Genomic DNA, 53,987 nt, shown 5'->3' with positions numbered 1-53,987 from the left:
GCGCCTGGAGCAGGACGCCGGTGTCCGCGCGCGCGCCTTACGGCACCCGCACGGCTGACGCGGGGCGTCCGATGCCCTGCCAGCTCAGCCCGGCCCGCGCGAGCAGGTCCGGGTCCAGCAGGTTGCGGAAGTCGTGGACCTCGTGGCCGGCCATGCGCGCGGCGATCGCCGCCCAGTCGAGGTCCCGCAGCTGCGGCCACTCGGTCAGGACCAGGCAGGCCGCCGCGCCCTCCGCGGCCCGCACCGGGTCGTCGACCAGCTCGACCAGATCGCTCAGGTCGGGTCGCTGCTCGCGCAACGCCGGGTCGTACGCGGTGAGTTCGGCGCCCCGCTCGCGCAGCAGCCGGGCGACGGCGAGAGCGGGCGAGTCCCGCAGGTCGGAGGTGCCCGCCTTGAAGGTGATGCCGTACAGGGCGAGCCGTACGCCGTGCAGCGAGCCGTCCCCGCCGCGCCCGCACGCGGCGGCGACCCGTTCCACGAGCTGGCGCTGGTGGGCGACATTGGTCTCGATGGTGGCGCTCAGCAGCGGGAAGTCGACACCCGAGAGGTCGCACACGGTCAGCAGGGCGTGGGTGTCCTTGGGCAGGCAGGAGCCGCCCCAGCCCGGCCCGGGCCGCAGGAACGCCGAGCCGATGCGCGGGTCGCGCCCGATCCCCTCGGTGACATCGGCGATGTCGGCGCCGAAGCGCTCGCAGAGGGTGGCGAGGTTGTTGGCGAACGACAGCTTCATCGCGAGGAAGAAGTTCGCCGCGTACTTGGTCAGTTCGGCGCTGGCGGGGTCGGTGAGCACGAGCGGCGCGTCCAGTTCGGCGTACAGGGCGGCCACGCGCCGGGCGGCATCCGGGTCGGCGGCGCCGATCACGACGCGGTCGGGGTGCAGGAAGTCGTGGACGGCGCGGCCCTCGCGCAGGAACTCGGGGTTGCTCACCACGGTCACGTCCGTCCGGCCGAGCAGCGCGGCGACGCGTTCGCACGTGCCGACCGGCACGGTCGACTTGTTGACGACGACGCAGCCCGGCCGCAGCACCTCGCGGATCTGCGACGCGACGGCCTCCACGGCGGCGAGATCGGCCGCGCCGCCCGCTCCCATGGGGGTGGGCAGGCACAGGAACACCACGTCGGCCTCGGCGACGGCGGCCGCGGTGTCGCCGGTGAACTCCAGCCGGCCCGCGTCCAGGCCGTCCCGCACGGCCTCCGGGAGACCGGGCTCCAGGATGTCGACCTGGGCCGCGCGCAGCCGTCCGACCTTGTGCGGGTCGGCGTCGGCGCACACCACCTCGTGCCCCAGGGAGGCCAGGCAGGCGCCGGTGGTCAGTCCGACGTATCCGGTTCCGATCACGGCGACATGTCGAGCAGGCACAGATGATCACCACTTCCGGTCGGTGGGGCCCGCGCACGGCGGCTTCGCGAAGACACGGCTCCGACCCGGCGCGGCTCGGACAAGACGCGGCTGGGACGGGGCGCGGCTTCGGGAACGGGCGGCGAGGACGCGCGCCGCCGCATCGTGCGGGAGACCAGGAACGGGCCGACTCCGTCGTGCGGCCCGGCACAGCGGGTTCTCAAGTCATCAATCGTTGACCTGTCTCAGATTTGACAGGTGACACGAACGCAAGTCAACGCTTGGTGACTTACGTCGGCGACTTTGAGACAGTCGCTTCACCCGGGAACATGGTGCGGACAGCGGGACGTCCGCGACGACGGAGGTGCGGTGACGTGACGGCAGCAGACGAGGGCGAGACGTCGAAGGCGGAGGTCTGCCGGCCCGCCCACAAACGCTCGGCCCCGGCCACACGCACCGCCCTCAGGTCCGCCGCGGCGTTCCGCTTCGGCAAGTACGGCTACGAGGGCACCAGCGTGCGCGACATCGCGGGCGACGTGGGCGTGGACGCCGCCCTCGTCTACCGCTACTTCGGCTCGAAGGAAGCGTTGTTCAACGACGTGGTGGGCGCGGGGAAGATATTCGAACCGCTGCTGGAGGAGCCCGTCGAGACGATCCCCGACTGGTTCTGCGCGCTGCTCTCGGGCGCGCCGAACAACGGCGCCTTCCCCCATCCCGTGCTGACGGTGCTGCGGTCCTCCGGCCGGGACGAGGCGGTGGCGCAGCTGCGGGCGGACTTCACGGACGTCTTCACCAAACGGCTGGCCTCCCGCCTCGGCGGTCCCGACGCCGATCTGCGGGCGGAACTGCTGGCGGCCTGGATGCTCGGCACCAGCCTGATGCGCACCGAGATCCGCCCCCCGGCCCTGATCTCGGCGCCGGACGCCACCGTGGAGCGGTATCTGCGGGCGGGCATCGAGGTCCTGCTGTACCCCGCACCACGGGACGGTGAGGAGACGGCGGAAGCGGCGGACGGGGAACCCGTCACCGACGGGCACTGACCCCGCGGGCCGGCGGCCCCGGGGGACTACTCCACGGGAGGCAGCGCGGCCCCGGGGGACTACTCCACGGGAGGCAGCGCCGTACGGAAAGCGCGTCCGCCGCCGCGCCGCGGGGTACGCCACCGGCATGACCCTGTCGGTGGGCCTGGTGTCCGAGTCGGTCCTGCGCGATGTGATCGGCCAGTTGGTCAGAGTGATCGAGTCCGCAGGCGCGCTGATCATCTTCCTCGGGGCCGTGTGGGCGTTCGCGCGGTTCGTCCGGGAGGGTGTGCGCGGCCGCGGGAAGGCGGACGGGTTCAACCGGATCAGGCTGAGCCTCGGGCGCTTCCTCGTCCTCGGCCTGGAGTTCCAGCTCGCCGGTGACGTGCTGCGCACGGCGGTCGCGCCCAGCTTCGCCGAGATCGGCCAGCTGGCGGCCATCGCGGCCATCCGGACCGCGCTGAACTACTTCCTCGGCCGGGAGATCGCCCAGGAGCGGGCCGAGATCGAGCGCGCGGCCGCGCGGAGCGCCGGGACCCCGCCGGCGTGAACACGTGGCCGGAGAACGCGGCCGTGCTGACCGCGGGGCTCGGTCTCGTCGCCGCGGCGACGGCCTGGCGCCTGGCCGGCGCCCTCCGGCAGGGACTGGCCGTCCTGCTCGACTTCCTGACCGCAGCGGGCCTGCTGAGACTGGCCGGCACACCGTCGTGGGACACCATCGCCCTGGCAGCGACGGTAATCACCCTACGCAAACTGCTCAGCGCCTCCCTGACTCCGTCCGCCCCGCCCCGGACCACGCCTGCGCGAACCCGAACCACCGGCCGGGGCCGATGGCGATTTTGACAGTGCCGGGGGAAGGGGACGATGGGCCGGTGGCGGCGTTGCCGACCGGTCTCGGTAGGGCGCGGGCGGCTTTGATACGGCGTGGGTGGGCGGGTCCCGGTGTGGCCCGGTCCCCGTCGCGGACCGGGCGTCGCCGCCGGGTACGAGGGCGGCCGCGTGCGTGTGCAGGCCGTGACCGTCGGCCGGGGCCGGCGGTGGTGGCGCGGGCGGGCGTTCGGCAACGCCTCGGTGTCGCGCGGCCCCGCCGGGCGCCCGGGACGGCCGTGCGGCGCGCGGTGGTCGCGCGCCGCGGGCGGGGGCGAGTCCGGTGGTGCTTCAGCCGGTGTGTCCGGTGGACGCGGTCGGGGCGGTGACGCCGTGGGCGGTGACCAGCCGGGCGCTGCCCTCGGAGAGCCGGTAGCCGAGGCCGACGACACCGGTGTGCCCGGAGGCGACCTGGTCGGCCAGGACACGGGACCGGTCCAGGAGCAGGTCCGTGGTGTGCTGGATGTGGGCGTCGATGAAGTCGCTGTCCGAGGTGAGGCCGGCGGCGCGGGCGGCGAGCACGCTGGGGGTGACGCGTTCGACGACGTCCCGTACGTATCCGGCGGCCGGGAGCCCTTCCTCGACGGCGGCGCGGGCCGCTGCGACGGCGCCGCAGGAGTCGTGTCCGAGCACTACGACGAGGCGGCAGTCCAGCACGCTCGTGCCGTACTCGATGCTGCCCAGCACCTCCGGACCCAGGACGTGCCCGGCGGTGCGGACCACGAACAGGTCACCCAGGCCCTGGTCGAAGATGATCTCGGCGGCCAGCCGGGAGTCCGAGCAGCCGAGCAGCACCGCGAAGGGCTTCTGTGCCGGGGCGAGTTCGGCCCGCCGTGTGGCGTCCTGGTTGGGGTGGCGCGGGGCACCGGCCACGAATCGCTGATTGCCCTCAAGCAGGGTCTCGAGCGCCTGAGCAGGGGAGAGAGGAGTCGATGCCATGGCGGAAGAGTACGAGACGGCCCGCCGGGCCGCGCGATCAGGGTCGGCACTGTGCCCGGCGGCGGGCCGCCGGGCGTCCGGCGCGGTCAGGCGTGCAGGGCCTCGCGGAGGGCGGGGTAGCAGGCGATGAGGGTGTCCAGCTCGACGAGCCGCACCGTGCGCATCACCGAGTCCTGGACGCCGGCCAGCCGCAGCCAGCCGCCGGCCCCGGTGAGGGCCTGGTGGGCGGAGATGAGGAGGTTGATCCCGCTGGAGTCCATGAAGGTGACCTGACGCATGTCGATCACGGCACGCGGCGCCGGCCCGAGGCGGTGCACGTCCAGGGCCTGCTGGAGCGGCCCGGCGGTGTGGTGGTCGAGCTCGCCGGCGACGGTGAGCACGTGAACACCGTCGGTGGCGGTGGACACGACTGTCAGAGGACCCACTTCACACTCTCTTCTCGTCTCCACCGCTTCTCCTCGACAAGAGGCGTCTGCCGACGGGCCGGTTTCCCGACCGGGAGGCTGTCCTGATAGTACGGGAGCCACACCCGGAAGACTGAGCGGACCGGGCGGGTAGGGCGTGAGGCGACGAGAGCGCGGGTAGACGCCGGGGCGAAGCGGTAGTGAAGGCGGCCTGTATGGAAGCAGTGCGCTCGTGCGATGACGGGACCAGACTGGAGGACACCGAGCCGATAGAGATGACAGCTCTCCTGGACGGAGACGGCAGCTGCATCGCCGAAGCGCGGCACCTCGCGGTGGACTTCCTGACCGGCCTGCGTACGCACGGCGGGTCACGGGTGTCGGCCCGCGCGGTGGATCTGACGCAGCTGGTGGTGAGCGAGCTGATCACCAACGCCCGCAAGTACGCGCCCGGTCCGGTGCGGATGAGTCTGCGCATCGTCCGGGACGCGGTCGAGGTGGTGGTGCGGGACTCGGAGACCGCGCTGCCGGTGGCCCGGGCCGCGGACCCGGACCGCGTGGGCCAGCACGGCCTGGAGATCGTGATGGCGGTCGCGCAGTCCTTCACGGTGGTGCGCGAACCGCTGGGCAAGAGCGTCATCGCCCGGATCGCGCTGGCCGACGGCCGGGACGGGTGACCCCGCCGCACGCCGCCGGCCCCCGGCCGGCGCCACCGTCCTGAGGGGTGTGCCGGCGCCCGCGCCGAGACCGCGACCCCGGCCGCCCGCGCCGTACGGCCGTACGCCTACGCCCGCCATACGCCGCGCTCCCAGGGCCGCTCCGGGGCCGCTACGGCCGCCAGAGCCGCCACGAAGGCCCCGGAGCGGCGTCGTTCGGCCCTGTCCCCTGTCCGGGCAGGCGGGGGCCTACGGCAGCAGACCCCACGCCCATGGGGCACCGGGACGCGCCCCAGGCCCGGTGTCACCCCGTCGGGGCGCCCAGGGACCAGCCGGAGATGTCGCTGACCCGGCCGCGCCACAGCGGCGCGGTGGGAGTCGTGGGAGCGGACAGGAAGGTGACGTCCACCAGATGGATGAACGACTGCCGTCCGCCCGGCTCGCCGCCCATCTGCCGCAGGGCGTCCTGCACGGTGTGCGGTAGCTGCGCCACCACCTCGGACCGTTCCTGCCGGGCCGTCGCCTCCGACACGACCTCCTCCCAGCGGTCCGCCCAGGCCACGGGACTGACCAGATGACCCGCGATGATGCCGCCCGGCATGGTCAGACAGACGGCCACGCTGGCCTCCGGCTGGGAGACCACCAGCTGGAGCAGGATGTCCAGCTGGGCATCGGCCACCCGGTCCGGGGAGTGCTCGCTCATGCAACGTTTCCCTTCGCGCCTGCCACGGCAGGAGGACTTGGAGGACTGCTTCCACAGCCGGAGGGCTGCCCGGACGCCTCCGCCCGGGAAATTCGGGCGTGTCCGCCCGGCCCGGACGGCGGTAGGCGGCCCGCCGACGCCTGGCCGCTTACCCGTACCCGCCCCGAACATGCGGCGAGGGCCGGACCGGGCGGCCCCGGCCCGTGCAAAGCCGGTGTGCGCGGGTACGCGGTGTCACAAGCCGGGGCGGTCCGGCTGCCGCGTGGGGAACCAGCGCGAACCTCCCGGCCGGGCGGCCCCGGCCCTCTCCGCCCCGTGCCGCCGTGCCTGCCGGTCAGGCCGCCCCGGTGCCGGGGCGGATCGTGAAGACCTGGTCGAGACCGACGATGGTCAGGATGCGCAGGAAGTCGGCGGGTACGGCGGCCAGGGCCACGTCGGCGCCCGCGGACTGGGCGTACTGGCGGGCCGCGAGGAAGACGGTGATGCCGGTGGAATCACAGTGCTCCAGGCCGAACAGGTCGAACACCAGGCACTGGCCCGGTGCCAGCGAGAGGCGTTCGACCTCCTGGCGCAGGCTGCCGGCCTGGTCGTAGTCGAGTTCACCGGCCACCCGCAGCAGGGGACCGTCGGGAGTGTCTTGGCGGGATATGTGCAGCGGTGTCATCGGGGCTGGTCCGTTGCCGGGAGGGGACGCGGTCGGGCGGCGGGGACGCCGAGGGCGAGCAGGGCGGTGTCGTCCTCCAGCCCGTCGCCGAAACCGCCCAGCAGCCCGGCCAGCGCGCTGATGACCTCCCCGGCAGCGGCGGGGGCGTGCCGGGCGGCGAACTCGTGCAGGGCCTCGTCGCCGTAGAGGCTGTCACGCGTGGCGCCGGTACGGGCCTCGGTGAGCCCGTCGGTGTACAGCAGGAGCGTGTCGCCGGGGGCGAGCGTGGCCTGGGCGGTGACGAACGGGGCGGTGGGCAGGACGCCGACGAGCAGACCGCCGGGGGTCGGCAGGAAGTCGGCGTAGCCGCCCGCGCGCAGGACGAGGGCCGGCGGGTGGCCGCCGGAGGCGAGGCGGACGTGCACGTGGCCGTCCGCGCCGGGCTGGAGGGTGCCGAAGATGGCCGTGCAGTAGCGGGGATCGCCGCTCGCGGCGTACCGCTCGTGCAGGACGGTGTTCAGCGCGGTCAGGGCCGCGGCTGGTTCGGGGGCGTGCTGGGCCGCGGCCCGCAGGGTGTAGCGGGTCAGGGAGGTCAGGGCCGCGGCCTGGGGACCCTTGCCGCACACGTCACCGAGGAAGAATCCCCACCGGTCCCCGTGCATCGGGAAGAGGTCGTAGAAGTCGCCGCCGAGCTGGTCCGCCGAGGCGGTGTGGTAGTAGACGGCCGACTCCAGGCCGGGCACGTCGGGCAGCGAGGCGGGCACGAGGGACTGCTGGAGCACGGTGAGCGCGTCGGCGAGCCGGGCCCGGTCGGCCTCGGCCTGCCGGCGGGCCTCCTCGGCCTCCGCCCGCGCGCGTTCCGCCTCCGCCCGCGCGCGCTCGGCCTCGACGCGGGCCCGCTCGGCGTCCTGGCGGCGCCGCAGCAGTTCCTCCTCGTACGCGCGCCGGTCGGAGGCGTCGAAGACGGTGGTGCGGATCAGCAGCGGATCGCCCTCGCTGCCGTGCTTGACCTGGGAGGAGACCAGCACGGGCAGCCTGCCGCCGCCGGCGGTCCGCATCTCCAGGGCGATGCCGCCCAGCTCACCCTGCATGCGCAGCAGCGGGGCGAAATGCGTCTCGTGGTACAGCTTCCCGCCCACGGTGAGCAGATCAGCGAAACGCTTCTTCCCCACCAGGTCCTCGCGCGTCAGCCCGAGCCAGTCCAGCAGGGTGGTGTTGATCTTGGCGATGGTGCCGTCCATCATCGTGGAGAGGTAGCCGCAAGGCGCCAATTCGTACAGCTCCTCGGGGCTGTCCTCCAGCAGCGCGGTGAACGCCGCGTCCGTCCCCAGGTCGCCATCCGCTCCGGACGGGTCGGGCCCCCCGCCCGTACAGCACATCACCTCACGTCCCCGAGGAAGTCGAGCAGCGCCCGCGCGGTGGCCTCCGGCGCGCTGAGCTGCGGGCAGTGCCCGGTGGCGTCCAGGGTGACCAGGTGGGAGCCGGGGATCGCGGCGTGCACGAAGGCGCCGACCTCGCGCGGGGCGATGACGTCCTCGACGCACTCCAGCACCAGCGTCGGCACGGTCACGCTCTTCAGGTCGGCGCGGCTGTCGGACAGGAACGTGGTGCGGGCGAAGACACGGGCGATGTCCGGGTCGGTGGCGCAGAAGCTGTTCGTCAGTTCCTGACCCAGTTCCGGCCGCTCGGGGTTGCCCATGATCACCGGGGCCATGGCGGAGGACCAGCCGAGGTAGTTCGACTCCAGGGAGTCCAGCAACTCGTCGATGTCCTGCGCGGTGAACCCGCCCCGGTACCCCTCGTCGTCGATGTAGCAAGGAGAGGGCGTCACCATGGCCAGCGCGGCGATCCGCTCCGGTGCGGCCTGCGCCGCCAGCACCCCGACCATGGAGCTGACCGAGTGGCCCACGAAGACCGCGTCCCGCACGTCCAGTGTCTCGCACACCTCGACCACGTCGCGGGCGTAGCCGTCCAGCGAGGAATAGCGTTGCGCTGTCCAGGCCGACAGGTCCGAGCCGCCGGAACCCACGTAGTCGAACAGCACGACCCGGTAGCGCTCCGCCAGGGCCGGCACGACCAGACGCCACATGTTCTGGTCACAGCCGAACCCGTGCGCCATCACCAGCACCGGCCCGTCGGACGGGCCCGTGACCGTGACGTTGTTCCTGCGGCGAATATCCATGTCGGTCATCCTTTCATCTCTTTGGCCCTGGTATCGCCAGATTGCCCGCGGACGGGCGGACCGTCGGCGCGCGGGTGCCGGCCCCTGCTGTGTGCGGCCCGTCGCCCGGGGTAGACGACGATCACACCCGGACGTCGATCCCCGGAGGGAGAGCCGTGGAAAAGGGCAAGCAGATCACCGGTGCGGTCCGCGAGAAGCTGGCGCGGGAGATGAAGGAGCAGTACGAGAAGGGCCTGTCCATACGCGCCATCGCCGAGGCGCACGGACGGTCATATGGGTTCGTCCATCGCGTGCTCAGTGAGACCGACGTCCCGCTGCGCACCCGGGGCGGAGACCGTGCGGCGGTCCGGCGGCCCGAGGAGGCCGGCCGTCCGCGGTAGGCGGACCCCGCCGCGTGCGGGCGCGCGGCACCCGGGCCGGGACGGCCCACGCCCCCCAGGCGGGGCCTGGGGGGCGTCGGCGTCAGTTGGTGGCGAGCATGCCTTCGCGCAGGCGGGCCAGGCAGCGCGAGAGCAGCCGCGAGACGTGCATCTGCGAGACGCCGAGACGTTCGCCGATCTGGGCCTGGGTGAGTTCCTCGACGAACCGCCAGTGGATGATCTGCCGGTCGCGCTCGCCGAGGTCGGCGATCATCGGGGCCAGGGCGCGGAAGTCCTCCACCAGCTCCAGGGCCGCGTCGTCCATGCCGATGAAGTCGGCCAGGGCCGTCTCGCTCTCGTCGTTGGTGCCGAGGGCGGCGTCCAGGGAGGCGGCGTTGTAGCCGTTGGAGGCGATGCGGGCCTCGATGACCTCGTCCTCGCCCAGGCTCATCAGCTCGGCGAGTTCCTTGACGGTGGGGGTGCGGCCCAGGCGGCTGCGGAGTTCCTCGGTGGCCTGGGCGAGGTGCACGCGGGCCTCCTGGAGGCGGCGCGGGACGTGCACGGCCCAGGAGGTGTCCCGGAAGAACCGCTTGATCTCGCCCACGATGTAGGGCACCGCGAAGGAGGTGAACTCCACCTCGCGGGATATCTCGAACCGGTCGATCGCCTTGATCAGCCCGATCATGCCGACCTGGACGATGTCCTCCATCTCCTCCGGGTTCCGGCTGCGGTAGCGGCCGGCGGCGAAGCGGACGAGGGACATGTTCATCTCGATCAGCGTGTTCCGCGCGTACTGGTACTCGCGCGTGCCTTCTTCCAGTACCGCCAGGCGGTCGAAGAACAGCCTGGACAGTTCCCGGGCGTCCTTGGGCGCCACCTTGGCGGGGTCACTGATCTCCGGCAGCGCCTGCGTACCCTCCTGGGTGCTGCTGACCGTCGTCATCATCGTTCGTGCCCCTCCCGACTTGCGCCCGGACCACTCTCTGCGGTCCGGTGAGGCCGCGCCTACCCCGGTCCCGGGCGATCATGCGCAGGGGACGCGAAAGAAACCCTTCACCGGCGGCCCTGCCCATCGGCTGCCCCCGCACCGGCGTCGTAGACCAGGAGTCCGTCGCTCCGCAGGCGCGCGCCCGGTATCGGGGTGTGTGCCGTGAGGCGTCCGTCGTGCATCAGGTGCAGGACGCGGGCGCCGCGCGCCAGGACGGCGAAGTCGGCGATCAGCCGCCGGTGGCAGCGCCACCACACCGCCTCGCCGCACATCACGGCCGTACGCTCCGCGTCCGCCTGCCGCATCAGGACGTCCATGGCGGCGAGGAACTCCGCGTCGCGGGTGTGAGCGGCGTAACCGCGGAAGGAGTCGTTGCGCCAGACGGTGTCCGGCGAGTCCGGCGGCGGCCTGCGCCATCCGCCCAGCCGCGGTTCCCACCGGTAGGCGATCCGCTCCCCGGGCAGCCACCGGGCCAGCCGCTGCCGGGACAGGTCCGGGTCCCGGCGGCTGCCCGGTGCGGTCCTGACGTCCACCACGGCGGCGACGCCCGCCTCCCGCAGCAGCGCCGCCAGCGCCTCCCGGCCGGCCGTGCCGTGGCCGAAGGTGAGCAGTTCCCCACGCGGCTGCGCGCTGCCGTCCGCGGGCCCGGTCCGGACGTGGCCCATGTACCGAGTGCACCACGTTCCGGCCGCCGCGCCACTCGCGCGGGTGGCCCGGCAGCGGCCGGGCCCTGGACGCCGGCGGATCTCAGCGCTCCGGCGGCGCCGTCTCCAGGACGGTGAGGAGTTCGGCGAGTGCCGGCAGGGCGCGCTCCAGCGCCTCGCGGTGCTGCGGGGCGAGATCCTCCAGCGCGCGCCGCAGGGTGGCGGTGCTGGTGCGGTCGTAGCGGTCGAGGATCTCCACGGCCGTGGGGGAGGCCGTGAGGCGGACGGTGCGCAGGTCGGTGGCGGACGGGGTGCGCTCCACCAGGCCGGCGGCGGTCATCGTCCGGACGAGGTTGCTGACCGTGGACGGCGCGACGCGCAGTCGGGCCGCGACCTCGCGCGGGGTCGCGGCGCCGGTCTCGGTGAGGGTGCGCAGCAGTTCGATCTGGGCCTCGGGCAGGTCGGGCAGGTTCACGGTGCGGCGGGTGCGCAGCACGGCCCGGCGCAGGGGGCCGAGGAGCCGGCCGAACTCGGTGGCGGTGTCCATGGGGGACATTGTGACGGACCCGATTGGTTTTGAAACAAAACTGTTTTGTGGCAAAATTAGCTGTGCGGGGCGCCCGGCCGCGGGCGCCCCGAGGATCACTGAGGAGTCGCACCATGACCGGAACCGGAGCATTCGAGACCACCGTCGCCCAGCCCGTCCCGCCACAGGACCTGTCCGGGATCGTCGGCCACCGCTTCATCTACACGTACGCCAACGGCTGGCAGTACGAGATGTACGTGAAGAACGACCACACCATCGACTACCGGATCCACAGCGGCCACGTCGGCGGACGGTGGGTGAAGGACCAGGAGGTCGACCTGGTCCGGCTGGACGACGACGTCTACAAGGTCTCCTGGACCGAGCCGACGGGCACGTCCGTCTCCGTCAACGTCCTGCCGGGCAAGCGCCGGCTGCACGGCGTCATCTTCTTCCCGGACTGGATCCGGGAGCACGGGGAGCGGACCGTGCTCTACCAGAACGACCACCTGGACGAGATGCGCAAGTACCGCGACGAGGGCCCGACCTACCCGATCTACGTGGTCCCCGAGTTCGCCCGCATCACCCTGTTCGAGTACGTCGGCGCGGACGACGAGTCGGTCGTCTCCGTCGCCCCCGGCGACCTGCCCGCCGGCTGGTCCCACCGCACCAACTGACGCGCCCGTTCCTCCGCGCCGGCACCTGCCGACACCGGGCCGCGCCGTCCCGCGTCCGGATGCGCCGTCCGCCGGGCCGGACGGCGCGCCCGCCGCGCCGGTTCGGCATCCTGGGGGGAGACGGCCACGGGGCCGCAGCCGGAGCCCGTGGCGCCTGGGCGGCGCCGCCCAGGCGCCGGCGGAGAGTCCGGCCGCTTCGGCGGGCCTGTCACGCACTTCCCGGAAGGAGTCGGACATGTACGGCTGGAAGTCCCACCGCCCGCCGGTTCCCGGGCCCGGGCCGCGGCCGGGGACCACGCCGACGGCGCCCCGGCGATGAGCCCGCCGCGCACGCGGGCCGCGCGCCGCCGCAGGCTGCGCTTCGACGGCTGGATCGCGGGCCTCGGCACCACCTCCGGGACGCGTCTCGTCCTCGGCCACTGGCAGCGGTCGCCCTTCGGGGCGTTCAGCGACGTGATGCTGGAGCGGGCCGACGGGGAGCGGCTGCTGCTGGCCCCCACCCGGGAGACGGCGGACTTCATCGCCGCCACCTACGTCTTCGACACCGTGCGCGTCCTGCCCGTGCGGGTCGGCGTCGCGGACGGCACCTGGAACGTGAGCGCGGGCCCACTCGAACTGTGCTTCGCCACCGGCCGGCGCGGGCCGCTGGGCCTGCTGCTGCGCGCCGTGCCCGGCGCGCTCGCCCGCCACCCGGCGTGGAGCGCGCTGCTGGACCGGCCGGCCCGGCTGCTGCTGCCCGGAGTGCGCACCCGGGGGAGTGCCCGTACCGGCCGCCGGGAGTGGTACGGCGCTCGGGACCTGCGGCCGGTCCGCCTGGTGTCGGCGTCCTTCGAAGGCGCCGACCTCGGTGTCACGGCACCCGTGGCACCGCCCGTGCGGTTCGGCTTCGGGTCGGTGCCGAGGAAACCCGCGCTCACCCGGGTCACGACGACGGTGGCCCTCGAAACGGAGTGAGGGTGCGGCCCGGGGGTACCCGGCGCGCCGTCCGTACGAAGGGAGACGCCGTGGGCGGGACGGCAGCGGGGGAGCCCGCCGGTGGCCCGGCGGTCGCGCACGGCGCCGTCGGCGGCCCGAGGCGCCCGCCGCGGCTGCGCGCCGCCGCCCGGCTGGTGCGGTCGGTGACCCGCGCGAGGCGCCGGAAGACCGGCGGGGTGGAGGCGGCTTTCCGGCTGCTGGGCCGTCTGCGCCGGGCGCCCGCCCTGCACCCGGACGGGCTGACATGCGCGGCCGAGCTGGAGGTCCTGCCCGGCGGCGCCTGCTGGGGCGTGCCCTGGCTGGCGGCGCCGGGACGGTTCACTGCCACGGTACGGCTGTCCCGTGCGGCCGGCCTGCCCCGGCGGCTGCCCGACGGACTGGGCCTGGCCGTGCGGGTGGACGAGGCCGACGGTCCCGGCCGCGCCCTCGATCTGCTGCTCACCAGCAGCGGCCGGGGCCGGGCGACCCGGCGTCTGCCGCTGCCCCGCGCCGACGCGCTGGGCGGGCCGTACTCCAGCCTCCTGTCCTACCGGGTGGGCGGACGGCCCCGCGTCCTGGCCGCCTTCCCCCGGCGGGTCTCGCAGGCCCCGGTGCACGGCGACCCGGCGAGCCTGGCCCGTGCCCTGGGCGCCGGCCCGCTCGTCTTCGACCTGTGCGCCGAGACGCCGGACCGTACCTGGCGTCCGTTCGCCGTGCTCACCGTACGCACGCCGCTGCCGGTACCGCCCCGCCGGAGCGCGGACTTCGACATCTACGCGCGCGACGCCCGGAAGTTCACCCCCGGCCCCACCCTGGCCGCGATCCGCCGCGCCGCCTACCGCGGCTCCCGCGCGGGCCGCCACTGAGGCCGGACCCCGGACGGACGTGCGCCGCGCGCCCCGGCCCGGCGAAGGGGCTCACCCTCCGTGTCGGTCCCAGACACAGGGCACGGCGCGTACCCGGCTCGCTGCCGCCACCGATCCCGGAGGTTCCGGCCCGTCCGAGCCGTGCTCCGCCGACGCGGCTCCTGCTCGCGGACACGCTCCGTCCCACCGTGACAGCGGGGCCGCCGGCGCGCATCCGCACACGTCCCCTGCCGTACGACATTCGCCCGGACGCCCGCGTGCGGTCGCCCGCGTCCGCCGTTGCCGCTGAACTGGACCACGACCGTCCGCCAAGGGAAAAGAGACTGCCGTGATCGTCAAGAAGCTCCATGACTCGGGTATCCGCGCCGAACACGCCTACGCGGCCGCGTTCGCCTCCATCGGCCTGTCGGTGATCTCCTGGTGCGCCTCGCTGAGCGTGGAGAAGAAGGGCGAGGAACGCGCCGACCGCTGGGGCATCTTCGTCGGTGAATGGGCGCCGACCTTCTTCGGACTCGGCCTGGCCCTGCACCAGTACGAGAAGTGACGGCGCTGGCGCCGCGCGGCGCCAGCGCGCCCGGGGCGTGACGGCCCGTCCTCACGCCCCGGGCGTCGGCCGCGTGCACCACTCCTCGATGAGGGCCCGCGCCGCCTCCTGCGTCGCGGCCCTGTCGAAGTGGTCCGTGTGCCAGGTCGTCGAGCGCAGTTCGCCCCGGTCCCGGTAGGCCCGCATGATCCGCACGTGGTCGGAGCGGGCGACGAAGCCGCGCAGGCCGTCCTCGTCACGCCACACGGAGACCGAGCCGGAGCGCGGGCGCAGCAGACCGGGCACGCTCCACAGCCACAGTCCGATCGCACCCTCGGCGTCGTCCCAGGTCCGGCGCAGGGCGATACCGGCGACGGTGACGCCGACGGAGGTCCAGGGACGGTGCGGGGCGAAGTCGGTGACGCTCACGACGGCCGCGCCCCCCGGCTGCCCGCCCGCGTCCCCGTCCGGGCCGCCACGTCCCGCCGGGCCGGGCTTCCAGGGGGCGAACCAGACGGGCACCGGCATGGGGTGACTCCTCGAAGACCGGGATGACGGAGGGGACCGCGCGGGATGTCCGGCTTCCGGACCGCCCTTAAAACTGCACGGCCGTGCGTGCTAATATACCAGGCCCTGACGCCGGACCGAGGAGCAGCGAGCATGAAACCCACCGAGGCCGTTGCGAGCGCCGTCCTCAACACCACCTCTGTCGTCTCGGGACGGCTGGCGGGCAAGGGCGCGTTCGCCCTGTTCCACATGCCGCTCGTGCGCAGCAGGCCGCGCTCCTCCGAACGCGAGCTGACGGCCGCGGCGCACGTGGAGCGCCTGGACATCGGCGGCGGCAAGCACGCGGTGACGTACCGCTGGGGCGACGGCGGCCGGCCGGTGCTGCTGGTGCACGGCTGGCAGTCCCGCGCCTCCCGGCTCTCCGCCTTCGTCCCCGGGCTGCTCGACCTCGGTCACAGCGTCGTCGCCTTCGACGCCCCGGGCCACGGCGACACCGGTGGCCGCAGCACCACGATCCTGGACTACCGCGACATCGTCTCCGCGCTGCACGACCGGTACGGCACGTTCGACTGCCTGATCGCGCACTCGATGGGCGCGCTCGGCTCGTTCTTCGGGCTGAAGCACGGAGTGAAGGCGCGGCGGATCGTCACCCTCAGCGGGGTCTGCGACTTCGACTACCTGGTCGAGGAGTTCTGTGCCGAACTGAAGGTGCGCGACGGACTCAAGGCGCGTCTGCACGAGGAGATCCGCGACCGGCTGTTTCCCGGCCTGCCCCGCGAAGAGGTGCCGTTCTCGCTCACGGACATGCCGCGGGTCGTGCGCTCGCCCCTGCTGGTGGTGCACGACGAGGACGACACCAGGATCAGGGTGGCGCAGGGCCGCCGGCTGGCCGCGGCCTTCGGCGACCAGGCCCGGCTCGTCGTCACCAGCGGCCTCGGGCACCGGCGGATCCTCGCCGACGCCGAGGTGGTGCGCACCGTCCTCGACTTCGTGGCGCACGGCCCGGACGGTGCGGACGGGAGCCGGGACGCCGGTGGGACCGAGCCGAGGACGGCCCCCGTGGAGTGAGTGCTTCCGCTTCTCCGGGATACTAACCGCACGAACGTCCGCTCATTGGCTACACTGGGGACACTCGACGGACCGTGAAAGTCCGGTTCCAGGAGAGCGGGGGTGCGCATGGGCGTGGCAGGAACGCAGGCGGACGGCCGGATCGCGCGCGGAAACCAGACGCGCCAGCTGATCCTGCGACGAGCCGTGGAGATCGCCTCCGTGGAGGGTCTCGCGGCCCTGTCGATGGGACAGCTCGCGAGCGAGCTGAAGCTGAGCAAGAGCGGCGTGTTCGCCCTGTTCGGTTCCAAGGAGGACCTCCAGCTCGCGACCATCCGCACCGCCGTGAGCGTGTACCTGGAGCACGTCGTCCAGCCCGCCCGCGACCTGCCGGCGGGCATCGGCCGCCTGTGGCGCCTGTGCACGGGCTGGCTCGCCTACTCCCGGGAGCGGGTCTTCCCCGGCGGCTGCTTCTTCTATTCGGTCTCCGCCGAGTACGACGCCCGCGAGGGCAAGGTCCACGACACGCTCGCCGCGGCCCGGACCAACTGGTTCTCCTACCTGGAGCAGACCGCGCGGGAGGCGCAGCTCGCCGGGCAGCTCGCGCCGGACGCCGACATCCCGCAACTGGTCTTCGAGCTCATGGCGTTCCTGGAGATGGCGAACGCCGAGTCCGTGCTGCACGACGACTTCACCTGCTACGACAAGGCGGCCAAGGCCGTCCTCAACCGCCTGCGGTCCGAGGCCACCGACCCCTCGCTGCTGCCGGCCACTCCGTGACACCCCGGCGCCCGGCGCCGGTGACGCAAGCGGCGGTCCGCTCACCCGAGCGGACCGCCGTCCTGCCGTTCCCGCCCCGCGCGCCGTCACGCCCCGATGGCGTGCACACCGCCGTCGACGTGCACGATCTCGCCCGTCGTACGCGGGAACCAGTCGGACAGCAGGGCGACGACGGCGCGGGCCGCCGGTTCCGGGTCGGAGAGGTCCCAGCCTATCGGGGCACGCGCGCCCCACACCTCGCGGAAGGTCTCGAACCCCGGGATGTGCCGGGCCGCCATGGTCTTGACGGGGCCCGCCGCCACCAGGTTGCAGCGGATGCCGCGCGGCCCGAGGTCCCGGGCGACATAGCGGGAGGTGGCCTCCAGGGCCGCCTTGGCCACGCCCATCCAGTCGTACGCGGGCCAGGCCACGCCCGCGTCGAAGTCGAGGCCCACGACCGACCCGCCGCGCTCCTCCATCAGCGGCAGGCACGCCACGGCGAGCGCCTTGAGGGAGTACGCGGACACCTCGACGGCGGTCGCCACCGAGTCCCAGCCGGTGGCGAGGAAGTTGCCGCCCATCGCGTCCTGCGGGGCGAAGGCGATGGAGTGCACGACACCGTCCAGGCGGACGTCGGCGCCCACCTCCTGCCGGATCCGGTCGGCCAGGCTCTCCAGGTGGCCCTTGTCCTGGACGTCGAGTTCGACCAGCGGCGCCGGCCGGGGCAGCCGCCGGGCGATCCGCTCGACCAGGCCGAGCCGGCCGTACCCCGTGAGGACGACCTCGGCGCCCTGCTGCTGCGCCAGCCGGGCGGTGTGGAAGGCGATCGAGGACTCCATCAGGACGCCCGTCACCAGGACGCGCTTGCCCGCGAGAAGGCCGCTCATCGTGCCGTCACCTCAGTCTTTCCTTCGTGTGTGCGGCGGGGAGCGTCCGCGGTGGCTTCCGCTGCGGTGAGGAACCGGGTGACCGTGTCGACCACCAGGGAGGAGCCGAGGATCCGCCGGTGCCCGAGCCGGCGGGTGACGACGAGACGGGCCCGGCTCCCGAAGGCACCGGCGATGCGCTCCGCCTGCTCGGCGCCGACCGCCTCGTCGTTCTCGTCGTGGACCAGCAGCAGGGGGACGCGTACGTGCGGGGCGTGGTGGAGGACCGAGAAACGGGTCCACATGTCCTCGCCCGGGTACAGGTGCCGGTCCAGCCGGTGGCGGACCTCCGCGCCGGTCCGCGCGTCCAGCGCCATGTGGGCGCAGAACGAGTCGACGAGGTAGGAGAAGTCGGGGACGGTGCTGATCGCCACGATCCGCTCGGTGCGCAGCCCCTCCGGCAGCGACAGGAACAGTGCCAGCGCCCCGAAGGAATGGCCCACGACGGCCGCGAAGTCCCCGTGCCCGCGGTGCAGTTCGCGGATGACGGCGCGGTACTCGACCAGGGTGGTGGTGTCGCCCCCGGACTCGCCGTGCCCCGGCGCGTCGAAGGACACCGGGCTGTAGCCCGACTCCACGAGCCGGGTGACCAGCTTGGCGTAGCGCGAGGCGCGCGACTCCCAGCCGTGCACCAGCAGGACCGGCCGCTCGCCGCCGCCCCAGGCGTAGGTGACCACCCGCTTGCCTCCGACGGTCAGCTCGCCGGTCCGCGCGCCGTCGATGACCTCCCGCTCGTCGGGCCGGGGTCTGCTGCGCCCGTGCGGTGTGCGGAAGAGGTCGAACACGGCCTCCCCCTCCGCGCTCAGGGCCGTGTCGTCGGCCGCCGTCGCGAGATCCATGGCACGCCCTCCAGTGTTCGGCGGAGCGAAATGCTAGCACGACCGTTCGCTCTTATTTATTCATCCCCACGTGAGGGTCAGGAAACTAAACGCACGGTCGTGCTATTGTGTCGGATCGTCACCACTCCCGCTTGGAGGACGACATGACGATCCCGCACCCCGCCCCCGGCGTCGCGCACGGCCGGGAACCCGGCCCGAACCAGTGGTTCAAGGACCACCTGGACTCGGTGATCGACGCCGAGTTCATGAAGGGCTGGCCGGCCGAGACCGCCGGGGCCCACGGCCCCGCCGGGCCGTACGGCCGCGCCCACCGGACGCGGCCGTGACCGGCGCGGCCACCCGGGGCCGCCTGGGCATCGCGGTCGCCTCCGGGATGCTCAAGGGTGTCTACGGCCACGGTGTGCTGGCCGCCTTCGAGGAGCGCGGGGTGCGCGCGGACGTGTACGGCACGGCCTCGTCCTCGGGGCTGTCCGGCGGCCTCGCCGCGATCGGCCGGGCCCGGCAGACCGGCGTCGGCTACTGGCTGGGTGCCGCCGCGGCCGCCGCCGAGAAGGGCATGAGCACCGTCGTCCTCGACAGCATCGCGGAGTACGGGCCGCTCCTGCGCGAAGGGCTCTTCCGGCCCGGCGCCCCGGAGTACCTGCTGGCCGCGAGCAAGGTCACCGACCCGGCCGCCGCCGAGACCACCCAGGGCCCCGGCGCGAAGGCCCTCGGCCGGCGGCTGCTGCGCGACGTCTTCGCCGGCGACCGCGGCTGGGTGAGGCAGAACCTCGCCCCGGTCGTCTTCTCCACCCAGGCCCCGCCCGGCTCGGACCGGCCCCGCCTGACGCCGGAGAACTACGACGCGGTCGCCTACGCCTCCACGCGCATGCTGCACGCCTGGTCGGTACCGGCCGAGGTCGACGGGGAGCCGTACGTCGACGCCTCGTACACCTGCTCCTGCCCGGCGCGCGAGGTCGCGGCCCGGGGCGTGGACGTGCTGGTCGCGATCGGCAGCGATCCGTTCCCGCTCTTCCGCGACCTCTACGCCTCCGAGGAGATCGCCGACGGCTCCCGGCTCGACGGGGCCCGGGTGCTGGTCGTCAAGCCGGAGCAGGACCTCAAGGACCTGGGCGTCGACTACGCCGCCGCGACCGCGGAAGGGCTCACCCTGGCGTACCGGACCGGGCTGGACGCCGGACACCGCTTCCTCGACGGGCAGCCCGGGCTGACCGCCGCGCCGAGGACACACCAGGAGGAAGTCGCGTGACCCACGTCGTCACCGAGCAGTGCGTCCGGTGCAAGTTCGCCGAGTGCGTCACCTACTGCCCCGTCGCCTGCTTCCGCGAGGCCGAGACGTTCCTCGTGATCGAGCCCGAGGAGTGCATCGACTGCGGCAACTGCGTGGAGGCGTGCCCGGCCGACGCCATCTACCCGGAGGACGAGCTGCCCGCGGAACTGCGGCCGGCCCTGGAGTGGAACGCCCGGCTCGCCCCGCGGCTGCCCCTGGCCACCGCCGGGGCCGCGCCGCTCGCCGACGCCGGGGAGTGGGCCGGCCGCCCGGACAAGTGGCTCACGCTCGCGGACGACCAGGCGCCGCGGGCCCACGGCTGACGACGGCTCGGCGTCCGCGGGACCCGGGTAGGAAGGAAGGGGGGTGGCCGCAAGCCGGCCGCCCCCCTTCTTCGTACCGCCGGTCGTCAGACCCCTGCCGACTCCCGCTTGGCGCGGGCCGCGCGGATGCCCTCCCGGCGGGTGGTGAACGAGGTCGCCTTCGCATCCAACTGAGCCATGAACGCGGCCAGTTCCTCACGCGCCCGCTCGCCCTCCGGGCCGAAGCCGCCGCGCTCGAAGACACGCAGCTTGCGCAGGACGGGCGCGAGGACGCTGTCGTGGTGCAGCCGGAGGTCGTAGATGCCGGCGAGGGCGATCTCCGCCGACTTGCGGCCGAAGTCCTTGATGGTGGAGCCCGGCATCTCGAAACCGACGACGACGTCCCGGACGACCCGCATCGCGGTGTCGGGCACCAGCTCCAGCGCCGCCTCGACCAGATTGCGGTAGAAGACCATGTGCAGGTTCTCGTCCGCGGCGATCCGCGCCAGCAGCGCGTCGCACCGGGGATCCGTGCTCACCTGACCGGTGTTGCGGTGCGAGATGCGCGTGGCGAGTTCCTGGAACGCGGCGTACGCGATCGCGTGCAGGGCGCTGAAGCCGTCGGGCCGGCCGTAACCGCCCGACATGTGCGTCATCCGGGCCCGCTCCAGGGCCTTCGGGTCGACGGCGCGGGTCACCAGGAGGTAGTCGCGCAGCGCGGTGCCGTGCCTGGCCTCCTCCGCGGTCCAGCGGTCCACCCACGTGCCCCACGCGCCGTCCTTGCCGAACTCGGCCACGGCGAAGTGGTAGCCCGGCAGGTTGTCCTCGGTGAGGAGGTTGACCACCAGGGAGGTGCGGGCCACCTCGGGCAGGGTGGCCTCGTCGTCGGTCCACGGCTGTCCGCCGAGCGGGCCGTCGAACGTACGGCCCTCGCTCCACGGGATGTACTCGTGCGGGAACCACTCCTTGGCGACGCCGAGATGACGGTGGAGGTTGTCCTCCACCACCGGCTGGAGTTCCGCCAGCAGGGAGTGCTCGGCCCGGGCGACGGAGCGGTCGGATCGGTCGATGGGTGGCATGCGCTCTCTTCTTCGCTGCGGCGGGGGAGCCGGCGGCTCCCGCCGGGACATGGCCGGTTACGTGGTCCGGGCCGGCCGGGACCGGATGGCGGGCGCCGCCACGGCGGCGGCCACGGCCCCGATGGCGCAGGCGAGGAACACCTGCAGGTAGCCCTTGTCGTCGAGGACGGAATGGCGCTCCAGGATGGCCGCGAGGGCGGCGATGCCGAGGGCGCCGCCGATCTGGCGGGTGGTCATGAGCAGACCGGTGCCGGAGGCGAACCGCTGCGGCGGCAGCGAGGCCGTGGCCGCGTTGGAGATCGCGGTCAGCGCCGCGCCGATGCCGATGCCGGCCAGGATGCCGAGGGGCAGCCAGACCGCCGCGTACTGCTTCTCGGGGCCGAGCAGCAGGGCCATCCCGGCGCACGAGACGGCGAACAGCGCGGAGCCGACGGCGACCGCGGCCCACTGGCCGGCCGGCCCGACCCGGCGCCCGACGACCAGGGCGCCGATCGCGGAGGCGAAGGCGCCCGGCGTGACCGCCAGACCGGCCTTCAGCTCGGAGTAGCCCCACACCGCGTTGAGGAACAGCAGGGAGCTGAGGAGGTAGGAGTACATCGCCGCGCCGAACAGCAGCGAGGTGACGTTGGTGGCCGCGAAGGCACGGCTGCGCCACAGGTCCAGCTCGATGGCGGGCGCGCTGTGCCGCTTGGACAGCAGCAGGGCCAGGGCGAGCAGCGCGGCACCGCCCGCCAGCAGACCGAGGACGCGTCCGCTGCTCCAGCCCCACTCGGTGCCCTGGGTCACGCCGAAGACGACACCGCCGACGCCGAGCGCCAGGGCGAGCGTGCCGGCGGGGTCGGGCAGTTTGCGCCCGGTCGGCGTGTCCGCGACGAGCTTGACCGCGCCCGCCAGGATGACGAGCCCGATCGGCAGGTTGATCAGGAAGACGCTGCGCCAGCCCCAGACGTCCACCAGGAGTCCGCCGAGGCTCGGGCCCACGGCGGCGGCCATGCTGCCCACCGCGCCCCAGATACCGATGGCGACCTGACGGCGGGCCGGGGGCGTGTGCTGGAGCACCAGGCCGAGCGCCGAGGGGATCAGCCCGGCCGCGCCCACACCCTGGAGGGCGCGGGCCGCGATGAGCATCGGCACCCCGGTGGCGAGCCCGCTCAGCAGCGAGGCCACGAGGAACACGGCCGCCGACCACAGGAACAGCTTCTTGCGGCCGATGATGTCCGCGACCCGGCCGGCGACGGCCAGCAGCGCCGCGAACACGATGGTGTACGCCGTCACGACCCAGGTCAGCTGGGAGAGCGAGGCGTCGTGGAAGTCGGCGCGCAGATCCGCGAAGGCGATGTTCACGACCGTGGTGTCGAGCACGGCGAGGAACGTGGCGCCGGACGCGACGAGCAGGGCCAGCTTGGCCGTGGCCGCGGCGGCCGGGGAGATCTGCGGTGGCCGCTCGGCGTCCGGCGCGTGCGCTGTCCCGGCCGGACCGGTGTCCGGCGACTGGGAGGAGGCGGTCGTCATGCGAGGTGATCCCTTCGTCCGGTGTGCCGCCGTCGCCCGGTCCGCAGCGGTCACACCTACCGCGTAAAAGTAAACGACCGTGCGTTCATTTAAAAGGGCGACGGCGCCGCATCCGGCGCGATGAAGTCCATGGCGCTGTCGAGCACGGCCGCCGCGCCCAGCACCTTGCGGTGGCCGAGGCCGCGGGTGAGCACCAGCTCCGCCCGGTCCCCGTACGCGGACTTGAGCGCGTGCGCCTGCGAGACGGGGACCATTTCATCGTCTACGTCATGGATGATCCGCATCCGTACCCCGATCCCCTCGGGCCGCCGGGTGGCGTCGAACTCCGCCCACGGGTCCTCGACCTCCGGGAAGAGCCGGTGCTCGATCCGGAAGCGCAGGTCCTCCGCCAGGCCGGGGCCGAGCCCCAGGATGCGGGCGAACGCGTCGGGAAAATGGCCGAAATCCGCCACCGCGGCGACCGTGACGAGCCGCTCGGCGCGCAGCCCGTCGCGCAGCGCCAGGAAGGCCCCGGTGGCGCCGAAGGAGTGGGCGAGCACCGTGTGGAAGACCCCGTACCGCTCCTGGAGCAGCCGCATGATCGCGCCGTACTCCACGACGGTGGTGCCGCTGCCCTCCGAGTCGCCGTGCCCGGGCGCGTCGAACGCGAGGCCGGTCAGCCCCAGCGCCTCCAGGCGCGGCACGAAACCCGCGTACCGCGACGCCCGGGACTGCCAGCCGTGCAGCATCAGCACGGGCCGCGTGCCGTCGCCCCAGCGGTAGACCCGCACCCGCCGGCCGGCGACCACCACCTCCTCGGTCACGGCCCGCTCGTGCGCGGCCCGCTCCCCGGGCAGGACCTTCCCGCGCCGCAGCGGACGGCAGAACAGCGTGTAGGCGGCGCGTCCCGCGAGCCCGGGCGCCGGCCGGGCCAGCGCGTTGAGGGCCGCCCCGACCAGCGGGGCACCCCGGCTCACGACTCCGCTCCCGCGACCCGGCCCGGCGCCCCGGCGTCGTCCCCCGCGTCGTCCGCCTGGGCGCCGGCCGCCCGCAGCGCCCGCGCGGTCAGTTCCCCGGCCGCCCCCGTGTACGCGGCCGGGTCGAGCAGCGCCTGGAGGCCGTCGGCGGACCAGCGGGCGGCGACCTCGGGGACGGTGGCGAGGATCTCTGCCAGGGAGCGGCCGGTGGCGGCGCTCTCGGCGGCGGCGCGGCTCACGACCTGGGTGGCCGTCGCCTTGCCGAGGACCGGCGCCAGCACCGCCGCCAGGCGCTCGGAGACGATCAGACCACCGGTCAGCTCCAGATTGGCCCGCATCCGCCCGGGCGAGACCACCAGCCCGGCCACCAGCTCGCGCGCGGTGTACGCCGCCCCGCCCGTCAGCCGCAGACACTCGCGCAACGGCAGCCACTCGGCGTGCCAGGCACCGGCCGACCGCTCGTCCTCGGAGAGCATCGCCTGCGTCAGCACACTCGCGTACGCGGGCACCTGGAGGGCGGCGGAGCGGATCAGCGTGGCCAGCGCCGGGTTGCGCTTCTGCGGCATCGCCGAGGACACGCCCCGGCCGGCCGCCGCCGGCTCCGCCACCTCGGCGGTCTCGGTACGCGCCAGCGACTGGACATCGACGGCGATCTTGCCCAGCGCCCCGGTGACCAGGGCGAGTTCGCCGCCCAGCCGGGCGATCGGCGCCCGGTGGCTGTGCCACGGCAGCAGCGGGGCGCGCAGACCGGTCTCCGCGGCGAACCGCTCCGTGAGCCGGCGCGCGTAGGCGTCGGCCGGGGGCTCCCGCCGTACCTCGCGGTGCAGCCGCTCGTACTCGACGTATCCCGCGAGGGTGCCCGCCGCGCCGCCGAGCTGGACGACCAGGCCGTCGCGGCGCAGCAGGCGCAGCCGGTCCGCCGCCTCCGTCACGGCCGTCAGCCAGCCGGCGGCCTTCAGGCCGAACGTGGTCGGCACGGCGTGCAGCGCCAGCGTGCGCCCCGCCATCAGCGTCCCCGTGTGCGCACCGGCGAGCGCGCGCAGCGATCCGGCCACCCGGTCCAGGTCGGCCAGCAGGACGTCCAGGGTGCGGGCGGCCACCAGCATCGACCCGGTGTCCAGGATGTCCTGGCTGGTCGAGCCCCGGTGCACATAGTCCGCGGCGGCCGGGTCCTCGGCCGCCACCAGCGCGGTGAACGCCCGCACCACGGCCACGACCGGGTTGGCCGCGCCCCGGCCGAGCACGGCCAGCGCGCGCAGGTCCAGCCGGTCGGCGCGGGCCAGCGCGGTGATCGTCCGCGCCGCCTCGGCGGGCACGCTGCCGAGCTGCGCCTGGGCCCGGACGAGCGCCGCCTCCGCGTCGAGCATCGCCTGCAGCCACGCCAGGTCGGAGGTGGTCTCCTCGGCGGGGCTGCCGGCGCGCACCGGGCTGAGCAGCCCGGCGTCGAGGTGCACGGTGTTCACCTGGCCAGCTCCCCGATCATCTCGTCGTCCGGCCGCCGGTCCGCCGCGACCGCGAGGACGGCCCGCGCGATGGCGTCCGAGTCCTGGAGCGTCACCGAGTTCACCCCGGGACGGATGCCGGCCGCCGTCGCCCAGTGCACGGACTCCGTGGGCACACCGAAGGCGAACCGGCGCGGATGCGCCCGGCCCGCGGCGTCGATCACCCGGAACGGCGCCCCGGTGACGGCCAGGCCGCCCGTCTCGTACGGCGTGCCCGCGGGGTCGCCGACCTCGTGCGGGCGGCACTGCCCGGACGCGAGGAGCCCGCGCAGCAGCGGGTCGGCGGTCGTGCGCAGGTCGATCTCGGGCAGCCGTGCCTCGATGAGCGTGCTCGCCAGGACCCGGGAGCCGGGCACCGCGGGGGACTCGGCCGCGAACGCCCCGCGTGCCTCGTCCGCGTCGGCGCGGGCGTCGGGGCCCAGCACCGACAGCACTCCGGCCTCGATCAGCGCGATCGCCTCCTCGATCCGGGCGGCGGGCGGTCCGATCGACAAGAACGCGTTCAGCGGCGTGTACCAGCCGTCCAGATCCCGCCGGTGCGAGCGGCCGGTGAGACCGCCGTGGTCGACGACGAGCCGCAGCTCGTTGCGCAGGTCGCGCAGCACGTCCAGCGCCGCCTTCAGCGGGCCGTCCACGTTGCCGGCGCGGGCCGCCGCCAGGTCCGCGCGCAGCTCGGCGACCAGCCAGGCACGGAAGTCCGCCGGCGAGGCGAAGTCGTGTCCCGCGTACGGGCGGGCGATCCGGTCCCAGTCCCAGCGGTCGGCCGGGGCGATGCCGAACTCGTCGAGGAGGTCCTGCTCGCGCCGGCCGCCCGGCGGCGCCGCGAGGTAGGCCCCGCGCAGCCGGCGCGCGTCGCCCGCCCGGTCGGCGGCCGTGAGCAGCGCCGTGTAGTAGACGGTCTCGACCTCCTTGGCGACCAGCGGCCACACCGTCTCGCGGAAGTCGATCCCGGCCCGCCGCGACCGCAGTTCCTCGATCACCCCGGCGGTCAGCACGGCCGGCTCGTGCCGCCCGTGCGGGCCCTTCTGGTTCTCGCCGCGCGCGTGGAAGGGCAGGCCCCGGCGGGAGCCCGCGACCATCCGGGGCTCACGGCCGGACGGCAGGTAGGCCAGCCGGCCGTCCCGCCGCTCGAACCGCCCGCCCCGGCCGAGCGTCAGCAGGGCCATGTAGTCGAAGAAGTTGAGTCCCAGTCCGATCAGGGCCACCGTCTCGCCCGGACGCACCGCCGACAGGTCCACGTCCGCCGGGTTGGCGGGCGCGATGTAGCCGAGCCCGTGCGCCGCGGCGAAGTCGCCCAGGGCGCGCCGGCGACGGGAGGGCCGTACCGGCAGATGGCCCTGGGCGAGGACGACGGCGTCCAGGCCCGCCAGGCCGGTGCCGTCGTCCAGCCGCACCCGCTGCGTGCCGCCGGGCTCGTCGTCGAGGCCGACCGCGCGGGCGCGGTGCACGACGGTCGTCAGACCGCCCGGCGCGGTCCTCGTCACCCGCTGGAAGACCCACTCCAGATAGTGGCCGTAGAAGGCGCGGGTGGGATAGGCGTCGGGGCCGAGCGCGCGGGCCTCGGCGAGGACCCGCTCGTCGTGGCGCGGACCGTCCATCGGGCCGATCAGGGTGAGGAAGCGCGCCCACTCGTACAGGCTCGGCCCCGGGACGAGCGCCCCCTCGATCCGCACGCTGTCGTCGGTGAACATCGTGACCTGGGAGGCCACCGTGTTCATCAGCAGGTGCTCGGACTGCCCGGTGCGCCACACCTGTCCGGCGCCGGGCGGGTACGGGTCGACCACGTGCACGGTGATCGCGAGGCCGTCCGGGACGGAGGCGGCGTTCGCGCAGAGCCGTTCGAGGACCGAGAGGCCGCGGGGCCCGGCACCGATCAGGCAGACGTCGAGCCGTCGGCTGGTCATAGTCACTGTCTCCACTGGGTCGGAAATCGTCGTGGGCTGCCCGGCCGTCCGCCCGGGGCGGGACGGTGCCGCGGGTCCCGGCGGTGCCTCATGCCCCCGCGGCCACACCGCTCAGCCGCAGACCGTCGGGGGCCGGGCCCTGGATCAGGCCGCGCCCCGTCACCCCGCGGGCCAGGACCGCGGTGAGGTGGGCCCGGCCCGCGGTGCCGTGCGCCGGCGGGCCCTCGGCCAGCTCGCGCAGGGCGTCCAGGGTCGCGCCCAGCTCCCCGGCCAGCTCCGTCAGCACCTCCACGACGGCCGTCGCGTTCGAGCTGAGGATGTCGGTCCACAGATCGGCGTCCCCCGCGGCGATCCGGGTGGCGTCGCGCAGCCCCTGCCCGGCGAGCCGGAGGTGGGACGCGTCGCCGTCCAGCAGCCGGCCGGCCAGCAGCGTCGCCACCAGGTGCGGGGTGTGCGAGACGAGCGCCACCGCCCGGTCGTGCTGGGCGGGCTCCATCACCACCGGGCGCGCCCCGCACAGGTGGGCGAGCGCCGTCGCCCGGCCGACCGCCCGCTCGCCGGCGGTGCCGGCCGGCGTCAGCACCCAGGGCCGGCCGTGGAAGAGGTCGGGCAGCGCCGCGAGCGGCCCGGACTGCTCCCGGCCCGCCATCGGGTGCCCGCCCACGAACCGGGCCAGGTCGCAGCCCAGCTCCGCGGCCTCCCGCTGCGGCCGCACCTTGACGCTGGAGACATCGGTGAAGTCGTGGGCCAGCCCGCGTGCCTGGTGCTGGTGCAGGGACGCCGCGACATGCTGCGGCGGTACGGCGAGGACGGCCAGGTCCACCGGGGCGTTCGGCGCGCCCGCCACCCCCGCGCCGAGACGGGCCGCGGTGTGCGCGGCCTCGGGGTTCTCGTCGAGGAGGTGGACGCGGACGCCCCGGGCGCGCAGCGCGAGCGCGATCGACGTGCCGATCAGGCCCGTCCCGACCACCGCCGCACTGCGCATCAGCGGGTGCGCCACAGCACCGGCAGGAACTCGGGATCCGCGTAGTCCGGGGTGCCCTCGGCGGTCTGGCGCACCACGACGTCGTGGTTGTACGTCACCGGGGTGCCGTCGGAGCGGCGGAAGGCGCGGTAGCGGTTGCCGCCGTCCTGGAGGTGGAAGGAGACGGCGCGGCGGGGCCGGTCGCTGACGTTGGCGCCGCTGCCGTGGTAGGTGCGGCAGTGGTGGAAGCTGACGTGGCCCTTCGGGATCACCATCGGGACCTTGCGGACCTCGACGCCGTTGTAGGCGGCGTTCTCCTCCAGCATCTGGTCGAGTTCACCGCGGTCGCGCTCGGCGAAGTGCAGCGAGGTCGCGTCGTTGGCGGCGGTCTCCTTCCACAGGTGGCTGCCGTCCACCATGGTGATCGTGCCCATCTCCTCGTCGCAGTCGTGGAAGGGGATGAACGCGGTCAGCATCCGCTCGGAGGTGGAGGTGGCCCAGTAGTGCTTGTCGAAGTGCCAGGGCACGATGTTCGACCGCTCCTCGGCCACCGGCGGCTTGTAGATCAGGGTGGACTGGAACACCCTGATCTCCTCCGCCTCGGCGAGCCGCGCGGCCACCGCGCCGAGCAGCGGCTTGCGCAGGATGCGGCCTATGGTGTCGTCCTCGTAGTGGATGTAGTCGTTGTGCCGCTGCACCGAGCCCTGTCCGGGCTCCCAGTAGGCCAGCTTCGGCGGGCGCACCGGCAGCTCCCGGTCGCGGTGACCCGCGTAGAAGCGCTCGCTGGCCGACTCCAGGAGGTCGGTCTCCTCGTCGGTGAAGAGCTTCCTGGACAGGTACCAGCCGTGCTCGGCGTAGAAGTCGACGTCCGCGTCGGTGGGCAGGAGCGCGCGCTCCTCGTCGGTCAGCGTGAAGGGAGCGGTGTTCTGAGCAGTCACGGTCTTCCTCAAGTGCCTCGGTTGCCGTCAGGGAAGGGCGGGGCGGGAAGGCGACGGGCACCGCGGCGCCGTCGCCCCTCGTGCGGTGCCGGCCGCGGGGTCAGGCGAGCGCCTTCTCGCGGGCCACGGCCTCGTAGAGCGCCTTGATGTTGCCGCTGCCGAAGGTGCGGGCGCCGTGCCGGTCGATGACCTCCCAGAAGAAGGTCTTCCGCACGTGCATGGACTGGGTGAAGATCTGGAAGACCTGGCCCCAGTGGTCCTGGTCGACCAGGACGTTGGTGCGCCGCAGGTCCTCCACGCGCAGGTCGGGCTCGCCCAGGCGCTCGGCCAGCTCGTCGTAGTAGGTGGCGGGGGTGTCCAGGAAGCCGACGCCCCGGGACTCCAGAGCCGGTACCGCGGCGACGATGTCGTCGGTGAGCAGCGCGAGGTGCTGCACGCCGGCGCCGCCGTGGCGGGCCAGGAACGCGTCGATCTGCCCGGGCTGGCGGTCGGTCACCGGCTCGATGAGCGTGAAGGTGACCTTGCCGGACGGGCTCTGCACCACCTTGGAGTCCATGGCCTGCGTGCCGACCTCGATGAACTCCTCGAAGATCTGGCGGAACCCGAAGACCCGCTCGTAGAACGCGACCGTCGGCGCCAGCTCGCCCGCCGGCAGGCAGATCGCCGCGTGGTCGACGGTGTGCAGCAACCCGTCGTCGCCGTCGGGGTCGTCGGCGAAGACGTCCATCGTGCCGGGCAGGAAGTCGGCCCGGTCCCCGGTGCGCTGGGTGAAGCGGTGCGCGACATCGCCGAAGCCGAGCACGGAGGCCGTGACCACCTCGGTGCCGCACCGGCTGTGCACGACCGGCTCCTCCACCGCCGTCGCCCCCCGCTCGACGGCCGTCCGGAACGCCTTGGCGGCGTCGGACACCTCGAAGGCGATGGTGGCCACCCCGTCGCCGTGCCGGGCGACGTACCGCGCCGCCGGGTGGTCGGGGGTCAGCGCGGAGGTGAGCACCAGGTCGACGCCGCCCTGACTGAGCAGCAGGGACCGGCTGTCGGGCCGGCCCGTCTCCGGACCCGCCTGGCCGCGCACCCGGAACCCGAACGCGGTGCACAGGTAGAACGCGGCCTGCTGGGCGTCGCCGACGTAGAACTCGACGTGGTCCACGGCTCCGATGTTCACGAGCTCTCTCCCTCTCCGTGCCGCTGGGTGCGGGTGCCGGCCGTGCCGAACAGCAGGCTGACGTTGTGGCCGCCGAAGGCGAACGAGTTGGACAGCGCGGCCCGCAGCGGGGTGCGCCGGGCCTCGCCCCGCACGTGGTCGAGGTCGCAGGCCGGGTCCACCTCGTCCAGGTTGTGCGTGGGCGGCAGCGTGCCGCGCGAGATGGCCAGGGCGCAGATGACGGCCTCCACGGCGCCCGAGCCGCCGAGCAGGTGCCCGGTCATGGACTTGGTGCTGCTCACGGCCGGCGAGCGGTCCCCGAACACGGCTTGGACGGCCTTGGTCTCGGCGATGTCGCCCAGCTTGGTGGCGGTGCCGTGCGCGTTGATGTAACCGATGTCGTCGGGTGTCAGTCCGCCCGTGCGCAGCGCCCCGCGCATGGCCTGCGCCGCGCCCTCGCCGTCCGGGCGGGGCGCGGTGGGCTTGAAGGCGTCGGTGGTGGAGCCCCAGCCGAGCAGGTCGGCGTAGCCGGCGACGCCGCGGGCGTCGGCGTGCTCGACCCGCTCCACGACCAGCACGCCGGCGCCCTCCGCCAGGACGAACCCGTTGCGGCGCCGGTCGAAGGGGCGGCTGGCCGCCTCCGGGTCGTCGTCCCAGCCGCCGGCCAGGGCCCGGGCGTGGGCGAACGCCAGCGCGGAGGTCGGGTTGAGCGGCGCCTCGGCACCGCCGCAGACCACCACGTCGGCCTCGCCGTAGCGGATCAGCCGGGCGGCCTCCGCCACGGCGTGGGCACCGGCGGCGCACGCGGTGGCGACGGCCGAACTCCAGCCCCGGATGCCGTGCTTGATGGCGATCCGGGCGGCGGCCATGTTCGGCAGCATGCCGGGCAGCAGGTACGGGCTGACCGCGGTCGGGCCGCGCCGCACCCGCTCGTGGGCCTGCGCCTCGTACGTGGTCAGGCCGCCCGCGCCGCTGGAGAGGACCACGGCGACGCGCTCCGGGTCGACGTCCCGGCCCACCACGAGCCCCGCGTCGGCGAGGGCGTCGTCGGCGGCGGCCAGGGCCATCAGGGCGTAGCGGTCGACGAGCCGGCCCTCGCTGGGCGGCAGCACCTCCCGCGCCTCGATGTCCGGGGCGATGCCGGCGCTGCCCACGACACCGGCGAGCAGGTGCCCCTCGGGCGGCCTGCGCAGCCCGGACTTGCCGTGGCACAGGGCGTCGAAGGTGTCGGCGGCACCGCGGCCGAGGGGGGTGAAGGTGCCGAGCCCCGTGATCACGGCACCCGGGCCGGCGGCGGTCATACGGCCACCTTCTTCGCGGCCGACTCCTGGCCCAGCAGCTCGCCGTCCAGGAAGCGCCGGCGCAGCAGGAACTTGCGGACCTTGCCGGTCGCGCCGAGCGGGATGCGCTCGGGGCTGACCACGACCACGCGCTCGACGGTCCGGGCGACGTGCGGGTCCAGCGCGGCGAGCACCTGCGCCGTGCGGTCGGCCTCCTGGTCGGCCTCCGGGGCCAGCACCAGCAGCACCGAGGTGTCGACCCGGCCGTCCGTGGACACCGCGACGACCGTGCACTCCAGCACGTCGGCGCACTCCGCCAAGACCTGCTCCTCGCACAGCATGGTGTAGAGGCGGTGGCCCTCACCCAGGTCGACGGCGTCCACGAGACGGTCGACGTGGAAGTAGTAGCCCTCCTCGTCGCGGAAGACGAGGTCGCCGGTGAGGAAGTAGCCGTCCCGGCGGGTGCGGTAGGTGGTCACCGAGTCGTTCCAGTAGCCCAGCGACAGGGTCGGCGCCTTGACGGCGAGCTGGCCGACCTCGCCGGTGCCGAGCCGCTCGCCGTCGGCGTCGACGACCGCGACCTCGGAGAAGGCGTGCGGCTTGCCGATGCAGCGGCCGTACCGCCGGGTGTCGGGGGTGTGCGTGATGTGGAACTGGGAGTGGCCCATCTCCGAGGAGCCCAGGCCGTCCACGAAGAACGAGCCGGGGCGCCGCACCCGTCCCTGCGCGGTGACCGACTCGCGCGTGCCGGTCGCGATCAGCTTGCGGATGTGCGCCTCGTGCGCGCAGTCCCCGGTGTTCCACCAGGTACGCACGGAGCCGAGGTCGCGGGTGGCCAGGTCCTCACCCGCCAGCTCCGACCAGGTGGCGGCGAAGCCGAGCACGCTGGCCGGCTGCCAGGACTCGATGGCGTCGAGCACCAGGGAACCGGTCTGCCGGGAGAGCACGGCGAGCTGGGCGCGATTGGTCAGGGCGAGGTTCACCGCGATGACGGTGGCCGCGTGGGCGGAGGGCAGCGCGCCCAGCATCCGGTCCAGGCCCTGGCCCTTGGGCAGGGACAGGCGGTGCCGGATGGCCGCGAACAGGCTGTGGTGGGAGTGCGTGACCGCCTTGGGCAGGCCGGTCGTCCCGGAGGAGTGGGTGATGACGACGGGCTCGCCGCCGTGGTGCCGGTATGGCTTCGGGGCCGCGCCGGGGTCGCCCTTGCCCAGGTCGGCGGGGTCCGCGAGCAGCGCGGTGGTGCTGCCGGCCGAGGCCAGCGCGTCCCGGTGCGGGCCGTCGGCGATGACGCCGACGGCGCCCAGCCGCCGGATGTACTCGGCCGCCTGGTCGGCGGCGAGCCTGCTGTTGACGAGCGCGGGGATCGCGCCCAGGCGGGCGAGCGCCAGATAGTTGAGCACCTGGTCGGCGCCGTCGGTCACCCAGACGGCGACCGGGTCCCGGGGCTGCACGCCGAGGGCGTGCAGTGCGGCGGCCCGGGCGGCGACGCGTTCGCCGAGCCGGGCCAGGGTCAGGGCCTGCCAGGCCGGGTGGCCGTCCACCTCGGTGTCGAAGGTGAGGGTCGGTTGGTCGAGGCCGGTGCCCCGCTCGATCAGTGTCGTCAGCACGTTGCCCACGCCGAGCCGTTGATCGGCCGCGAGTTGGGCGCGCTCGTTCTTCGGGTTCATTCCCGGGGTCCCTTGCTTTCGGGCCATGTGTGTGTCGGTCTGCGCCTGCGGAGCGCGCCGCCTCGGACGCGCCGGGGACGGGCGGTGCCGCCGGCGGTGCGCCCGTGGACAGGCGCCGCCGCTTCGCTCTCCGGGCACCGCGTCGCGTCCTCGGTTCCGCACGTCCGGCTCGTGCCGCCCGCCCCGTCCCTCCCGGCCGCCGCCGGCGCGGGGGAGGGAGGGACGGCGCGGGTTCAGCTGGCCGCGGCAGCGGCGGCGGAGGCCCGGTCGACGATCTCCTTGACGAGCCCGGAGACGGTCAGGAGCGCGACGGTCTCCATCTCGTCCTCCTCGAACTTCACCCCGTAGGTGTCCTCGACCTGGATCGCGATCTCGGCGACCGAGAGGGACTCCAGGTCCAGCCCGGCCGGGCCGAGCGGGGTGTCGCCGGTGACCTCGGACACGTCGTAGTTCATGTTCTCCAGCGCCTCGATGACGAACTTCTCAACCTCAGCGGACATTTGATTGACTCCTGCTTCATGGACGGGCACCCGGGCTGGAACCCGGACACGGTGACGGTGCTGTGGTGCACCACGGACGGGGACGAGCGCCGCACGGCACGCACCCTGCTGCTGCGGAACGCGGCGCGGATGCTCGGCGTCCCGGAGTCCGAGGTATGGGTGGAGCACGAACCCGGCGGCCGCCCCTTTCTGGGCGGGGCCGGTGCGGGTGTGCGCGTGAGCGTGGCCCATACGCGCGGCGCGGTGGCGATCGCCCTGACGGGCAGGGCGTTCGTGGGTGTCGATGTGGAACGGGTACGGCGGCTGCGCGCCGGGCCGATGGCCCGGGCGTGGCTCCATCCCGATGAGGCGGCCTGGATCGGTGGACTGCCCGAGCGGGAACGCTCCGTGGCCTTCCTGTGGCTGTGGACGCAGAAGGAGGCCGTCGGCAAGGCACTCGGCCGGGGGCTGCGCGGCGGCGGGATGAGCCGTCGGATGCCGCTCCCGCGGCACTGGCCCCCCGGCCGGGACGCCCCGCCGGTGCCGAGCCCGGTGCCCGGCGCCGGTGCCCTGGCGTCCACGGCCGTCCTGGCGGACGGCGGAGGTCATGTCCTCGGCGTCGCGCTGCCCGGCGCCGCCGGGGAGGGGTCAGGCGAGGGCGGTGTCCACGTCGAGGTGCGCCGGATCGCCTCCGGCGCCCGCGCCTGACACGCCCGCCGCGGCCGCGGCGCGCGCGGCGCTGCGGAGGATCTCCGCGTTGCGGACCGGCTTGCCGGTGACCGTGCGCGGGATCTGTGGCAGGGAGTGCAGCGTGCGGGGCCGCTTGTACGGTGCGAGGCGCGCCGCGAGCGAGCCGGCGAGGCCGTCGAAGACCTCCCGCTCCCGCACGGTCACGAAGGCCTCGATGCCGGTGCCCCGCACGACCACGGCGTCCACGACGCCCGGCAGGGTGGTCAGGGCCTCCTCGACCTCGGCGAGGTCGACCTTCAGTCCGCCGATGGAGACCTGGGAGTCCAGCCGGCCGTGCACCGTGAGCAGGCCGGTGTCCTCGTCGAGGCTGCCCGCGTCCTTGGTGTGCAGCCAGCCGTCGACGAAGCGGGACGGGTCCGCCGGCCCCACGTACGGGGTGTCCGGCAGGCCCAGGAGGATCTGCCCGTCCTCGACGCGGACGTCCATGCCGGGTGCGGGCACCAGGCCCGGCCGGTGGGCGCCGGTGAGGTCGGTGGCGATGACGCCGGCTTCGGTCATGCCGTACATGGCGCCCAGCCCGGCCCGGTAGTTGCGGGTGAAGCGTTCCCAGACGTCCGTCCGCACCAGTTCCCCGCCGACGATCATCCGGCGTAGCTGGGGGAGGTGTGGCGGGGTCTGGGCCGCGGTGAGCAGTGCGGCCTGCGAGGGCACACCGAGGAGGGTGGTCGGCGCGTCCCCCGCGGCGACGGCCTTGAGGATGCCGTCGAGCGTCTGGGTGCCGGGCAGGACGATCTCCGCGCCGGCGGCGAGGCCGTGCAGCAGCCCGCCGACGAGTCCGAGGACGTGGATGATCGAGGCCAGGACGACGATGCGGTCGCCTCGGCCGGGGTAGCCGTCCAGCCGTGCGTACCGGTCGAGTTCCGCCGTGAGGCTGCCGACCGTACGGCCGATGACCTTCGACGGTCCGGTCGAGCCGGAGCTGAGCTGGAGCAGGGCGTGCGGCGAGGCGGCCGGACGGCCGCCGTGCAGCGGGGTGATGCGGGTGCTGACGTCGAAGTGTCCGCGCAGCCGGCCGGTGACGTCCTCGACCGGTTCGACGACCAGTTGCGGCGTGAGCCGCGCGATCGCCTTGCCCACCTCGTAGGGCGTCAGCCGGTGGTCGACGAGAGCGACCTGGGCCCCCGTGCGCCAGCCGGCGAGCATGGCGACGATACAGGCGAGGGAGGGCGGCATCCGCACGGCGAGCGTGCCCCCGGCCAGCAGACCGGCGGTCTGGAGGCGTTCCTGCTCGTCCGCGACGAGCCGGCGCAGTTCCGCCCGGCTCACCGGTCCCGCCAGGTGAAGGGCGGTCTCCCGGTCGTCTCCCTTGAGTAAGAGATCGTCGATCCAGGCGCCTTCACTGTAAACGGCCCCTATCGGCACCGCTTCCCCCACTGAAATCCCCACCAATCAAAGCTGTGGAACGGTCCGGCCGCCCGTCGTGTCTCCCCCGGCGGCCGCAGATTCATCGTTGCTCACTACTTACCAGTAATCAAGCGTACTTTTATGTTTTTACAGGACACTTGAAAGATGTACTGAGAAGCCTTTTCGGCAGGTCGGAGCACAGGCCGAAGCCCCCTTCATCCAAGCCGAAACAGATGAATGGGAGGCGACCCGGAGGGGCGGATCAATTCACCGCCGAGTAACTCCCGAGGGTCCGAAATCCTGGACGCGAGGAGTTCCCATCAATGCCATGACCTCGTCGAACTCCGCCACCAGCGTATGCAGAACGGCGGCGGCACCGGCTCTTCCGGAATGCGCGAGTCCCCATAGGACGGGCCGCCCGATAAAAACGGAATCCGCGCCGAGGCAGAGTGCCTTGGCGATATCGGCGCCATGCCGGACCGCGCCGTCGAGGATCACCGGACAGCGTCCGGAGACGACCTCGGCGATCTCGGGAAGCGCTTCCGCGGCGGGCTGGGCGAAATCCAGCTGACGGCCTCCGTGATTCGACACCACGAGGGCGTCCACCCCGTACTTCAGGGCGAGAGCGGCGTCCTCCCCGGTGAGCACGCCCTTCAGTACGAGGGGCAGCGCGGTGCGTTCGCGCAGCCAGGCCAGGTCCTCCCAGGTGAGGGAGGCGTCGAACTGCTCCCGGGAATGCCGCGCGATGGCGGACGCGCCGGCCTCGCCGGCATGGGAGGCGGACATCACGGAGGGGTCGATGTTGACGGCGCGGATGCCGTCCGGGACCGCGAAGCCGTTGCGGGCGTCGCGCGGACGGTGGGCGACGCGCGGCGCGTCGACGGTCAGGACGAGCGCGCGGTAGCCCGCGTCCTCCGCCCGCCGGACGAGTTCCAGCATCGGCGCGCGCCGCTTGAGCCAGTAGAGCTGGAGCCACAGCGGACCCGTGGCCGCCGCGGCGATGTCCTCCAGGGTGCGGCTCGCGAACATGCTGACCGTGAAGAGCGTGCCGGTCTCGCCGGCGGCCCGCGCCGTCGCCACCTCGCCCTCGGGGTCGGCGAGGCGGTGGTACGCCATGGGGGCGATGCCGAGCGGTGCCGCCAGGGGCGCACCCAGCAGGGAGGTGGCGGGATCGCAGGCCGAGACATCGACGAGACAGCGCGGCCGCAGCCGGATCCGGTCGAGGGCCTCGCGGCCGGCCGACAGCATCGACTCGGTGCCGCTCCCGCCCGCCAGGAAGTCCCAGACCGGCCCGGACAGGCGCTGCCTGGCCGCGGCCTCGTACTCGTGCAGCGCCATCGTCACTGCCACCCCAGGTGTTCATGGCGCACTCGGGCGCGTTCGACCGTGCTGTGAAGTAACCGCACGGCCGTACACTAACCGAACTCTCCCCACATGTCCGCACGGTCGTCCACATAATGAGGGCAAGCACGTGATCGCAGAGCGGACGTCCCCCTGGTGGGAGACGCGAGGAGGTGCTCCTTGGCAAGGACAGCAACGGACGGACGGATCGAGCGCGGCAACCAGACGCGGCGTCTGATCCTCCAGCGAGCCGTCGGTATCGCATCGGTCGAGGGACTGGAAGGCCTGTCCCTCGGGCGCCTCGCGGGCGAACTGGACCTCAGCAAGAGCGGGGTCTTCGCCCTGTTCGGATCGAAGGAGGAGTTACAGCTCGCCACCGTGCGGGCCGCCATCAAGGTCTTCATCGAGCACGTCGTGCAGCCGGCCCGGGCCCTGCCCGCCGGCCTCGGCCGGCTGCGGTGCCTGTGCGGCAACTGGCTCGCCTACTCCGCGCAGCGCGTCTTCCCGGGCGGGTGCTTCTTCTACTCCGTCTCGGCGGAGTACGACGCCCGGCAGGGCAAGGTGCACGACGCCGTGGCGAGCGCGCACGGCAACTGGTTCACCCTCGTCGAGCAGATGATCGACGAGGCCAAGGCGGTGGGGGAGATCCGCTGGGACGCCGACACCGCCCAGCTCGCCTTCGAGATCGTGGCCCTGATGGAGATGGCGAACGCCGAATCCGTACTGCACTCCAACTTCACCTGTTACAGCAGGGCGGCCGTCGGCATCGACGGCCGGCTGCGCGGCGTGGCGACGGACCCGTCGCTGCTGCCCGACACCCTGTGAACCGCCCGCGAGCGCGTGGCCCGCGGGCCCTGGACCGGAGGCACCATGCCCTTTGACCCGCAGTTGCAGACCCTCTACGACCGGCGCGCGTCGGAGGGAGTCCGCCCGTTGTACACGATGACGCTCCAGGAGGCGCGGGCGGCCGACCTCGCGGCCATCCGGGCGCAGGCCGGCACGCCCGAGCCGGTGGACCGGGTCGACGACCTCACCGTCGCCGGTCCCGACGGGCCCGTGCCGGTCCGCGTCTACCGGCCGGCCGGCGAGGGACCGCTGCCGGTGCTCGTCTACTTCTTCGGCGGCGGCTGGACGCTGGGCTCGCTGGACACCAGCGACGCGCTCTGCCGGCGCCTGGCCAACTCCGTCGGCTGTCTCACCGTCGCGGTCGGCTACCGGCTGGCTCCCGAGCACAAGTTCCCCGCCGCCCCGCGGGACTGCTTCGCCGGGGTGCGGTGGGCCGCCGAGAACGCCGGCCGGTTCGGCGGCGACGCCGGCCGGCTGGCAGTCGGCGGCGACAGCGCCGGCGGCAACCTCGCCGCGGCCGTCACGCTCATGGCCCGGGAGGCGGGCGGCCCGGACATCCTGACCCAGCTCCTCGTCTACCCGAACACCGACTACCTGGCGGACACCCCGTCCCGCCGGGAGAACACCGACCCGCTGCTCTTCAACGACAAGTCGGTGCGCTGGTACTGGGACAACTACCTGGCCGCTCCCGAGGACGGCACGCATCCCCTGGCCTCCCCGCTGCGCGCCCCCGACCACACGGGCCTGCCGCCGGCCCTGGTGATCACCGCCGAGTACGACCCGCTGCGCGACGAGGGTGAACGCTACGCCCAGCGGCTGCGGGAGAGCGGCGTGAGCGCCGAGACGACCCGCTACCCGGGCATGGCCCACGGGTTCTTCACGATGTCCGGCACGCTCGACACGGCCCGCCGGGCCGTGGAACAGGCCGCCGGCCATCTGCGCACCGCCTTCGCCGACGCCGCCGGCAGGGGCTGACCATGACGGACACCACGGCCGCCCCGGTCCTCGACCTCCAGGACCTGCACGCCTCGCTCACCGATCCGGTGCTGGACGCGATGAACTTCCTCAACGAGGTCGTCGGCCGCTTCCCCGAAGCCCTCTCCTTCGCCCCCGGCCGGCCCGCCGAGGGCACCTTCGAGACCGAGGACCTCGCCCGCCACCTGCGGTCCTACACCGACCACCTGGAACAGACACGCGGCTGGTCGAAGGAGCGGGTGCGCACCCACCTCTTCCAGTACGGGCGCACCAACGGCATCATCCACGAACTGATCGCCCGCACCCTGGCCAACGACGAGGGGATCCACGTCCCGCCGGAGTCGGTCGTCGTCACGACCGGCTGCCAGGAGGCGATGCTGCTCACCCTGCGGGCGCTGTTCGCCCGGCCCGGGGACACGCTCCTGGTCAGCTCGCCCTGCTACGTCGGCATCACCGGCGCCGCCCGTCTGCTCGACATCGCGACCCACCCGGTCCCGGAGGGCGCCGACGGCCCCGACCCCGACGCCTTCCTGGCCGCCGCCCGGCGGGTACGGGAGGCGGGCGGACGGCCCCGCGCCCTGTACGTGGTGCCGGACTTCGCCAACCCGTCGGGCACGAGCATGACCGTGGCCGCGCGGGAACGGCTGCTCGAGGTCGCGGCGGAGGCGGACCTGCTGATCCTGGAGGACGACCCCTACGGCTTCTTCGTCCGTACCGGCGCCGCCCGCCCCACGCTGAAGTCCATGGACCGCGGACGCAGGGTGCTCCACCTCGGGTCCTTCGCCAAGACCGCGCTGCCCGGCGCCCGCGTCGGCTACGTCGTCGCCGACCAGGAGGTCGCCGGTCCCGACGGCCGGCGCTCGCTGCTGGCCGAGGAGCTGTCCAAGATCAAGAGCATGACGACGGTCAACACCTCGGCCGTCGGCCAGGCCGTCATCGGCGGACTGCTGGTGGAGTGCGACTGCCGGCTGCGTGAGGCCAACGCCGGGATGATCGCCCACTACCGCACCAGCCTGGCCACCCTGCTGGGCGAGCTGGAGCGGCACTTCCCCGAGGAGCGCCGCCGTGCGCTGGGCGTGCGCTGGAACGAGCCGACGGGCGGCTTCTTCCTCGTCCTCGACGTCCCGTTCGTGGCCGACAGCGCGGCACTGGAACGCTCCGCCCGCGCCTTCGGCGTGCTGTGGACGCCGATGAGCGACTTCTACCCGGACGGCGGGGGAGAGCACCGGCTCCGGCTTTCGTGCAGCTCCCTGGCGCCGGAACAGATCGTGGAGGGCGTCCGCAGGCTGGCCCTGTTCATCGAGTCGGCGGCCCGCGAGGCGGCCGGCCGGGCCTGATCCGGCGCCGGACGACCAGGGGCCCGTCGGACACGCCGGCGGGCCCCGTTCGTCGCGGCCTCTTAAAACTAAACGCACGGTCGTGCTAATGTCTCGGCCGGACCACCTCTCGCGAAAGGGCCCGCATGGATATCCGGAAGCTGGACCGGACCGCTGTGCTGGAGACGGTACGGCTCGTGCAGCAGGCCGCTCCGCACGACTGGGACCTGCCGACGCCCTGCGCCGGCTGGACGCTCCGGCAGCTCGTGTCGCACATGGCGGGCCAGCACCACGGCTTCGCCGCGGCGGCCTCGGGCGGCGGCGCGGACCTCGCCGTATGGGCGCCGACCGCGCTCGGCGACGACCCCTCCACGACGTACCGGGACGCCGCCTGGACGGTCATCGACGGCTTCTCCCGTCCCGACGTGTTCGCCCGGGAGTTCATCCTCCCCGAGATCAGCACCAGCCGGCCCTTCCCGGCCTCGATCGCCATCGGCTTCCACTTCCTGGACTACGTCGTCCACGGCTGGGACGTGGCGCGCACCCTCGGCCTCCCGCTGCACCTGGACGAGGAGGTCGTGGAGGCCGCCCTCGGCTACGCCCTGCGGGTGCCGGACGACGAGCGCAGGCTCGGGCCCGCCCCGCTGTTCCGCCCCGCCCTGCCCACGGCGCCCGGCGCCCGCACCCTCGACCTCGTCCTGACCGCGCTGGGCAGGTCCCCCGACTGGTCGGCGGCGGCGGCCCTCTGAACACGCCGGCCGGCACCCGCCCACCGTCCGACACGCCCCAGGGAGACACCTTGCTCACCGACCTCAGACAGCATGTCGCACAGCGCCTCGGCCTGACGGTGGAGGAGGTGTTCGCCGGACAGCCGCTGTCGGCGGTCCTCGTCGCCTCACCGAGCGCGATCAACTCCATCGACCTGCTCGACGCGTTCGCGGGGGCCCTGGCCGACACCGGCTTCGACGAGGACGTCGAACTGCCGACGATGACCCTCGACCACACCGCGGACGACGTCGTCCAGGCCCTCGGCAGGCAGCTCGCGTCCGCCTCCGGCTGAACCGACACCCCTGCCGAACGGAAGGCGGACACATGCTGATCATGACCGACATCGTCAAGGAACTCCGCTCCGGCGCCACCATCACCGAGGTGCTGCGCGCCCAGCAGAGCTACCACGAACAGCGCCGCTGGTCGTCCGACCAGCTCTTCGACGGCCGCCGCCTCACCCGGCCGGGCGAACGGGACAAGGCCGCCCTCTGGCACGCCGCCCGCGCCGAGCTGACCACCCAGCCGGCCGGCATCCGCCTGGCCGTGGACGGCATCAAACTGGCCCGTGAACTGAGCGAGTCCAACCCGCTGGGCAGCAAGGTCCTGCACATCGCCGCCGCCTGGTCGGCCCGGTACTGGCTGGAGGAGGAGGCCCACCACGAGGTCTCCTTCGGGCGCCTGATGGAGATGGCCGGCATCGACCCGATCGACGAGACCGAGGTCGTCGAGCACCGGGGCGTCTTCCCCACCGACAACTACGCCCGGGTCTGCGTCCTCCAGGCCTGTGTGGAGATCGAAGCCTGCGTGTCGTACCAGCACGCGGCCCGCACCAGCCAGGACGAGCTGGTGCACGACGTCTTCCACACGATCATGAAGGACGAGGTGCAGCACCGGCAGTACTTCGCCTCCTTCGCCAAGGCCCTGGTGGAGTCGGGGGTCTACCCCGTCAAGGACGTGCTGTCGATGGCGTACACGTGGATCCGCCCCGACGGCGGCGAGACCTTCGGCTCGGCCCGCGCGGCCCAGACCGAGCGGCAGGGCTTCGTCAACTGGTGGGAGCGCATCCGCACCGACGACGACGCGTTCGCCCTGGCCGACGACGCGCTGCACGAGGGCTCGGTGCACGCGCGCAAGCTGGGCAGCGTCTTCGCCCTGGTCCGGGAGATCACCGGCATCGAGACCCGATCCTACGAGGACCTGAAGCGTGCCTACTTCGCCAGTCTCCGCACGAACGATGTCGACCGGATTCGATCTGCAGTCCGTCGCGGAACTCGCCCGCAGACCGCACTTGCGGGATAGCGCGGCGGTGTTCACCCCGGGGGAGCGGTCGCACTGCCGCTCCCGCCCCGACCCGGACGCGTCCCTGGCCGGCCTGCTGTCGGCCAAGGAAGCCTTCATCAAGGCGCTCAGCTCGCTGGGAGGGGCACCGCCGTGCACCTTCCCCGAGATCGAGGTCGGCCACGAGCCCGCCGGACAGCCCCGGCTGCGGCTGCACGGGGACATCGGCCGCTGGTGCCGGGAGGGCAACGTCCTCGCCGAGGTGTCGATCAGCCATACCGGGGGCCTGGCCGGCGCGGTCGTCGTCCTGCTGGCCGGGCCGACACGGACCGGAGGGCACCTCGCATGACGGACAGCACCCCGCCGGTCCTGGAACACACCTGCGAAGTCGCCCTGCGCGCCAACGACTTCGACTGGGCCGGCCACCTCAACAACAGCGTGTACGTCCAGCTCCTGGAGACCGGCCGCTGGGAGTGGGGCCTCGCGTACGGCGCCGACGCGCGCGAGGGCTCCGTGGTCGCCATGGTGCTCCAGCTCCGGCTGGACTACCTCAAGGCGGTCGACTGGGACCCGGTCGGCCGTCTCGTCGTCCGCACCTCCCTCGCCGAACGGTCGGCGTACAGCTTCACGCTGGCGCAGGACGTCGAACGGCCCGACGGCACGGTGATGGCCCGGGGCCGGGTCCGCCTGGCCCTGGTCGACCGGCACACCAAACGCGTCCACCGGGCCGACCTGGACGCGATGCTCGCCCGGGACGGGAGCCCGGCATGACGACTCCCGGACCCGGCACACCCGGCACCGCGCACCCCGAAGCCGCCATGGCCCCGGGGCCCGGCACCCCGCGGGGCGTGGCCGTCGCCGCGGCGACCCTGCCCGAGGCCCTCGCCGCCCAGGCCGGCCGCGCCGCCGCGACCGTGACCTTCGGCACCTCCGCCCGGCGGGAGACCCTGACCTACCCCGAGTTCGCCCGGCAGACCGCCGCGGCGGCCGCCGGCTTCGCCCACCAGGGCGTGCGCCCCGGGGACCGGGTCCTGCTCCGCGCCGGCAGCTCCCGCGAGAGCCTGCTGGGCCTGCTGGCCCTGCTCCACCTGGGCGCGGTCCCCGTCTCCGTGAAGCCGCGCGTGCCCGGCGCGGTCCTCGGGCAGTACCTCGCCACCGTCGCCCGCCAGCAGCACGCGCGCCACGCGTTCCGGCTCACCGTGCCCGGCCTGACCGCCCTGTGGCTGGACCCGCGCCCGGACCGGGCGGCCGGCCCCGCAGCGAGGGACCCGCAGGAGCCGGCGTTCGTCCAGTACACGAGCGGTTCCACCGGCATGCCGCGTCCCATCCCGCTCACCCACCGCGCGGTCCTCGGCAACATCGCGGCCATCCGGGACGTCTCCGGGATGCGGCCGGGCCACACCGGGCTGATGGCGCTGCCGCTCCACCACGACATGGGTCTGATCGGCACGCTGACCGCGCTCGTCCAGGGCGCCGACGTGGTCCTGGAGGAGCCCGGCACCTTCCTGCGCCGGCCCCTGGCGGCTCTGCGCCTGGTCCGGGACGCCGAGCGTGTCCACAGTGCCTTCCCCGACTTCATGCTGCGCTACCTGGCGGCGCGGATCACGGAGGCGGCGGAGCGGGAGCAGCCCGATCCCGCGCTCTTCAGGGCGTGGGGCACCGTCTTCTGCGGGGCGGAGCCCATCCGCAGGGCCTCGGTCGGCACCTTCCTCGACGCCACCGCCCGCTGGGGCTTCGACCCGACCGCGCTGGTCTTCTGCTACGGCCTCGCCGAAGCCGTCCTGATGGCCACCTCGCACCGGCTGACGGACCCCGCCACCGCGTTCCGCACCCGGGGGTCCGTCGCCACCGCGTGCCTCGGCACCCCGGTCCCCGGCCTCGGCCTGCGCGTCGTGAACGAGTCGGGCGACAGGTGCCCCGAGACGGAGACGGGCCGGGTCCAACTGCGGGGCGCCACACTGTTCGACGGGTACGACGGCGCCACCGACCACCGCACCACCTGGTTCGACACCGGCGACCTCGGCTACCTCGACGCGGGCCGGCTCTATCTGAACGGGCGCCGCGCCGACCGCGTCTTAGTCAACGGCACGAACGTCTTCGCCGCCGACGTGGAACAGGCGGCGGCGACGGAACCGGGCGTCGCGGAGTGCGTCGCGCTCCCGTACGGCGCCTCGTTCGCCGTCGTGGTCGTGGCCGAACGGGGGCGGCGCGTCGACACCGGCGCCGTCGCGGCCCGGATCACCGCGGACTTCGCCGTGGCCCCCGAGGCCGTGCTCGACGTCCCGCACACCGCCGTCATCCGCACGGCGAGCGGCAAGCCGGCCCGCACGCGGATGACGGCCCGGCTGCGGGAGAGCGGCCTGCTGCCGCCCGCGCCGCTGCCCGCCGGACCCTGAGCCGCCCGGAGGTGACGCCGGCCTTCCGCGCGCCGCGTCACCCGGGCCGGTCCTCTCCGGTCTCCGGCCGGCCGAGCGCGAGCCGCCAGTCGTTGGAGCGCATGATGTGGCCCGGCGGATACTCGAACGCGCACTCTCCAGCCAGCTCGAAGCCCGCCTTCCGGCACACGGCGTTGGACGCGCCGTGGTGCACGGAGGGGAACGCGTGCAGCCACGCGTGGGAACTCTCCCGACGGGCCCGCCGCGCACACAGACGCACCGCCTCGACCGCGAAGCCCCGGCCCTGGTGCTCGGGAAGGATGCCGTAGCCCGTCTCCAGGACGTGCTCCCCGCCCCGTTCCCGCGTCCAGTACCCCACCGATCCCACGACCTGTTCCGCCAGCAGGACCAGGAACATCCGGCCGTCGGTGAGGTCGAGGTAGCGCTCGTGACGGCGCCGGAGCTGTTCGGCGGTCTCCGGACCCCCGAGGTGTTCGGTCGCCTCGGCGGAGTTCTGCCGGCGGAGCAGGTCGATGCCCTGATCGGACCATGGTGCGAGGCGCAGAGACGTCATGCGGCCAAGCTAGCGCGCGGGTCTGACAACGAGGCCGCCGCGACGTCCTCCGCCGGCGCACCCCCGCGGACTCGCGGGGGTGCGGGCCGCTCACGGCCGTTCCCGGGACCGGCGCCGGCCGGCCGGCAGGGGCACCGGGTCCGGGCCCGGCACGACGGTGCTGGACACGCTCCCGATCCCCTCCACCGTGAGGGTGACGGTGTCGCCGGGCTTCAGCGGCGGCGGGACCTGCTTGCCGGAGCGGCCCCACAGTTCGGCGAGGCAGCCGCCGTTGCCGCAGGTCCCGGAACCCAGGACGTCTCCGGGCACCACCCGCGTGCCGCGCGAGGCGTACGCGGTCATCTCCTCGAACGTCCAGCTCATGTGGGACAGCAGATCCCGGCCGACGACCTCGCCGTTGACCTCCGCGGTGAGCGCCAGCCGCAGGAAGCCCTCCGCGTCCCGGAACGGCTCCAGCTCGTCGGCGGTGACCAGGTGCGGGCCGAGCGTGGTGGCGGTGTCCTTGCCCTTGCAGGGGCCGAGACCGACCTTCATCTCGGCGGACTGGAGGTCTCTGGCCGACCAGTCGTTGAAGACGGTGTAGCCGACGATGTGGTCGCGGGCCTGCTCCGGAGTGAGGTCGCGGCCCTCGCGGCCGATGACGGCGGCGACCTCCAGCTCGAAGTCCAGCACCGCGGAACCGGGCGGCACCGGGATGTCGTCGTGGGGGCCGTAGACGGCGTGCGGGTTGGTGAAGTAGAAGGTCGGGGCGGCGTACCACTGCTCCGGTACGCCACCGGTGCCCTCCACCGACCGCCGCACGCCCTCGACATGCTCCTCGAAGGTGACGAAGTCCCGGACGGAGGCGGGCTGGAGCGGCGGCAGCAGCCGGACCTGCGACACGTGCGGGCCGGGCGGCGCGTCCAGCGCCGCCGCGCCCGCGGCGAGCAGGCCGGGCAGACCGCCGGACTCCCGCAGCAGGCCGGTGAGCGAGGTGACTGCGGGCAGCGGGTAGAGGGTGCCGTCGTCCTCCACGACGGCCACGCGAGGCCGGTGTCGGTGCGCGTAGGCGGCGAAACGCATGGTGCGGCTCCGGGCAGGCTGGGCCCGAGGGCGCGGCGGGACTGAGTCAGGGCAGGTGACAGGGCCGGCCGCGCCCCCGGGAGCGGGGGATGGGATCAGACCGGCGGGGCGACGAAGCAGCCGCGGTCGGGGTCGTTGAAGGACTCCTTCGCCACGATCTCGCTCATGGGGTTGGCCGTGCCCCACTGGTCGGTGACCTCCGGCCGGGAGAAGTCGTAGACGTGCGGGTGCCAGGTGTCCTCGTCCAGGCACTCCAGCTCGGTGGTGTACTCGACGGTGTTGCCGTGCGGGTCGAGGAAGTAGGTGAAGGTGTTGTCGCCGGCCAGGTGCCGGCCCGGTCCCCAGATCTTCGTGTGGCCGGCGCGCAGCACCCGGCCGGAGCCGCGCATGTACTCGTCGATGCCGCGCATCTCGAAGGAGACGTGGTGCAGGGAGGTGTGCGGGCCCTTGGCCAGTGCCATGGAGTGGTGCTGGCTGCTGATCCGCATGAAGTGCATGACCTCGCCCATGCGCGGGGAGCTGAGCGTGTCGGAGAGGGCGAAGCCGAGGTGCCGCTCGTACCACTCGCGGGTGCGGTTCAGGTCGGGGGAGTTGAGCACGACGTGGGAGAGCTTGACCGGGATGGCCTCCTTCTCCTCGATCTTGCGGTGCTTGCGGACCTCGACGTCGGCCAAGACCTCGATGGTGCGGCCGTCCACGTCGAAGAAGCGGAAGCCGTAGCCGCCGCCGGGCGTGTCCACCTTGCCCGGCTGGGTGATCAGCTGGACCCCGCCGGCCAGCAGTCGCGCGGCGAGCGTGTCCACGTCCGCGCGGGAGGCCGCGCCGTACGACACGAGGTCCAGGCGCTTCTCCTCGGCCTTGCGGAGCCGGACGACGTACTGCTCGGGGGAGCCCTCGGCGGCGAGGAAGGAGATCCCGGAGTCCTCGGCGACCTTGGTCAGGCCCCAGACACCGGCGTAGAAGTCGAGCTGCTTGTCGTAGTCGGGCACGGCGAGGTCGACGTGCCGCAGATGGGTGAGCAGGCGTGCGCTCATGGTGTCACTCCAGGGAGAGCAGGGCGGCGGCGTTGCCGCCCCTGACGGCGTGGAAGTCGGAGTCGGACAGGCGCGCGGCGCGCAGGGCGCCGACCGGGTCCTCGGTGCCCATGTCGAAGGGGAAGTCGGAGCCGAGCAGCACCCGGTCGGCGCCGGCGACCCGGACCAGTTCCCGCAGCACCTGCGGGTCGTGGACGAGGGAGTCGAAGTACAGGCGCCTCAGGTAGCTGCTGGGCGGGTGCGCGCAGGAGGCGCCCGCGTCGGAGCGGGCCGACCAGGCGTGGTCGGAACGGCCGATGTGCGTGGGCAGGTAACCGCCGCCGTGCGCCGCGATCACCTTCAGCCCCGGGTGGCGGTCCAGCACCCCGGAGAAGATCAGGTGGGAGAGCGCGACGGCGTTCTCCGTGGGCTGTCCGACCGTGTTGGACAGGTACCACCGGTCCAGCCGCTCGTCCAGGGTGCACCCGAAGGGATGCAGGAAGAGCAGCGCGCCGCTCTCCTCGGCCCGCGCCCACAACGGCTCGTACGCCGGGTCGGACAGCTCCCGGCCGGGGGCGTGGCTGGAGATCTCCACGCCGGCCAGGCCCTGCGCCAGCGCGTGGTCGAGGGCGCGCACCGCCTGCTGCGGGTGCTGGAGCGGTACGAGTCCGAGACCCCGCAACCGGTCCGGCGCGGCCGAACAGTGCGCCGCCGTCGCCTCGTTGGCCAGCCGGTACACCTTCTCCGCCGTGTGCTCGTCGGCCCAGTAGTGGTAGTGCGAGGGGGAGGGGCTGACCACTTGGACGTCCACGCCCTGGGCGTCCATCGCCGCCAGGCGCACGCGCACGTCGGTGAGGCGCGGGAGGCGCTCACGCACCATCGGGCCGCTGACGGCGAGGGCCGCCGGACCGTTGCGCCGGGCATCCAGCGCCTTCGCCTCCTCAAGTCCCGGCAGACCGGCCACCAGGGCCTCGACCCCGGGCAGCAGGACGTGGGCGTGCACGTCCACGGTGGGCGTGTCCACGGCGGTCACGGCAACTCCCTGAGCATGGTCATCGTGCGGCCCATCAGGCCCGGCACGTCGGCGTCGCGCACCCCTTCGAGCTGCCACCGGCCGATCTGTACGGAAGCCTCCACGACCGGGCGGACCCGGGTGATCCGCCGGTCGTGGTACGCCTGCAACAGTGCGTCGTCCCACGCGTCGGACCCGGTCAGCATCTGCGCCAGCACCCACGCGTCCTCCAGGGACAGCGCCGCGCCCTGCGCGAGGGTGGGCGGGCAGCAGTGCGCGGCGTCACCGATCAGCACCACCCGGCCGCGGTGCCAGGACCCCTCCACCAACAGCCGGTCGAACCAGGTGTAGTTGACCTGCGCCGGGTCGGTGATGTGCGCGGTGATCTCGGGCCAGAAACCGCCGTAGTGCCGGGTCAGGCGGCGCATCTCGTCCGCGTACGACTCGGGCGGTATCCCGGCCCGGTCACGGTTGGCCTCGACGACGTAGGCGTACAGGGTGGTCTCGCTGGTGGGGCAGTATCCGGCGATGTAGGCCGGCCCGCCGTAGGCGAGGTCGGTGCGGGTCACGCCGGCGGGGCGCGGGGCGGCGACGCGCCAGATGGCCATGCCGGTCGGTTCGGGCTTGTCCGTGATGCCGATCGCGGCGCGGGTCGCGGAGCCGAGGCCGTCGGCGGCGATCACCAGGTCGTAGTGGCCCTCGGCGCCGTCGCTGAAGCGTACGGAGACACCGTCCGCGTCCTGGTCCAGGATCTCGGCGGTGGTGCCCAGCCGGACCGACGCGCCGCTGGCCCGCACCGCCTCGATGAGGATCTGCTGGAGTCGCGGGCGCCGCATGCCGACGGTGGCGGGCAGATCGTCGCCGCCGGTGCGCAGGTCCCGGGCGACGTGCAGGACGGTGCCGTCGGGGGCGGTGATGCCGACCGAGCCGAAACCGAAGCCGGCCTCCTGGACCCGGTCCCAGACGCCGAGTTCACGCAGCACACGCAGCGCGTTGCCCTGGAGGGTGATACCGGAGCCGGCGGTGGCGTTCCAGTCGTCCTTGGCCTCGATCAGGTCCACCGCGAGGCCGGCGCGGCGCAGGAGGACGGTCACGGCGTTGCCTGCGGCGCCACCGCCGATCACCAGGACCGTGCGGGTTGTGCTCATATGGGAACTCCCTTGTTCCGTACGTTATTTGACGGCGATCGGACTGACGGGGGAGCCGACCGCGCCGGTGATGGGCAGGGGAGCGGCGGTGAGCCAGAACGCGTACACGCCGTCGCGGGCGCAGTCCTCGGCCAGCGCCTCCAGGTCCCACATCTCGCCGATCAGCAGGCCGATGTTCGGGATGGCCACCTGGTGCAGCGGCTGGAAGGCGTGCTCGAACTCGTTGGGGCGGACCTCGAAGCCCCAGGTGTCGGTGGCGATCGCCGCGATCTCGGTGCCGTGCAGCCAGCCGGCCGTGGTGAACGAAAGACCCGGCGCCGGTCCGCCGGCGTAGTCGCCCCAGCCGTCCCGGCGGGCCCGGGCGAGCTGTCCGGTGCGCACCAGCACGATGTCCCCGCGGCCGACGGCCACGCGGTGCGCCTCGGCCGTCGCCGTCAAGTGCTCCTCGGTGAGGGCGAACCCGTCGGGCAGCTCACCGTCCTCGCCGATCACCCGGCCCGCGTCCAGCAGCACCGCGCGCCCGGCGACGTACGGCGCCATGTGCTCGATGCCGGTGACCAGATCGCCGTCGGAGGTGACGACCTTTTCGGCCGGACGGCCGTTCCAGGCGAGACCGTGGTCGAAGATGTGCCCGAGCCCGTCCCACTGCGTGGAGCACTGGAGCGGCATCGCGATCACGTCGTCGGCGCCGCCGATGCCGTGCGGGAAGCCCTGGTTGCCCAGGGCGGCGTCGGTGCCGGTGTCCAGCATGGTGTGCACCGGGTTGGTGCGCCGCCGCCAGCCCTTCTGCGGGCCGTTCATGTCGAAGGACTGGGCGAGCGAGAAACTGACGCCGCGCCGGACCAGCGCGGCACCCTCGCGCCGCTTCGCCTCGTCGAGGAAGTTCAGGGTGCCGAGCCGGTCGTCCGCGCCCCAACGGCCCCAGTTGGAGTACGCCTTGGCCGCCTCGGCGATCGCGCCCTCGGGGTCGTGCCGGTCGAGCGTCACGACGCCTCCGCCACACATCGGGTGCGCTGCGTCCCGAGCCCCGTGACCGTGCCCTCCATGACGTCGCCGTCGCGCAGCAGCCGGCCCCAGTGCATGCCGTTGCCGGCCGGGCTGCCGGTGAGCACCAGATCGCCGGGGAGCAGACGCGCGGTCTGGGAGACGTACGCCACCATGCGCGCGACCGTGAAGATCATGTCCTTGGTCGACTCGTCCTGCATGGTCTCGCCGTTGAGCCTGAGCGTGACGCGCAGGTCGTCGGTGTTCGTGACGGACTCGGCCGGCACGATCCACGGGCCGAGCGGGGTGAAGCCGGGGGCGTTCTTGCTGCGCAGCCAGTCGGTGCCGATCTGCGGCATGTCCCGGCGGAACACGGTGGCCCGGTCGGTCAGGTCGTTGGCGATGGTGTAGCCCGCGACGTACTCCAGCGCATCCTCGACGGACACCTGGTACGCGGGCCGGCCGATCACTACCGCCAGCTCCAGCTCCCAGTCCGGCTTTGCCGCCCAGGCGGGCAGCGTGACGTCGTCATAGGGGCCGGTGATCGCAGTCGGCAGTCCGAGGAAGACGTACGGCAGGTCCTCGGCGGCCCGCCGGTCCATGATCTCCGCGGCCTCCGCGCGCCGCTCGTCCTCCGGCCGGTCGTCGCCGGGTGCGCGGTGGGCGACGTGCAGGTCGATGACGTGCTGACGGTAGTTCGCCCCCGACTGGAACACCTGGCGCGGTGTCACCGGCGCGTGCACGCGCAGGTCCGCGACGGCGGTGCGGGCCAGGCCGGTGGTGTCGGCCAGCGCGCGCAGCCGCGGCAGCGCCGTCTCCCAGTCGGACAGCACGTCCAGTGTGGTCAGCCGGCCGTCACCGAAGGCGGCCCGCAGGTCGAGGGCCTGGCCGTCGGGGGTGACGAGCGCGGGGAACTCCGGCCCGTCCGGGGCCGAGAGGGTGGCGAGGGCGAACGGTCCGGCGAAGAGCGCGGACGCGGGTTCAGGTTTCACGGACATGTCCTCCTGATTGCGGTGTGACCAATCTGGACCGCGCACCCGTGATCTGGGAAATAGATTTCATGGATGGCCGGTATCCACGCCGCTTATCTTCTGGCCGGTCTTCCCCTTATGCCTTGTTCTGCCGAGGCGGCGCGGACGGCTCTCCCGCGCGGTGTTGCGGGCGCCGGGCGCCGGTCCATCCACCGCGTGGATCGACGCCATCCGGAACTCGGATCGTGCGAGGGCTGGGCAGGGCCGTGCCCGGACCGCATAGTCGTGGCACATCACGCGCCCTGCGCCGGGTCCCGCGACAGCCGGGCCGGGTCCGCTTCGACGGCGCCGTCTTCCCGCACCTCACGCCCGGAGTACCGCCATGCCCGCATCCGCCGCCCCGCCCGCCCGTGCCCACGGCACGACCCCGGCCGCACCGGGCGGACCGCCCGCCGCCCTGCTGATGGCCGGGAGTTGTCTGCCCGTCCTCGGCGCGGTCCTGCTCGCCCCGGTCCTGCCCGCCGTGCAGCGCCACTTCGAGGCCGTGCCCGGCGGCACCGCGCTGGTGCCGCTCATGCTGACCGTGCCGGCGCTCTCGCTCGCCCTGCTCGCGCCCTTCGCCGGTGCCGTCGTCGACCGGCTCGGCCGTAAGCGCCTCCTGGTCGCGGCCACCCTCCTCTACGCGCTCTTCGGCACGGTGCCGCTGTGGCTGGACTCCCTGTACGGCATCGTGGCGAGCCGGGTGCTGGTGGGGGTCGCCGAAGCGGCCGTCATGACCTGCTGCACCACGCTGATCGGCGACTACTACACCGGCCGGGTCCGCGACCGGTACCTCGCGGCGCAGACCATGTGCGCGTCGGCGTCCGCCACGGTGTTCCTCGCGCTCGGCGGCGTCCTGGGCGCGGCCGGCTGGCGGGCGCCGTTCTGGCTGTACGCCGTGGGGCTGCCGCTCGCCCCGCTCATGGCCCGCGTCCTGCCCGCCGTAACCCCCGCCGCCCGGCCGGCGACGGACGAGCGGCGGCCCTTCCCGGTGCGCCGCATGGCCGGTCTGTGCCTGCTGACGGTGTTCGGCGCGGTCGTCTTCTACACGGTGCCCGTGGAGATGTCCTATCTCCTGGCCGACCTGGGCGTGGAGTCCACCGGTGTGATCGGCGCGGTCACCGCGCTCGCCAGTGCCGCCACCGTGCTCGGCTCGGTCCTGTTCACCCGCCGCACCGGCGGACCCTGGCGCCGGCTGCCGCTGCTCTTCCTGCTCTGCGCCGCGGGCTTCCTGTGCATGTCCGTGGCGGACGGCCTGCCGCTGCTGCTCGTGGGCGCCGTGCTGAACTGCGTCGGCACGGGCCTGCTCCTGCCGTCGCTGCTGACGCTCGCGATGTCCCGGCTGGACTTCGCCGACCGGGGGCGCGGCACCGGTCTGTGGACGGCGGCCTTCTTCCTCGGCGAGTTCCTCTGCCCGCTGGTCCTCCTCGGCGGCAAGGCGGCGCTGGGGGACCTGTCGTCGGCCGTCGGGCTGCTCGGCCTGGTCACCCTGGTCGTCCCGGCCGCCCTGCCCGTCCTGGGCCGCCGCATGGACCGGGTCCGCCCATAACACGGTGTTATGGCGAAGTACTAGTACCCAGGGCACGGTTCCTTGCCGAAGCTAGGGCATGTCCATGACGTGCGTGCCGTCCGGTGGCGGTGCCGCGCGTGGGCACGGTCCGCGCGGCCGTCCACCCCACACCCGTGCACGTCGGCAGACGTGCGTCCCGGATCGAGGAACCTTGCGTATATCACGACTCGCGCCCGCCATCGCCGCGGCGGCGGTCTCCGCCCTCGCGCTGCTGGCCCCCACCGCATCCGCGGCGCCGGCGACCGCACCCGTCACCGCCAGGAGTCCCCAGCCCATCATCGGCGGCGGGTACGCCAACAGCGGCCCCTGGGCCGCCCGGCTGTACTCGAACGGCCAGGAGACCTGTACGGCGACGATCATCGCGCCGACCTGGGTGCTCACCGCCAAACACTGTGTGAGCGGCGGCTCGCTGTCCTTCCGTATCGGCAGCGTGGACCAGTACAGCGGCGGCACGGTCGCCAACGGCGTCCAGACCTACACCCACGGCGCCGACCTGGCACTCGTCCGCCTCGACCGCTCCGTCTCGACGTCCTACGCCCCGCTCGGACAGCCCGGCACGGTGCGGGTCGGCCAGGGTGTGCAGGTGTACGGCTGGGGCGCCACCTCCCAGTGCGGCTCGGAGATCAACTGCCAGTCCCGCTATCTGAAGGTCGCCAACGTGACCGTCAGCAGCGGCTGCACCGACGCCTACGGCGGCTCCGCGATCTGCGCCACCTGGGGCAACGGGATCACCGCCGGCGGTGACTCCGGCGGCCCGATGATGGCGAACGGCGTGCAGGTCGGCGTCGCCTCCACCAGCGACCGTCAGTCGAACACCGCGTACACCAACGTGACGGCGTACCGCTCCTGGATCCAGTCGGTCGCGGGCGTCTGAGTCAGCCCGCCGACCGGCGGGCACGCAGCTTGCCGAAGAGGCGCTGGGCCTGGGCCCGGCGGCGCGGATCGGCCGCGGTGCGGCGTACCTGGTCGATCGTGCGCTGCCCCTGCGGGCTGCTCGCGAACTGCTTGATGCGCTGCAGGACTCCGGACATGACGCTCCTTTCACCAGGGGGCCCCGTGCTCCGCGGACCCCGTGGGATACGGCTACCCGGGAAGCGGCGGTCCAGGCTCCCGCGGCCGGGGGCGCCGCGCCGCTCGCCGGTCAGGAGTACCAGGTGGGTTCGGGCAGTTCACCCTCCAGGACCCAGCGGCCGACCTCGCGCCGCTTGTAGGCGACGGGGTCGTGCAGGGTGTGGGTGCGGATGTTGCGCCAGAAGCGGTCCA

At 73.6% G+C, this 53,987-nt stretch carries 61 protein-coding genes (1 of these 61 cut by a window edge); 26 read left to right on the top strand and 35 right to left on the bottom strand.

The annotated features are described in order from the left end of the window. Positions 1-37: 37 nt before the first annotated feature. Entirely contained in the window at positions 38-1,339 is a 1,302-nt protein-coding gene (locus ACH4OA_RS14255) for a UDP-glucose dehydrogenase family protein (RefSeq protein WP_397969177.1), read from the bottom strand. 374 nt (positions 1,340-1,713) lie between these two features. On the opposite strand from ACH4OA_RS14255, the gene ACH4OA_RS14250 reads away from it, so the two are divergent. The 3 genes from ACH4OA_RS14250 to ACH4OA_RS14240 all read left to right on the top strand — a co-directional run bounded on the left by ACH4OA_RS14250 (position 1,714) and on the right by ACH4OA_RS14240 (position 3,201). Continuing rightward, positions 1,714-2,379 (top strand): TetR family transcriptional regulator, encoded by a 666-nt coding sequence (locus ACH4OA_RS14250; RefSeq protein WP_365880507.1) that lies wholly within the window; start codon positions 1,714-1,716, stop codon positions 2,377-2,379. 127 nt (positions 2,380-2,506) lie between these two features. Further along, entirely contained in the window at positions 2,507-2,908 is a 402-nt protein-coding gene (locus tag ACH4OA_RS14245) for a DUF1622 domain-containing protein (protein WP_397935946.1), read from the top strand. Beyond that, entirely contained in the window at positions 2,905-3,201 is a 297-nt protein-coding gene (locus tag ACH4OA_RS14240; protein ID WP_397969176.1) for a hypothetical protein, read from the top strand. The genes ACH4OA_RS14245 and ACH4OA_RS14240 overlap by 4 nt, the downstream gene beginning before the upstream one ends. Before the next feature lie 315 nt (positions 3,202-3,516). On the opposite strand, the gene ACH4OA_RS14235 is transcribed toward ACH4OA_RS14240, so the two are convergent. Both ACH4OA_RS14235 and ACH4OA_RS14230 read right to left on the bottom strand, forming a co-directional pair. Continuing rightward, positions 3,517-4,164 (bottom strand): carbonic anhydrase, encoded by a 648-nt coding sequence (locus tag ACH4OA_RS14235; protein WP_397969174.1) that lies wholly within the window; start codon positions 4,162-4,164, stop codon positions 3,517-3,519. A gap of 86 nt (positions 4,165-4,250) precedes the next feature. Continuing rightward, entirely contained in the window at positions 4,251-4,571 is a 321-nt protein-coding gene (locus tag ACH4OA_RS14230; protein ID WP_397935942.1) for an STAS domain-containing protein, read from the bottom strand. 212 nt (positions 4,572-4,783) lie between these two features. Between ACH4OA_RS14230 and ACH4OA_RS14225 the strand changes: the two genes are divergently transcribed. After that, positions 4,784-5,242 (top strand): ATP-binding protein, encoded by a 459-nt coding sequence (locus ACH4OA_RS14225; protein WP_397969173.1) that lies wholly within the window; start codon positions 4,784-4,786, stop codon positions 5,240-5,242. 283 nt (positions 5,243-5,525) lie between these two features. On the opposite strand, the gene ACH4OA_RS14220 is transcribed toward ACH4OA_RS14225, so the two are convergent. From ACH4OA_RS14220 to ACH4OA_RS14205, 4 genes are all read right to left on the bottom strand, one after another. Further along, positions 5,526-5,924, bottom strand: a complete 399-nt coding sequence (locus ACH4OA_RS14220; protein ID WP_397935938.1) for a hypothetical protein — start codon at positions 5,922-5,924, stop codon at positions 5,526-5,528. A gap of 334 nt (positions 5,925-6,258) precedes the next feature. Beyond that, on the bottom strand, positions 6,259-6,588 hold the full coding sequence (locus ACH4OA_RS14215; protein WP_365882139.1) for an STAS domain-containing protein: 330 nt from the start codon (positions 6,586-6,588) through the stop codon (positions 6,259-6,261). Then, entirely contained in the window at positions 6,585-7,946 is a 1,362-nt protein-coding gene (locus ACH4OA_RS14210; protein ID WP_397969369.1) for a PP2C family protein-serine/threonine phosphatase, read from the bottom strand. Before ACH4OA_RS14210 ends, ACH4OA_RS14215 begins: the two co-directional genes overlap by 4 nt. Then, positions 7,946-8,749 carry an alpha/beta fold hydrolase gene (locus tag ACH4OA_RS14205; protein ID WP_397946466.1) on the bottom strand — a complete coding sequence of 268 codons (804 nt, stop codon included), beginning with the start codon at positions 8,747-8,749 and terminating at the stop codon, positions 7,946-7,948. Before ACH4OA_RS14205 ends, ACH4OA_RS14210 begins: the two co-directional genes overlap by 1 nt. Before the next feature lie 155 nt (positions 8,750-8,904). Here ACH4OA_RS14205 and ACH4OA_RS14200 point away from each other — a divergent pair, with 155 nt between their 5' ends. Continuing rightward, positions 8,905-9,129, top strand: a complete 225-nt coding sequence (locus ACH4OA_RS14200; protein WP_397935936.1) for a helix-turn-helix domain-containing protein — start codon at positions 8,905-8,907, stop codon at positions 9,127-9,129. Positions 9,130-9,211: 82 nt separating this feature from the next. Here ACH4OA_RS14200 and ACH4OA_RS14195 read toward each other — a convergent pair whose 3' ends face one another. The 3 genes from ACH4OA_RS14195 to ACH4OA_RS14185 form a co-directional block, all read right to left on the bottom strand. Then, entirely contained in the window at positions 9,212-10,054 is an 843-nt protein-coding gene (locus ACH4OA_RS14195; RefSeq protein ID WP_397935934.1) for an RNA polymerase sigma factor SigF, read from the bottom strand. A gap of 107 nt (positions 10,055-10,161) precedes the next feature. Next, positions 10,162-10,761 carry a DUF488 family protein gene (locus ACH4OA_RS14190; RefSeq protein ID WP_397969171.1) on the bottom strand — a complete coding sequence of 200 codons (600 nt, stop codon included), beginning with the start codon at positions 10,759-10,761 and terminating at the stop codon, positions 10,162-10,164. An 82-nt stretch (positions 10,762-10,843) separates the two neighbouring features. After that, a complete protein-coding gene (locus ACH4OA_RS14185; protein WP_365882131.1) occupies positions 10,844-11,287 on the bottom strand; it encodes a MarR family transcriptional regulator in 444 nt (147 codons plus the stop codon). A 113-nt stretch (positions 11,288-11,400) separates the two neighbouring features. On the opposite strand from ACH4OA_RS14185, the gene ACH4OA_RS14180 reads away from it, so the two are divergent. From ACH4OA_RS14180 to ACH4OA_RS14165, 4 genes are all read left to right on the top strand, one after another. After that, a complete protein-coding gene (locus ACH4OA_RS14180) occupies positions 11,401-11,940 on the top strand; it encodes a phenolic acid decarboxylase (protein ID WP_397969170.1) in 540 nt (179 codons plus the stop codon). A 315-nt stretch (positions 11,941-12,255) separates the two neighbouring features. After that, a complete protein-coding gene (locus ACH4OA_RS14175) occupies positions 12,256-12,894 on the top strand; it encodes a hypothetical protein (RefSeq protein ID WP_397969168.1) in 639 nt (212 codons plus the stop codon). 50 nt (positions 12,895-12,944) lie between these two features. Then, positions 12,945-13,760 (top strand): phosphodiesterase, encoded by an 816-nt coding sequence (locus tag ACH4OA_RS14170; RefSeq protein ID WP_397969166.1) that lies wholly within the window; start codon positions 12,945-12,947, stop codon positions 13,758-13,760. 328 nt (positions 13,761-14,088) lie between these two features. Next, entirely contained in the window at positions 14,089-14,304 is a 216-nt protein-coding gene (locus tag ACH4OA_RS14165) for a hypothetical protein (RefSeq protein ID WP_365879898.1), read from the top strand. A 51-nt stretch (positions 14,305-14,355) separates the two neighbouring features. Here ACH4OA_RS14165 and ACH4OA_RS14160 read toward each other — a convergent pair whose 3' ends face one another. Next, positions 14,356-14,811, bottom strand: a complete 456-nt coding sequence (locus ACH4OA_RS14160) for a hypothetical protein (RefSeq protein ID WP_397969165.1) — start codon at positions 14,809-14,811, stop codon at positions 14,356-14,358. Between the two features lie 132 nt (positions 14,812-14,943). Between ACH4OA_RS14160 and ACH4OA_RS14155 the strand changes: the two genes are divergently transcribed. Further along, positions 14,944-15,858: an alpha/beta fold hydrolase gene (locus ACH4OA_RS14155; RefSeq protein WP_397969163.1), complete on the top strand. Its 915-nt coding sequence runs from the start codon at positions 14,944-14,946 to the stop codon at positions 15,856-15,858. Between the two features lie 114 nt (positions 15,859-15,972). Beyond that, a complete protein-coding gene (locus ACH4OA_RS14150; RefSeq protein ID WP_365879892.1) occupies positions 15,973-16,617 on the top strand; it encodes a TetR/AcrR family transcriptional regulator in 645 nt (214 codons plus the stop codon). Between the two features lie 86 nt (positions 16,618-16,703). Here ACH4OA_RS14150 and fabI read toward each other — a convergent pair whose 3' ends face one another. Both fabI and ACH4OA_RS14140 read right to left on the bottom strand, forming a co-directional pair. Next, positions 16,704-17,483 (bottom strand): enoyl-ACP reductase FabI, encoded by a 780-nt coding sequence (gene fabI / locus ACH4OA_RS14145; protein ID WP_365879890.1) that lies wholly within the window; start codon positions 17,481-17,483, stop codon positions 16,704-16,706. Further along, the gene (locus tag ACH4OA_RS14140; RefSeq protein WP_397969161.1) at positions 17,480-18,361 is read right to left on the bottom strand and encodes an alpha/beta hydrolase; all 882 of its coding nucleotides are present in this window, start codon (positions 18,359-18,361) and stop codon (positions 17,480-17,482) included. The genes fabI and ACH4OA_RS14140 overlap by 4 nt, the downstream gene beginning before the upstream one ends. Positions 18,362-18,504: 143 nt before the next feature. Between ACH4OA_RS14140 and ACH4OA_RS14135 the strand changes: the two genes are divergently transcribed. From ACH4OA_RS14135 to ACH4OA_RS14125, 3 genes are read left to right on the top strand one after another with little or no spacing between them, the layout of a single operon-like run. After that, positions 18,505-18,687 carry a hypothetical protein gene (locus tag ACH4OA_RS14135; RefSeq protein ID WP_397969159.1) on the top strand — a complete coding sequence of 61 codons (183 nt, stop codon included), beginning with the start codon at positions 18,505-18,507 and terminating at the stop codon, positions 18,685-18,687. Beyond that, on the top strand, positions 18,684-19,610 hold the full coding sequence (locus ACH4OA_RS14130) for a hypothetical protein (protein WP_397935917.1): 927 nt from the start codon (positions 18,684-18,686) through the stop codon (positions 19,608-19,610). Before ACH4OA_RS14135 ends, ACH4OA_RS14130 begins: the two co-directional genes overlap by 4 nt. Beyond that, entirely contained in the window at positions 19,607-19,954 is a 348-nt protein-coding gene (locus ACH4OA_RS14125; RefSeq protein ID WP_397935915.1) for a 4Fe-4S binding protein, read from the top strand. Before ACH4OA_RS14130 ends, ACH4OA_RS14125 begins: the two co-directional genes overlap by 4 nt. Positions 19,955-20,040: 86 nt before the next feature. On the opposite strand, the gene ACH4OA_RS14120 is transcribed toward ACH4OA_RS14125, so the two are convergent. From ACH4OA_RS14120 to ACH4OA_RS14070, 11 genes are all read right to left on the bottom strand, one after another. Beyond that, positions 20,041-21,012 (bottom strand): acyl-ACP desaturase, encoded by a 972-nt coding sequence (locus ACH4OA_RS14120; protein ID WP_397969158.1) that lies wholly within the window; start codon positions 21,010-21,012, stop codon positions 20,041-20,043. 57 nt (positions 21,013-21,069) lie between these two features. After that, positions 21,070-22,524: an MFS transporter gene (locus ACH4OA_RS14115; RefSeq protein WP_397969156.1), complete on the bottom strand. Its 1,455-nt coding sequence runs from the start codon at positions 22,522-22,524 to the stop codon at positions 21,070-21,072. Positions 22,525-22,613: 89 nt separating this feature from the next. Next, a complete protein-coding gene (locus tag ACH4OA_RS14110; protein WP_397969155.1) occupies positions 22,614-23,480 on the bottom strand; it encodes an alpha/beta hydrolase in 867 nt (288 codons plus the stop codon). Continuing rightward, positions 23,477-24,847 (bottom strand): adenylosuccinate lyase family protein, encoded by a 1,371-nt coding sequence (locus ACH4OA_RS14105; RefSeq protein ID WP_397969368.1) that lies wholly within the window; start codon positions 24,845-24,847, stop codon positions 23,477-23,479. The genes ACH4OA_RS14110 and ACH4OA_RS14105 overlap by 4 nt, the downstream gene beginning before the upstream one ends. Positions 24,848-24,939: 92 nt before the next feature. Continuing rightward, positions 24,940-26,886, bottom strand: coding sequence for an FAD/NAD(P)-binding protein (locus ACH4OA_RS14100; RefSeq protein ID WP_397969153.1), 1,947 nt, complete (start codon positions 26,884-26,886; stop codon positions 24,940-24,942). An 88-nt stretch (positions 26,887-26,974) separates the two neighbouring features. Beyond that, entirely contained in the window at positions 26,975-27,871 is an 897-nt protein-coding gene (locus tag ACH4OA_RS14095) for a prephenate dehydrogenase (RefSeq protein WP_397935903.1), read from the bottom strand. Beyond that, on the bottom strand, positions 27,871-28,788 hold the full coding sequence (locus ACH4OA_RS14090; RefSeq protein WP_365941937.1) for a phytanoyl-CoA dioxygenase family protein: 918 nt from the start codon (positions 28,786-28,788) through the stop codon (positions 27,871-27,873). The genes ACH4OA_RS14095 and ACH4OA_RS14090 overlap by 1 nt, the downstream gene beginning before the upstream one ends. A 100-nt stretch (positions 28,789-28,888) precedes the next feature. Next, positions 28,889-29,953 (bottom strand): 4-hydroxyphenylpyruvate dioxygenase, encoded by a 1,065-nt coding sequence (gene hppD / locus ACH4OA_RS14085; protein WP_397946458.1) that lies wholly within the window; start codon positions 29,951-29,953, stop codon positions 28,889-28,891. Then, a complete protein-coding gene (locus tag ACH4OA_RS14080) occupies positions 29,950-31,233 on the bottom strand; it encodes a beta-ketoacyl-[acyl-carrier-protein] synthase family protein (protein WP_397935897.1) in 1,284 nt (427 codons plus the stop codon). The genes hppD and ACH4OA_RS14080 overlap by 4 nt, the downstream gene beginning before the upstream one ends. Further along, entirely contained in the window at positions 31,230-32,879 is a 1,650-nt protein-coding gene (locus ACH4OA_RS14075) for a class I adenylate-forming enzyme family protein (protein WP_397969150.1), read from the bottom strand. Before ACH4OA_RS14075 ends, ACH4OA_RS14080 begins: the two co-directional genes overlap by 4 nt. 233 nt (positions 32,880-33,112) lie before the next feature. Next, positions 33,113-33,379, bottom strand: coding sequence for an acyl carrier protein (locus ACH4OA_RS14070; RefSeq protein WP_397969149.1), 267 nt, complete (start codon positions 33,377-33,379; stop codon positions 33,113-33,115). A gap of 18 nt (positions 33,380-33,397) precedes the next feature. On the opposite strand from ACH4OA_RS14070, the gene ACH4OA_RS14065 reads away from it, so the two are divergent. After that, complete coding sequence (locus ACH4OA_RS14065) at positions 33,398-34,066, top strand: 4'-phosphopantetheinyl transferase family protein (protein ID WP_397935893.1); 669 nt, start codon at positions 33,398-33,400, stop codon at positions 34,064-34,066. Here the strand turns inward: ACH4OA_RS14065 and ACH4OA_RS14060 are convergent. Continuing rightward, positions 34,007-35,374, bottom strand: a complete 1,368-nt coding sequence (locus ACH4OA_RS14060; RefSeq protein WP_365883141.1) for a fatty acid--CoA ligase family protein — start codon at positions 35,372-35,374, stop codon at positions 34,007-34,009. The genes ACH4OA_RS14065 and ACH4OA_RS14060 overlap by 60 nt on opposite strands. 345 nt (positions 35,375-35,719) lie before the next feature. Beyond that, complete coding sequence (locus tag ACH4OA_RS14055) at positions 35,720-36,802, bottom strand: alpha-hydroxy acid oxidase (protein ID WP_397935889.1); 1,083 nt, start codon at positions 36,800-36,802, stop codon at positions 35,720-35,722. 171 nt (positions 36,803-36,973) lie between these two features. Here ACH4OA_RS14055 and ACH4OA_RS14050 point away from each other — a divergent pair, with 171 nt between their 5' ends. The 9 genes from ACH4OA_RS14050 (at position 36,974) to ACH4OA_RS14010 (ending at position 44,372) form a co-directional block, all read left to right on the top strand. Further along, positions 36,974-37,618: a TetR/AcrR family transcriptional regulator gene (locus tag ACH4OA_RS14050; RefSeq protein WP_397969147.1), complete on the top strand. Its 645-nt coding sequence runs from the start codon at positions 36,974-36,976 to the stop codon at positions 37,616-37,618. A 45-nt stretch (positions 37,619-37,663) separates the two neighbouring features. Next, positions 37,664-38,614 (top strand): alpha/beta hydrolase, encoded by a 951-nt coding sequence (locus ACH4OA_RS14045; RefSeq protein ID WP_397969146.1) that lies wholly within the window; start codon positions 37,664-37,666, stop codon positions 38,612-38,614. A 2-nt stretch (positions 38,615-38,616) separates the two neighbouring features. After that, a complete protein-coding gene (locus tag ACH4OA_RS14040; protein WP_397969144.1) occupies positions 38,617-39,951 on the top strand; it encodes a PLP-dependent aminotransferase family protein in 1,335 nt (444 codons plus the stop codon). 125 nt (positions 39,952-40,076) lie between these two features. Continuing rightward, on the top strand, positions 40,077-40,679 hold the full coding sequence (locus ACH4OA_RS14035; RefSeq protein WP_365883616.1) for a TIGR03086 family metal-binding protein: 603 nt from the start codon (positions 40,077-40,079) through the stop codon (positions 40,677-40,679). 50 nt (positions 40,680-40,729) lie between these two features. Further along, positions 40,730-40,990 carry a hypothetical protein gene (locus tag ACH4OA_RS14030; RefSeq protein ID WP_365883615.1) on the top strand — a complete coding sequence of 87 codons (261 nt, stop codon included), beginning with the start codon at positions 40,730-40,732 and terminating at the stop codon, positions 40,988-40,990. A gap of 32 nt (positions 40,991-41,022) precedes the next feature. Next, positions 41,023-41,997, top strand: a complete 975-nt coding sequence (locus ACH4OA_RS14025; protein ID WP_397969143.1) for a hypothetical protein — start codon at positions 41,023-41,025, stop codon at positions 41,995-41,997. Beyond that, positions 41,933-42,325 (top strand): holo-ACP synthase, encoded by a 393-nt coding sequence (locus ACH4OA_RS14020; RefSeq protein WP_397969142.1) that lies wholly within the window; start codon positions 41,933-41,935, stop codon positions 42,323-42,325. The genes ACH4OA_RS14025 and ACH4OA_RS14020 overlap by 65 nt, the downstream gene beginning before the upstream one ends. Next, positions 42,322-42,747, top strand: a complete 426-nt coding sequence (locus ACH4OA_RS14015; RefSeq protein ID WP_397969141.1) for an acyl-CoA thioesterase — start codon at positions 42,322-42,324, stop codon at positions 42,745-42,747. Before ACH4OA_RS14020 ends, ACH4OA_RS14015 begins: the two co-directional genes overlap by 4 nt. Continuing rightward, positions 42,744-44,372, top strand: a complete 1,629-nt coding sequence (locus ACH4OA_RS14010; RefSeq protein WP_397969140.1) for an AMP-binding protein — start codon at positions 42,744-42,746, stop codon at positions 44,370-44,372. Before ACH4OA_RS14015 ends, ACH4OA_RS14010 begins: the two co-directional genes overlap by 4 nt. Before the next feature lie 37 nt (positions 44,373-44,409). Here ACH4OA_RS14010 and ACH4OA_RS14005 read toward each other — a convergent pair whose 3' ends face one another. The 7 genes from ACH4OA_RS14005 to ACH4OA_RS13975 form a co-directional block, all read right to left on the bottom strand. Beyond that, a complete protein-coding gene (locus ACH4OA_RS14005) occupies positions 44,410-44,925 on the bottom strand; it encodes a GNAT family N-acetyltransferase (RefSeq protein WP_397935875.1) in 516 nt (171 codons plus the stop codon). A gap of 90 nt (positions 44,926-45,015) precedes the next feature. Continuing rightward, a complete protein-coding gene (locus tag ACH4OA_RS14000; protein WP_397946451.1) occupies positions 45,016-45,987 on the bottom strand; it encodes a fumarylacetoacetate hydrolase family protein in 972 nt (323 codons plus the stop codon). A gap of 95 nt (positions 45,988-46,082) precedes the next feature. Beyond that, a complete protein-coding gene (locus ACH4OA_RS13995; protein ID WP_397946450.1) occupies positions 46,083-47,021 on the bottom strand; it encodes a VOC family protein in 939 nt (312 codons plus the stop codon). 4 nt (positions 47,022-47,025) lie between these two features. Further along, a complete protein-coding gene (locus ACH4OA_RS13990) occupies positions 47,026-48,024 on the bottom strand; it encodes an amidohydrolase family protein (protein ID WP_397969366.1) in 999 nt (332 codons plus the stop codon). 5 nt (positions 48,025-48,029) lie between these two features. Further along, entirely contained in the window at positions 48,030-49,160 is a 1,131-nt protein-coding gene (locus ACH4OA_RS13985) for an FAD-dependent oxidoreductase (RefSeq protein WP_397969139.1), read from the bottom strand. A 24-nt stretch (positions 49,161-49,184) separates the two neighbouring features. Next, positions 49,185-50,147: a cyclase family protein gene (locus ACH4OA_RS13980; RefSeq protein WP_397946448.1), complete on the bottom strand. Its 963-nt coding sequence runs from the start codon at positions 50,145-50,147 to the stop codon at positions 49,185-49,187. Then, complete coding sequence (locus ACH4OA_RS13975; RefSeq protein ID WP_397969138.1) at positions 50,144-51,142, bottom strand: fumarylacetoacetate hydrolase family protein; 999 nt, start codon at positions 51,140-51,142, stop codon at positions 50,144-50,146. Before ACH4OA_RS13975 ends, ACH4OA_RS13980 begins: the two co-directional genes overlap by 4 nt. Positions 51,143-51,497: 355 nt before the next feature. Here ACH4OA_RS13975 and ACH4OA_RS13970 point away from each other — a divergent pair, with 355 nt between their 5' ends. Together ACH4OA_RS13970 and ACH4OA_RS13965 are read left to right on the top strand one after the other, a co-directional pair. Then, positions 51,498-52,703, top strand: a complete 1,206-nt coding sequence (locus ACH4OA_RS13970; RefSeq protein WP_397935865.1) for an MFS transporter — start codon at positions 51,498-51,500, stop codon at positions 52,701-52,703. 172 nt (positions 52,704-52,875) lie between these two features. Next, the gene (locus tag ACH4OA_RS13965; RefSeq protein ID WP_397935863.1) at positions 52,876-53,598 is read left to right on the top strand and encodes a S1 family peptidase; all 723 of its coding nucleotides are present in this window, start codon (positions 52,876-52,878) and stop codon (positions 53,596-53,598) included. Between the two features lies 1 nt (position 53,599). On the opposite strand, the gene ACH4OA_RS13960 is transcribed toward ACH4OA_RS13965, so the two are convergent. Beyond that, a complete protein-coding gene (locus ACH4OA_RS13960) occupies positions 53,600-53,755 on the bottom strand; it encodes a hypothetical protein (protein WP_365878555.1) in 156 nt (51 codons plus the stop codon). A gap of 110 nt (positions 53,756-53,865) precedes the next feature. Beyond that, on the bottom strand, positions 53,866-53,987 hold the 3' end of the coding sequence (locus ACH4OA_RS13955) for an acyl-CoA dehydrogenase family protein (RefSeq protein WP_397969136.1). The gene runs 1,096 nt beyond the window's last position; only the last 122 of its 1,218 coding nucleotides appear in the window; its start codon lies off the right edge, out of view; the stop codon is at positions 53,866-53,868.

Origin of the sequence: Streptomyces sp. NPDC017095 (assembly GCF_044332325.1) — a bacterium.
Classification (GTDB): Bacteria; Actinomycetota; Actinomycetes; order Streptomycetales; family Streptomycetaceae; genus Streptomyces.
This window is presented reverse-complemented; position numbering and strand designations above follow the sequence as displayed.

Coding starts and splice junctions, on each gene's coding strand:
- ACH4OA_RS14245 (WP_397935946.1), top strand. CDS start 2,507: ATGACCCTGTCGGTGGGCCTGGTGTCCGAGTCGGTCCTGCGCGATGTG.
- ACH4OA_RS14235 (WP_397969174.1), bottom strand. CDS start 4,164: ATGGCATCGACTCCTCTCTCCCCTGCTCAGGCGCTCGAGACCCTGCTT.
- ACH4OA_RS14225 (WP_397969173.1), top strand. CDS start 4,784: ATGGAAGCAGTGCGCTCGTGCGATGACGGGACCAGACTGGAGGACACC.
- ACH4OA_RS14220 (WP_397935938.1), bottom strand. CDS start 5,924: ATGAGCGAGCACTCCCCGGACCGGGTGGCCGATGCCCAGCTGGACATC.
- ACH4OA_RS14215 (WP_365882139.1), bottom strand. CDS start 6,588: ATGACACCGCTGCACATATCCCGCCAAGACACTCCCGACGGTCCCCTG.
- ACH4OA_RS14210 (WP_397969369.1), bottom strand. CDS start 7,946: ATGTGCTGTACGGGCGGGGGGCCCGACCCGTCCGGAGCGGATGGCGAC.
- ACH4OA_RS14205 (WP_397946466.1), bottom strand. CDS start 8,749: ATGGATATTCGCCGCAGGAACAACGTCACGGTCACGGGCCCGTCCGAC.
- ACH4OA_RS14195 (WP_397935934.1), bottom strand. CDS start 10,054: ATGATGACGACGGTCAGCAGCACCCAGGAGGGTACGCAGGCGCTGCCG.
- ACH4OA_RS14190 (WP_397969171.1), bottom strand. CDS start 10,761: ATGGGCCACGTCCGGACCGGGCCCGCGGACGGCAGCGCGCAGCCGCGT.
- ACH4OA_RS14185 (WP_365882131.1), bottom strand. CDS start 11,287: ATGGACACCGCCACCGAGTTCGGCCGGCTCCTCGGCCCCCTGCGCCGG.
- ACH4OA_RS14180 (WP_397969170.1), top strand. CDS start 11,401: ATGACCGGAACCGGAGCATTCGAGACCACCGTCGCCCAGCCCGTCCCG.
- ACH4OA_RS14175 (WP_397969168.1), top strand. CDS start 12,256: ATGAGCCCGCCGCGCACGCGGGCCGCGCGCCGCCGCAGGCTGCGCTTC.
- ACH4OA_RS14160 (WP_397969165.1), bottom strand. CDS start 14,811: ATGCCGGTGCCCGTCTGGTTCGCCCCCTGGAAGCCCGGCCCGGCGGGA.
- ACH4OA_RS14155 (WP_397969163.1), top strand. CDS start 14,944: ATGAAACCCACCGAGGCCGTTGCGAGCGCCGTCCTCAACACCACCTCT.
- fabI (WP_365879890.1), bottom strand. CDS start 17,483: ATGAGCGGCCTTCTCGCGGGCAAGCGCGTCCTGGTGACGGGCGTCCTG.
- ACH4OA_RS14140 (WP_397969161.1), bottom strand. CDS start 18,361: ATGGATCTCGCGACGGCGGCCGACGACACGGCCCTGAGCGCGGAGGGG.
- ACH4OA_RS14135 (WP_397969159.1), top strand. CDS start 18,505: ATGACGATCCCGCACCCCGCCCCCGGCGTCGCGCACGGCCGGGAACCC.
- ACH4OA_RS14120 (WP_397969158.1), bottom strand. CDS start 21,012: ATGCCACCCATCGACCGATCCGACCGCTCCGTCGCCCGGGCCGAGCAC.
- ACH4OA_RS14115 (WP_397969156.1), bottom strand. CDS start 22,524: ATGACGACCGCCTCCTCCCAGTCGCCGGACACCGGTCCGGCCGGGACA.
- ACH4OA_RS14105 (WP_397969368.1), bottom strand. CDS start 24,847: ATGCTCGACGCGGAGGCGGCGCTCGTCCGGGCCCAGGCGCAGCTCGGC.
- ACH4OA_RS14100 (WP_397969153.1), bottom strand. CDS start 26,886: ATGACCAGCCGACGGCTCGACGTCTGCCTGATCGGTGCCGGGCCCCGC.
- ACH4OA_RS14095 (WP_397935903.1), bottom strand. CDS start 27,871: ATGCGCAGTGCGGCGGTGGTCGGGACGGGCCTGATCGGCACGTCGATC.
- ACH4OA_RS14080 (WP_397935897.1), bottom strand. CDS start 31,233: ATGACCGCCGCCGGCCCGGGTGCCGTGATCACGGGGCTCGGCACCTTC.
- ACH4OA_RS14075 (WP_397969150.1), bottom strand. CDS start 32,879: ATGAACCCGAAGAACGAGCGCGCCCAACTCGCGGCCGATCAACGGCTC.
- ACH4OA_RS14070 (WP_397969149.1), bottom strand. CDS start 33,379: ATGTCCGCTGAGGTTGAGAAGTTCGTCATCGAGGCGCTGGAGAACATG.
- ACH4OA_RS14065 (WP_397935893.1), top strand. CDS start 33,398: ATGGACGGGCACCCGGGCTGGAACCCGGACACGGTGACGGTGCTGTGG.
- ACH4OA_RS14045 (WP_397969146.1), top strand. CDS start 37,664: ATGCCCTTTGACCCGCAGTTGCAGACCCTCTACGACCGGCGCGCGTCG.
- ACH4OA_RS14040 (WP_397969144.1), top strand. CDS start 38,617: ATGACGGACACCACGGCCGCCCCGGTCCTCGACCTCCAGGACCTGCAC.
- ACH4OA_RS14035 (WP_365883616.1), top strand. CDS start 40,077: ATGGATATCCGGAAGCTGGACCGGACCGCTGTGCTGGAGACGGTACGG.
- ACH4OA_RS14025 (WP_397969143.1), top strand. CDS start 41,023: ATGCTGATCATGACCGACATCGTCAAGGAACTCCGCTCCGGCGCCACC.
- ACH4OA_RS14020 (WP_397969142.1), top strand. CDS start 41,933: ATGTCGACCGGATTCGATCTGCAGTCCGTCGCGGAACTCGCCCGCAGA.
- ACH4OA_RS14015 (WP_397969141.1), top strand. CDS start 42,322: ATGACGGACAGCACCCCGCCGGTCCTGGAACACACCTGCGAAGTCGCC.
- ACH4OA_RS14010 (WP_397969140.1), top strand. CDS start 42,744: ATGACGACTCCCGGACCCGGCACACCCGGCACCGCGCACCCCGAAGCC.
- ACH4OA_RS14005 (WP_397935875.1), bottom strand. CDS start 44,925: ATGACGTCTCTGCGCCTCGCACCATGGTCCGATCAGGGCATCGACCTG.
- ACH4OA_RS14000 (WP_397946451.1), bottom strand. CDS start 45,987: ATGCGTTTCGCCGCCTACGCGCACCGACACCGGCCTCGCGTGGCCGTC.
- ACH4OA_RS13995 (WP_397946450.1), bottom strand. CDS start 47,021: ATGAGCGCACGCCTGCTCACCCATCTGCGGCACGTCGACCTCGCCGTG.
- ACH4OA_RS13985 (WP_397969139.1), bottom strand. CDS start 49,160: ATGAGCACAACCCGCACGGTCCTGGTGATCGGCGGTGGCGCCGCAGGC.
- ACH4OA_RS13975 (WP_397969138.1), bottom strand. CDS start 51,142: ATGTCCGTGAAACCTGAACCCGCGTCCGCGCTCTTCGCCGGACCGTTC.
- ACH4OA_RS13970 (WP_397935865.1), top strand. CDS start 51,498: ATGCCCGCATCCGCCGCCCCGCCCGCCCGTGCCCACGGCACGACCCCG.
- ACH4OA_RS13960 (WP_365878555.1), bottom strand. CDS start 53,755: ATGTCCGGAGTCCTGCAGCGCATCAAGCAGTTCGCGAGCAGCCCGCAG.